The organism is Paenarthrobacter sp. CC6, assembly GCF_040560085.1.
GTDB classification, from domain to species: domain Bacteria; phylum Actinomycetota; class Actinomycetes; order Actinomycetales; family Micrococcaceae; genus Arthrobacter; species Arthrobacter nicotinovorans.
The window spans coordinates 226,938-283,556 of sequence record NZ_JARDAN010000001.1 but is presented as its reverse complement, the minus strand read 5'-3'; the positions used below and the strand labels follow the sequence as shown (position 1 = coordinate 283,556).

Sequence of the window (56,619 nt, the reverse complement as noted above, 5' to 3'; positions counted from 1 at the left end):
ACCGGCTGGATCAAGCGCGGACCCGTGGGGTTGATCGGCCACACCAAGGGTGACGCCCTGGAAACCATCGGCTTCCTCCTGGAAGACCGGCTCAACCTGCCGCCGGCCGAAAACCCGGACCCGCAAGCCATCATCGACCTCCTGGAAGAGCGCGGGGTGGAGTACACCACTTGGGAGGGCTGGAACCGGCTTGACGCCCACGAGGCCGCACTTGGTGCTGCCTGGTCAGCATCCGACGAGAATCCGGACGGTGTGGTTCGCGAGCGCATCAAGGTTGTGCCGCGTGAGGAAATGATCCGGATCTCCCGCGGCTGACCCTTGGAGTTTTTGTACACCTAATGCCCCTATTGGGACGCTTGAGGGTCATCAGCTGTACAAAAACTCCATCTGGCGAATTAGACTCTCTCGTACTGTGCTGCCCACCGCGCGCGGCCCAACGCACAGAATGTCAGGGAGTTCGATGAGGAATCCAGTCCACCCGCCGGTTCCAGGCAGCGATGCCGCGGAGCTGCTGCAGAAGCGTGCCCTGGCCGGCCATGAACGCCTCGAATCCCTGCGCATTGGCGTGCCGGAAGATATCGTCGGGCTGCGCCGGCTGGTCCGGGAATCCTGGCAGCGTTCAGCGAGCCTCCAGGCCAACCCCGACGTCGCCGAGGCCCCCTTGGCGATGAACCGCGATGAGCTGGAGGAGTACCGCCGGCAGCACCCTTTGGCCACCATCATGCCCGTGATCAGGAAACTGCTGGTTCAGCCCAGCCATGACAGCGGACTTCTCGTGGCTGTGGGTGACGACGTCGGGCGGCTCTTGTGGGTGGACGGCGATCCCGTGATGCAGCGGCGGGCCGAAGGCATGATGTTCGTGGCCGGCGCCGACTGGTCCGAAGCCTCCGTTGGCACCAGCGCACCCGGCACGGCACTCGCCCTCGACCGGAGCATCCAGATCTCCGGAGCCGAACATTTCAAGCGCTCCGTCCATCCCTGGAGCTGTACCGCGGTTCCCTTCCACGATCCCGATTCCGGTGCAGTGCTGGGCGTTGTGGACATTACGGGGACAGAAACGGCCGTGGCGCCGCACACCCTGTCCCTGGTGGAGGCGACGGTCGCAGCAGCCCAGGCGCAGCTGCGGATTGAGCGGCTGCAGCTCGCAGCCGCCGTTCGCGACAAACCACGACGCCGGAGCGCGGCCGCCGCTTCAAGCCCCGCTTTGTACCGCAACAGCCTGCAGTTGCTGGGGCGTGACAATGCCCTGCTCAGCATCGCCGGCCGGACGGTCTCCTTGTCCGCACGTCACAGCGAGATCCTGGCCATCCTGGGCAACCATCCGGATGGACTGAGCGCCGATGACCTCTGCGCCCTGCTGTACCCGGGCGACGGTTCTTCCGTGACGCTCCGGGCGGAGATGGTGCGGCTCCGGAAAGTCATCCAGGAGATCAGCCCGGACGCGGTTCCCGAATCCCGCCCCTACAGGCTGCCGGTCGAGTTGCTTCCGGACTCCGGACAGGTCCTCAATTGCCTGCAGCGCGGCGCCCACCGCATTGCCCTGGAAATCTACAAAGGTGCGCTTTTGCCGCGTTCGGAGGCACCCGGCGTCGTGCAGTTGCGGGAGCGGGTGTCCCACCTGCTGCGGGAGGCACTGCTCAGCGACGGCAGCGTCGATTCGCTCCTCAAGTATGCGGAACTGCCCGAGGCGAAGTACGACGTCGACCTCCGCCTCGCCGTGCTGAAGCTGCTGCCGCCGCGCTCACCGAAGCGGGCGGCCGTGGTCGCCGATCTTGAGCGGATCGACGTCGAGTTGAAAGCGTGAGCTGAGTCACACTGTTGCAACGTAGCTGCAACCCCCTGGCTCCTAGGCTCGGATCAATGGCGACAGCCACCGTGATTCGCAGCAAAGGAGCTAGCAATGACTGTTTATGCACAGCCGGGTGCCGAGGGTTCGAAGGTCACCTTCAAGGACCGCTACGAGAACTGGATCGGCGGCGAATGGGTTGCCCCGGTCAAGGGCGCCTACTTTGAGAACATCACCCCCGTGACGGGCAAGGCCTTCTGCGAAGTTGCCCGGGGGACGTCGGAGGACATCGAACTGGCGCTGGACGCAGCGCACAAGGTTGCACCGTCCTGGGGGAAGACCTCCGCCACCGAACGCGCAGCCATCCTGAACAAGATCGCCGACCGCATTGACGAGAACGTGGAGCTCCTGGCTGTTGCCGAGACCTGGGACAACGGCAAGCCCGTCCGCGAGACCTTGAACGCCGACATCCCGCTGGCAGCTGACCACTTCCGCTACTTCGCCTCCGCCGTCCGCGCCCAGGAAGGCCACCTCTCCCAGCTCGACGAGGACACCACGGCGTACCACTTCAAGGAGCCGTTGGGCGTTGTCGGCCAGATCATCCCGTGGAACTTCCCCATCCTCATGGCCGTGTGGAAGCTGGCCCCGGCGCTCGCAGCCGGCAACGCCGTGGTCCTGAAGCCGGCTGAGCAGACGCCGACGTCGATCCTGGTTTTGATGGAGCTCATCGGTGACCTGCTTCCGGCCGGCGTAGTAAACGTGGTCAATGGATTCGGTGTGGAAGCAGGCAAACCGCTGGCGTCCAGCCCCCGCATCCGCAAGATCGCCTTCACCGGCGAGACCACCACCGGCCGGCTGATCAGCCAGTATGCGTCCAACAACCTCATTCCGGTCACGCTGGAACTTGGCGGCAAGAGCCCGAACATCTTCTTCGACGACGTCGCCGCCCAGAACGATGCCTACTACGACAAAGCGCAGGAAGGGTTCACGCTCTTCGCCTTCAACCAGGGCGAAGTCTGCACCTGCCCGTCCCGCGCACTCGTTCAGGAAGGTATCTACGACTCCTTCATGACCGACGTCGTGGCCCGGACCAACAAGATCATCCAGGGCAACCCCTTGGACACCGACACCCAGATCGGCGCCCAGGCCTCCAACGACCAGTTGGAGAAGATCCTCTCCTACATCGACATCGGAAAGCAGGAGGGCGCCAAGGTCCTCACCGGCGGGGCCCGGGCAGAGCTGTCAGGCGACCTGGCCGGCGGCTACTACGTCCAGCCCACCATCTTCGAAGGCCACAACCGGATGCGGATCTTCCAGGAGGAAATCTTCGGCCCGGTGGTGTCCGTGACCAAGTTCAGCGACTACAACGACGCCATCGGCATCGCCAACGACACCCTCTATGGTCTTGGTGCCGGCGTCTGGTCGCGCAACGGAAATGTCGCCTACCGCGCGGGCCGGGAAATCCAGGCCGGCCGTGTGTGGGTCAACAACTACCACGCCTACCCGGCAGGTGCCGCTTTCGGTGGCTACAAGTCCTCAGGTATTGGCCGTGAAAACCACGCCATGATGCTGGACCACTACCAGCAGACCAAGAACCTCCTGGTCAGCTACAACGAGAACAAGCTCGGCTTCTTCTAAGAGTTTTTGTACAGCAGATGCCCTTATGGAGCGGACTTAGGGGCATCAGCTGTACAAAAACTCCCATCATTCGTACAGATCAAAGGAGATCGTCAATGACCACCACTATGCAAGCAGCAGTAGTCACTGAATTCGGAACCGACCTGAAGGTCATGGAGGTCGAACGCCCGACGCCGGGTCCCGGCCAGGCGCTGGTCCGCCTCATTACGTCGGGGGTATGTCATACCGACCTGCACGCCGCCGAAGGCGACTGGCCCGTCAAGCCGACACCACCGTTTATTCCCGGGCACGAGGGTGTCGGCGAAGTGGTAGCCCTCGGCGAAGGGGTCACGGACGTGGCGGTCGGCGACCTCGTGGGCAATGCCTGGCTGTGGTCGGCCTGCGGAGACTGCCAGTACTGCCGGACGGGGTGGGAAACCCTGTGCGAGTCGCAACAGAACGGCGGCTACAGTGTGGATGGCTCGTTCGGTGAATACATGCTGGTGGACACCCGCTTCGCTGCCCGCATCCCGGCAGGCTCGGATCCGGTGGAGGTTGCACCCGTGCTCTGCGCCGGCGTCACGGTGTACAAGGGCTTGAAGATGACCGAGGCCAGGCCGGGGCAGTGGGTCACCATCTCCGGCATTGGCGGCCTGGGGCACATCGCCGTCCAGTACGCAGTGGCAATGGGTCTGCGGGTGGCAGCGGTGGACATTGCCGACGACAAACTGGCGCTCGCCAAGGAGCATGGTGCCGAGTTGACGGTCAATGCACTGCATGAGGACCCGGCTGAGGTCATCCAGCGTGAAACGGGCGGCTGCCATGGCGTGCTGGTCACAGCCGTGCACCCTTCGGCGTTCGGACAAGCCATTGGCATGGCCCGGCGCGGTGGAACGATCGTCTTCAACGGCCTTCCGCCCGGAGATTTCCCGGCGCCGATCTTCGAGATTGTCCTCAAGGGCCTCACGGTCAGGGGATCGATCGTGGGCACCAGGCAGGACCTCGAGGAAGCGCTGGAGTTCTATGCCCAGGGGAAGATCAAGCCAACGGTGTCCACCCGGGAGCTCTCGGAAGTCAACGCAGTCTTCGACGAGATGAAGCACGCCAAGATCGACGGCCGAGTGGTTCTGAAGTTCTGATGAACGCCAACATGTCCCAGGACATCCTGGAAGCTTCGGTGACGCTGCCCGGGGAGGACTTCTCCCGGGTGGCGCTCACCGGAGCATCCGTGGAGCTGCTCCTCAAACTCTGGGAGCAGCACGGCCCTTTGATGTTCCACCAATCGGGCGGCTGCTGCGACGGCTCGGCTCCCATGTGCTACCCGGCGGGGGAGTTCTTGACAGGTGACTCCGACGTTCTCCTTGGGCGGTTCGACCTCGGGCCCGATGGAAATGCCAAACCACTGGAGTTCTGGATGTCCAAGGAGCAATTCAATTACTGGTCCCACACCCACCTCACCGTGGATGTGGTTCCGGGCCGAGGCAGTGGGTTCTCCGTTGAGTCTCCCGAGGGGAAGCGATTCCTGATCCGATCAACGCTCATGGACTGGGACGTGCCAAGCATTTAGGGTGGATGGCTGGTGTGATGAGGGTTACGGGCCTTCATCACACCAGTCACACCTGTCACGCGAATTCGGCAGGCGTCTCACTATCTGGGATAAATATGGCCGTCCATTGGTCGGACACTATTCTTGATGAGTCCTATACCACCCCCATCCAGAATGTGGCATTTTTATGAACATTTTCAGGACCAAGTCGATTGAGCAGTCGATCGCCGATTCCGACGAGCCTGGTCGCAAGCTCAAGCGCAGCCTGAGCACGTGGGACCTCATGATCATGGGCGTCGCCGTCGCTGTCGGCGCCGGTATCTTCTCGGTGGGCGCGAAGGCTGCCGCCAACTTTGCCGGCCCCGCCGTCACCATTTCCTTTGCCATCGCAGCAGTCACCTGCGCGTTGGCCATCATGTGCTACGCGGAGTTCGCGACCGCAATTCCCGTTGCCGGTTCCGCCTACGTCTTCACGTACGCCACCATGGGCGAAGTCCTTGCCTGGATCATCGGCTGGAACCTCATCCTCGAACTTTTTACCGCCGCGGCAGTGATCGCCAAGTACTGGGGCATCTACCTCAGTACGGTGTTTGGCTTGATGGGCGTGGAGATGCCGCCCTCGATCAGTGTGTTTGGCGTTGACCTTTACTGGGGCGCCTTCCTCATCGTCGCGATCTTCACCGTGCTGCTGGTGCTGGGGACAAAGTTGTCCGCCCGCGTTGGCAACGTCTTCACGATGATCAAGATCGCTGTAGTGCTGTTCGTGATCGTAGTGGGCTTCAGCTACGTGAAGTTCTCCAACTACACACCGTTTGTTCCGGCCTCCGAACCGACTGCCGGAATGGGCGCGGCCGATGTCATGAAGCAGTCCTTCTTTGGCTTCCTGACCGGTGCTGCTCCGGCCCAGTACGGAACGCTTGGCATCTTCGCAGGCGCTGCCTTGGTCTTCTTCGCCTTCATCGGCTTCGACGTGGTGGCCACCTCCGCCGAGGAGGTCAAGAACCCGCAGAAGACCCTGCCCCGGGGCATCTTCGGCGGCCTGGCGCTGGTGACATTGCTCTACATCCTGGTCTCCCTCGCCCTCACGGGAATGGTTTCCTACACGCAGCTGGCCGAAGTCAAGAACCCCACCTTGACCACGGCTTTCGAAGCTGTGGGCAACACTGACGCCGCCAAGGTCATCGCTTTCGGTTCCCTCGTAGGCCTCACCACCGTCATCATGGTGCTCCTCATGGGCTTGTCCCGCGTGGTGCTTGCCATGAGCCGAGACGGTCTGCTGCCCCGCTCCCTTTCCAAGACCAGCGAGAAGCGCTCCACCCCGGCCCGCCTGCAGATCATCTGCGGTGCCGCCGTGGCGATCGTGGCAGGTGTGACCAAGGTGGACCTCCTGGAGGAAATGATCAACATCGGAACGCTGTCCGCGTTCGTGATGGTCTCCCTGGGCATCCTTGTGCTCCGCAAGAAGCGCCCCGACCTCAAACCGGCGTTCCGCGTTCCGTTCGGCAAGGTCCTGCCCTGGGTCTCCGCCGTACTGTGCGTCTACCTCATGACCAACCTGGCCGTGGAAACCTGGATCTTCTTCGCGATCTGGCTGGTGATCGGCATGGTGATCTACTTCTCCTACGGCCAGCGTCACTCGCGGCTCAACGAGAAGTTCGCAGCCGCCAAAGCCGCTGTCGCAGGCGGCGGCAAGACCACCGGCGACGAGGACGAAGACACCTTCACCAAGGTCTGACCCATCGCTGCTGCTTGTCAGACAGCTGCTTTGTCATAACTCAAGGGGAACGCCCGGGAACCGCTGGTTTCCGGGCGTTTTCTGTTTCCGGGAACGCACCCGTCCAGAGGGCCCTTCACTGGGCGCCAGCCTTGGGACCCTAGCCCTCACAGCGCTGGCCCCAACGCCACCAGCCCTCACGGCGCCGCGTACTCACTGACCCACTCCACCAGGGGCCTCAGCGTCTCCCAGCGGGAGGCAATCTCATCCTTGGCCGCTGCGGTGGACAACCACGCCGGCTGCCCGACTTCCACTCCGGCCGACAGGGACTTGTGCTTTAGCAGCTCCGCCCGCGGATGGTCCTTGTCAAAGCCGCGGGGAACGGTCTTGAGTTTTTCCCCTTCAATCGCAAAACCAGCAGCGGAGACGGCGTCGGTGATCTGTTGCAGCGCCAGGCCACTGTCCGGCGCGTCGACTGCGGCCCGGTAGCGTGCCAACTGGGCGGGCGTGTGGGAGTGGTAGCCCCCACCGATCAGGAGACCGTCGGCGCTGATCTGCACGTAATAGCCAACGCCCTCCCGTGTGGCTGCGAAGGCTCCCTGGGCCGTTTTATAGGGTGACTTGTCCTGGGAGAACCTGATGTCCCGGTTGGGGCGGAAGATCTTTGCCGGCCCGAACCTCGGCTCCAATTCCGCGAGGAGAGCCGTCAGCGGTTCCCTGACCTCGGCGTCGTATGTCGCTTTATGCTCCAGCCACCACTCGCGGTTGTTGTTCTCTTCAAGGTCCTCGTAGAAGCGGAAAGCGGCTGCCTGAATGCCTTCAAATGTGTTCATACAGGGATCCTATGGAGCGGCATGAGGGCGCAGCCATAGCTGGAGGCTGCTATGTGGAAACAAGGGCTATGTGGAAAACAAAAAGAACACCCCGCCGCGGAGTGGAACCGCGGCGGGGTGTTCTTGGAAGTGCTTGGAGCAAAGACGCTTAGAGCTTGTTGGCTGCTTCGGCGTCGGACTCGGTCTGGCCTGCGCCCAGGTTGGCACGGAGCTTGGCGCCGAGGTCGGCGTCAACGTTCGTCCAGTACTGGATGGCGCGTTCCTTGATGTCGGCGTTCTTCACGCCGCCAACAGCACCGGTGATGGTGTCCAGGAGGCGGGCCTTGGCGGCGTCATCGTAGACCTCGCGGTACAGGGTACCGGCCTGGCCGAAGTCGTCATCCTCAGCGTGCAGGGTGTGGGCGGAGAGGGTGAGCTCGCCGTCGTTCTCCCAGCCACCGGCGGGGGAGGTCGGCTCGACAGCAGCCGGGCCACCAACGGAGTTCGGTGCGTAAACCGGGGTGGACGGAGCGTTGAACAGGTAACGTCCCTGGCCATCCTGGCTGTAGTTGTTGACCTGGTTCTTGGGCTGGTTCACCGGGATCTGCGCGTGGTTGGTGCCAACGCGGTAGCGGTGTGCATCGGCGTAGGAGAAGATGCGGGCCTGCAGCATCTTGTCCGGGGAAGCAGCGATGCCCGGCACGAAGTTCGACGGCGCGAAGGTGGCCTGCTCGATCTGCGCGAAGTAGTTCTCCGGGTTCTTGTTCAGCTCCATGGTGCCCACGTGGATCAGCGGGTAGTCGGAGTGCGGCCACACCTTGGTGAGGTCGAACGGGTTGAAGCGGTACGTCTTGGCATCCTCGTACGGCATGACCTGAACGTGGAGTTCCCACGACGGGAAGTTGCCGGCCTCGATGTTCTCGGAGAGGTCGCGGATGTAGAAGTCTGCATCCGAACCGGCCAGCTCTTCAGCCTGGTCACCAGTGATGGTCTTGACGCCCTGGTTGGACTTGAAGTGGTACTTGACCCAGAAACGCTCGCCGGCGGCGTTGATCCACTGGTAGGTGTGCGAACCGTAACCCTGCATTTCACGCCAGGAAGCCGGCAGGCCACGGTCGCCCATGAGCCAGGTGACCTGGTGTGCGGACTCGGGGGAGAGGGTCCAGAAGTCCCACTGCATGTCAGCGTCACGCAGGTGGGTACCCGGGAGGCGCTTCTGGGAGTGGATGAAGTCCGGGAACTTGATGCCGTCGCGGATGAAGAAGACGGGGGTGTTGTTGCCCACGAGGTCGTAGTTGCCCTCGGAGGTGTAGAACTTCACGGCGAAACCGCGGGGATCGCGCCACGTGTCGGGAGAACCGTTCTCGCCTGCAACGGAGGAGAAACGGATCAGCATGTCCGTCTCGACACCCGGCTGCAGGAAAGCAGCCTTGGTGTAGGCAGAAACGTCAGAGGTGGTCTTGAAGGTACCGAAAGCTCCGCCGCCCTTGGCGTGCACTACGCGCTCCGGGACCCGCTCGCGGTTGAACTGGGCGAGCTTTTCCACCAGGTAGTGGTCGGTCAGGATGATGGCACCGTCAGCGCCGACGGACTTCGAGTGCGCGTCGGACGTAACGGGGGCACCTGACTGGGTCGTTGAAATGGCAGTCATTGTTCTCCTTTTTCCTATTTCTGAGTTACTGAAGTATTTACGGGAAGCTGTTGTTTGGCCTGGCAATCCTGGCAGATGCCTTGGTAAAGGACGTCTGCGATCTGGATTGTCATGGGCTTGGAATTTTCGTTCCAGTGCGGTGTGAGGCACGGTGCGTGGCCCACTGCGCAATCCACGTCCTCCACCTTGCCGCAGCTGATGCAGACGGCGTGGTGGTGGTTGTCGCCTACCCGGGTTTCGTAGAGCGCCGGGGAGTGCGGGGGTTCAAAGCGGCGCAGCATCTGCAAATCCGTAAGGTCGCTGAGCACTACATAAACGGACTGCGCCGTCAGTTCAGGCAGTTCCTGGCGGGCAGCGGCAAGGATGCCTTCTGCCGGGGAGTGCGGATGGTGCTGGACTGCGGCCAGCACTGCCAGCCGCTGTTTGGTCACACGCCTGCCGTGGGCATGCAGGGCCGCGGCCCATGCTTGCTGCTCAGCAGTGTGATCTGTCATGCATTCATTCAAACACTTATTTTGATAAGTTCACAATAAGGCAAGGCTAACTTCCGGTGAACGAAACAATTCCACTACCGGGTTGAGTTCTTCCGCGGCCGAGCGGCCGAGCGCATGCACCCGCAATGGCGTTCCCGGGGTCAGCGACTCCACGGCCAAGCAACTGAACCCGCTGACGCCACCGGACAGCGGCAGCGCGCCCAGCGATGCACCGATCGCCAAAAGGTCAGCAGGCAGGAAGTCCCGAACTGAGGCCACGCCGCTCACGGGCTCCATGACGGTATGGCGCTCACCCGCAGGAATCGTCCGTACCAGCACTGCGGGGTCCGGAACAGGTTCGACGGCGGCCCTGGCCGCGTCTGCGGACGCCACGATCGCGTCGGGCAGCTCCCGGCGTAGGGACTCACGGATCGCCTCGTCGGTCGCCTCCAGTTCGGACTCGGGGAGGGCCACCCGACGGTGCGCCGGCAGCGAGAGCTGAAGTCCCGGCGTCGTGGTTTCGCCAGCCCAGCGTCCAAAAAGATGGAACGTCGGAGTTGACGATTCAGCCACCGGTTCACCCAGCCCGGCTCCCAGCGGATGCCACTGATGGGCGAACATGACGGCGCAGTGCTCGACGCCCAGGACCTTCGCCAAGGCGGCGCGTGCCAGATGGTGGCAAAAAAGCCAGTCTGTTGCGGACGGGAGCGCGAAATCCGTGGACGGATCAGACAACCTGACCACTACGTGCGCGGCTGTGAGGGGATGACGTGGCCGGGCGATCTCCCAAAAGCCCGAACGGTACAACAGTCGTCGTGACATGACCATGTCAACTCCTTCCCCGGGGTGAGCCTACCAAGCCGTGGCGCTGGTTAGGGTTGGACGGTGGCAAAACTACTGGCAGACATCACTCCGCTCAAGGAGAGTCCTGCTTTTCGTCGTCTCTGGCTGGGGGCGTCCGTTGCCGCCATCGGCACCCAACTGACCCTCGTGGCTGTCAGCCTGGAGGTGTACCGGCTCACGCAGGAAAGTTTCTATGTGGGGCTCCTGGGTATCTTCGCGCTGGTTCCCCTGGTCATTGCCGGCCTCTACGGTGGATCCATCTCCGATGCCTACGACCGACGCAAAGTGGCCTTGATTGCATCCCTCGTCCTATGGGCTTCCACGGCCGGCCTGGCACTGCAGGCGTGGCTGGGTCTGGGCAACATTTGGGTCCTTTATGCGCTGGTAGCCATCCAAAGCGGCGCGCAAGGCATCAACGGCCCGGCCCGGAGCGCCATCATTCCACTCCTGGTCCGCAAGGACCTGCTGCCCGCGGCCAACGCCTTGAGCATGCTGACCTTTGGCCTCTCGATGACCGCCGGACCACTCCTGGCCGGGGTACTCGTGGCAACCATCGGCTTCGGCTGGACCTACACGATTGACGTCATCAGCTTCACCTTCGCGCTGTGGGGACTTTTCAGGCTTCCGCCGCTGCCGCCCTCCAAGGATGCCGTCCGGCCCGGGTTCCGCTCCGTGGTGGAGGGCTTCCGGTTCCTGGGCGGGCGGCCCAACGTCCGCATGACCTTCATCATCGACCTCATCGCCATGATCTGCGCCCAACCCCGGGCCCTGATGCCCGCCATTGGCGCCGTGATGATCGGTGGAGGCGAAACCACCGTGGGTGTGCTGCTCGCATCCACGGCTGTGGGAGCGTTCCTTGCAGGCCTCTTCTCTGGTCCGTTGGGAAGGGTACGCCGGCAGGGCAGCGCCGTGGTGTGGTCCGTGATGGGGTGGGGAGCCTCAATTGCCGGCTTTGGGCTGGTAGTGCTCCTTGCAGGTGACGCCGGACGCAATGGAACCACGCCGTGGCTGATACCGGCTGCGCTCTGCTGTGCGCTCGCAGGTATTTCGGATTCCGTGAGTGCCGTTTTCAGGACCACGATTCTCCAGGCTGCTACCCCGGACCATCTGCGTGGGCGGTTGCAAGGGGTGTTCATCGTGGTGGTAGCTGGCGGACCCCGGGTGGGAGACATGCTTGCCGGTGGAGTGACACAGTTCCTCAGCGAGGGCGGGGTGCTGTTGCTAGGTGGAGTCCTGTGCATTGCCTTGGCATGGCTCGCTTCCCGTGTCCAACCCGGCTTCGTCGCCTACGATTCAAAGCATCCGGTGCCCTAAGCAGGCGGGGGCCAAGCCAGGAACCGGCGCCTGGGCCCGGAACAGGCGGACCGGCGTCGGCGTTAAACGAAGCAAAGCCCTGCAAGAGCTGAAGAAAGAGAACGAGAGCAACGTGCATAAACACAACAATGGACTCAAGACCGCGGCACTCTTCGGTGTGCTGTGGGCGGTGTTGTTGGGTTTGGGTGCCATCATTGCCTCAGGAACCCGGAGCACCGCCCCCATCTGGATCATGGCCCTGATCGGCGTGGGCACCACAGCGTACGGCTATTGGAACAGCGACAAGATCGCCATTCGTTCCATGGCTGCCTACCCGGTCACTGAGGCCCAGGCTCCCCAGCTCTACCAGATCGTCAGGGAGCTGTCCGTGCGGGCGAACAAGCCCATGCCACGGATCTACCTTTCACCCACCATGACACCCAACGCCTTCGCCACCGGCCGGAACCCCAAGAACGCCGCTGTCTGCTGCACCGAGGGCATCCTGCACCTGCTGGACGCCCGGGAACTCAGGGGCGTGCTGGGCCATGAGCTGATGCATGTGTACAACCGCGACATCCTGACGTCGTCCGTGGCCGCGGCTGTGGCCGGCGTCATCACATCCGTGGGCCAGATGCTGCTGATCTTCGGAGGCGGCGACCGGCGCAATGCGAACCCCCTGGCGACCATTGCCATGGCGCTGCTGGCACCATTTGCGGCCTCGCTCATCCAGATGGCGATCTCCCGCACCCGTGAATTCGACGCGGACGAGGACGGCGCCCAGCTCACCGGGGACCCGCTGGCACTGGCCTCGGCGCTGCGCAAGATCGAGTCCGGGGTGAGCCAGTTGCCGCTTCCGCAGGACCAGCGGCTGGTCAATGCCTCGCACCTCATGATCGCCAACCCGTTCCGTGGCGGCGGCATGCGGCGCATGTTCTCCACTCACCCGCCCATGAAGGAACGCATCAGCCGACTGGAGGGAATGGCAGGGCGCCCGCTCGCCTGACGTGCTCGCAGGGACTGCTACGCGAACAGTCCTTCGCCGATGAACCCGCCGGCCTGCACCCCGGGAGGAACCGCAAACAAACCCGAACCGGTGTGCTTCAGGTACTCCACGGACAACGTGTCGCCCTTGGCCATTGCCAGTTGCATGGGCACGTAGTGCGTCCGCGGATCCTTCACGAAAGCGATGAAGAAGAGACCGGCATCCAGATGCCCCAGCCCATCCGAACCGTCCGTGAAGTTGTAACCTCGGCGGAGCATCCGCACGCCGTTGTTCTGGTCCGGGTGGGCCAGCCGCATGTGCGAGTCCATGGGAATCAGCGGCTCGCCATTGCGGCCCGCCATGGCAAAGTCCGGTGTGCTGAACTCATCGCCGCCTGACAAAGGAGCCCCGACGCCCTTGGTGCGCCCAATCAGCCCCTCCTGTTCACGCAGTGAGGTGCGGTCCCAGATCTCAATGTGCATCTGGATCCGGCGGGCCACCAGATAGCTGCCGCCTGCCATCCACTGCTCGGATGCAGGGCCGCCAGGGGCCACCCACACGTGCTCGTCCAGCAGCGCGTTGTCCTCGACCTTGAGGTTGTTGGTGCCGTCCTTGAAACCGAAGAGGTTGCGGGGAGTCACCTGTGCCCGGGACGTTGAGGAGGTGCGCCCGAATCCGAGCTGGGACCAACGGACGCGGACCTTTCCGAATCCGATTCTCGCCAGGTTGCGGATGGCGTGCACCGCAACCTGCGGGTCATCGGCGCAGGCCTGGACCACGATGTCTCCTCCTGTGCGCCCGGGCTGGAGGTCGTCGCCCGGGAAGTGGGGGAGGTCGATCAGAGCTTCGGGTCGCCGCCCGTCCAGGCCGAACCGAACCTTGCCATCCTTTTCGAACAGTCCGGCACCAAAACCAAACGTCAGGGTCAGTTTCGACGCCGCCAGGTCCAAAGCCTCGCCGGTGTCCTCCGGCGGGGCGTCATAAGGTCCATCGACGGCGCCGGTCTTGCCGGTGGGGTCCCCGGCCGCCATCGCCTGCGCCGCGGCAGTCCAGTCCTTCAGGAGCTTGATGAGTTCCTTGCGGTCCTCGGTGGTGACATCGAACGCGGCCATGTGGAGACGGTCCTGGGCAGGGGTCGTGATGCCTGCCTGATGGTCTCCGAAGAACGGGACTACCGCTTCTTCGGCGGCCGGAACGGAGGCAGATGCTGCGGTTGCCGTCACGGCGTCGTGGCCCAGGAAGCCGGCGGCCAGGCCGGCAACGGCTCCGGCCCCGCCCACGCCCGCCAGCGACAGCAGGCCACGGCGGGACATCCGGGGGGTGACGGTTTCAGCGGTAGCCGCCGTGCCGCCGTCGGACGCCCCTCGGGAGGTTACGACGTCGTTCGGCTCACCGGAACGCTCGACGCCGGCGGCGTCACCGGTGTGCCCGAAGGGGCAGCCGCTCACAGGACCACGGCTGAGGTGAGCTTGGAAAGGGGCTCACCCAGCGAGTCAACCAGCGAAGCCAAACCCTGGACCTGCTCCGGGCTGAGCTCGTTGTAGTAGGCAAAGCCGTCGCCCTTTGCGTGCTTGTTCAGTTCGGCCTGCAGCGCCGCGAACTTTTCATCCAAGGACTTGGAGAGCTCAGCGTCTTTCTGCTCCAGGGCCGGCTTCAGGCTCTCGAAGGCGATGCGGGCGCCGTCAACATTGGCCTGGAAGTCCCAGAGATCCGTGTGCGACCAGATTTCTTCTTCGCCGGTGACCTTGCCGGTGGCCACTTCATCCAGGAGTTCCTTGGCGCCATTGCCCAGCTTGTCCGCAGTGAGCTCCACGGTACGGGTGCGGGTGGCGAGGTCCTCGGTGTCGGCGACCAACTGCTTGGAGATGGCGGTGCGCTCAGCAACGGTCATGGCCGTGTAGCCTGCGGGCGGGAAGAGGTCCTTTTCGGCGCGGTGCCACCCGGTCCATTCCTGTCCGGGCTCAAGGTCGGCTTCGCGGGCATCCAACTTGGGGTCGAGGTCGCCGAAGGATTCAGCCACCGGCTCGATCCGTTCCCAGTGCATGCGGGTGGCTGCGTAGAGCTCGCGTGCCTTCGCGGCATCACCGGCTGCAAAAGCGTCGGCGAATGCCTTGGTGCCGGTGACGAGCTGTTCGGTCTGGTCCTTGACGTAGGCGGCGTACTGCTGGGTGCCGGTGTCCAGGAGCTTCTGGAAATCGGCGTCGACGCTGGGCTTGTTGCCGGACTCGGTGACCTCGAAGGAAGCGCGGATGCCATCGCCCTGCATGCCGGGCTTGCACGCGGTGTTGTACTTGCCGGCCGGGGCCGTGACCACCAGGTTGCGGGTGATCCCGGGTCCGATGTTCTCCACTTCGCCAAGGATACGCAGGCCGTCTTCTGCCAGCAGGTAGAACTCCGTGACCTCGGTGCCTTCGTTCTTCACCGCGAAGGTGAGGTTGCCGCTGGGTGCGGTGGCAGCGGAAACCTTGCACTCGTTGGCCGTGCTGCTGACCTGAATGGGGCCATCCGCGGCGGCTGTGGTCTTCGTGTTGTCAGTGCAACCGGCGAGGACCAGGGGTACGGCCGCGGCCGCGCCGATCACGGCAAGGGTCTTGCGGAGTTTCGTTGAAACGGGCATGGGTGAATCCTTTGTCTATGAACGGGCGCACGGCGGTGTGCCTGAAGGCGTAAGGGGAGACAGCCTTAGGGCTGTGCTGCGACTGCGGGAGCTGGGATGGTGCCGGCGGCTTTGGGACGGGAGGAACGGTTGGCCCGGATGTACAGGGACAGCACGGGGATCACGTACAGCAGCCAGGCTGCCGCTTCCAGCCACGTGGTGGCGGGGGAGAAGTTGAGGGTGCCTTTCAGCAGGGTGCCGTACCAGGACGACGGCGGGACGGCGGCTGAGACATCGAATGCCAGGTTGTGCAGTCCCGGGAGGATGCCGGCTTCCTGGAGGTCGTGGACGCCGTAGGCCAGTACGCCGCCGGCGATGATGATGAGGCCGACTCCGGTCCAGGTGAAGAAGCGGCCCAGGTTGACCTTCAGGACACCCCGGTGCAGCAGATAACCCAGCCCGGCGGCCGCGACCAGGCCGAGCAGCGCACCGAGCAGGGGGAGGGTTGTTTCGCCTGTGGCTTGGGCTGCAGCCCAGATGAAGAGGGCAGTTTCAAGCCCTTCCCGGCCCACGGCCAATGCCGCCACGAGCACGAGGCCCCATGCGGCGCCGTCGGCCGCTTTGTCCACTTGGGAGCGCAGCTCGCCGCCGAGGCTGCGGGCGGTCCTGGCCATCCAGAAGACCATCCAGGTCACCAGTGCCACTGCAATGATGGAGAGCCCGCCGCCGATTGCTTCCTGGGCCTCGAACGTCAGCCCTCGGGGGCCGAAGGTCAGCAGTGCGCCGAAGCCGAGGGAGATGCCCATCGCGATTCCCACGCCGATCCAGAGGCGGGGAATCAGGTGCCGCCGTCCGGTCTTGATGAGGTAAGCCATCAGCAGGACCACGATGAGGGAGGCCTCCAGGCCTTCGCGCAGTCCGATCAGGAAGTTGGCGGTCATGGTGAGTGTTCTTTCGCTAAGGGGAGCCGTACTTAGGCTCGCCTAAGGAAGAAGAATACTGTGCCGCGGCTATTACGCAAACTAATCGTGCTCTAATTTTCCCGTCCATTACGACAGTCGCTGTAGTTACAGGCAGCGAAAAAGCCGGGACGCGCTGCCCTGTGGGGCGTGCATCCCGGCTTTGGCGCGCCCTGGCCAATGCCGGGCGACCGCTTGGTTAGCTGCGGAAGTTCACGAACTGCAGGTCGGCCTCTTCGAACTTCTTGAGGATGTTCATGGTTTCCTGAAGGTCGTCGCGGGACTTGGAGGTAACGCGGAGTTCGTCGCCCTGGATCTGGGACTTGACGGACTTGGGGGCTTCATCGCGGATGATCTTGTTGATCTTCTTGGCGATGTCCTGGGCGATACCTTCCTTGATGGTGCACTCCAGGCGGAATTCCTTGCCCGAGGGGTAAGGCTCGCCCTGGTCGAGGGACTTCAGGGAGATGCCGCGCTTGATGAGCTTTGACTGGAAGACGTCCAGGACTGCAAGTACCCGGTCCTCCGAGTTGGCCTTCATGAGGATCTTTTCGCCGCTGAAGTCGATCTCCGCGCCGACGCCCTTGAAGTCGTATCGCTGCGCGATTTCCTTCTGGGACTGGTTCAGTGCGTTGGCGACCTCTTGCTTGTCTACCTTGCTGACGACGTCGAATGTGGATTCGCCTGCCATGACTCTCCTTAGGTTGGGGGCCCTGTGAGGGCGGGTTGGGTCTGGCATCCAGCCTAGTACGGAAGCCGGCACTTGGGACGGTGGAGGGCTTTCACAGTTCGCTCACAGCACACGCAAGGTGGGAACCGAGGTAGCTGGCCGAGAGTTGTACCAGTTGAAAGAACGTATCGTCGGAGGATCAGCATGAGCAGCAAGGCCGTCCAGTCCATCAGCAAGTCCGCCTCGGCAGCAGCCGGTTCGATTGGCACGGCAGCCGTGGCAGCTGCAAGCGCCGTCGCTGCGGCGGCCGTGGCTGCGTCGATCGTACTGAGCCCGGTTCCCGATGCCACTGCCCGGATGGACGGCGTCCACGCAGATCTTCTGCGGGCTGTGCAGCTCAACCAGATCACTGCCGAACAGGCCGAGAGGTTCGAAGCCAAACTCGCGGGCAGGATCCTCGGACAGGCCTGAAACACGCGGAAAATCAGGGTGTCTGCGTCCGATTAGATTCTTCGCTGAAACTTCTGTAAGGTTGTCTCTGCCTTCGGTTACCGGATCGAAAGTAATGGTCTCCGGAAGTGATCTTCTTTTGAAGTTCGGCAGATTACCCGAGCGGCCAAAGGGGGCTGACTGTAAATCAGCTGGCAACGCCTACGGGGGTTCGAATCCCTCATCTGCCACCCAAAGAAAATCCCCGGAACCACTGGTTCCGGGGATTTTTTGTGCCCTGGTGGAATCTCGCGATTTGAGCTGCCATTTTCGTCCGGGCCACGACAATGGACGAAGGACACCCAAATTCTCGTGTCCTTGGTCCGGGGCGATGTCCGCGGTGAATGTGGGTGTCCCCAGCCAGAGGGAGGCGGGCCCGGGGTGGGGCGTCTGAGCCGGGGGGGCAGAAGTGGCCCTTCAGCGACTCTCCGAGATTTTCCGGAGCTCCGCAATCTCCAGCCGCAAGGCCGCGATTTCGCTCACCAGGTCCGCCATTTCAGCCCGGACTGGTTCTTCGGCCGCTGCTGCCTTTTCTCCCGCTGCGGCGGCGACCCCCTCGGCGTTCTCCTCGATCCGCTGGACAAGCCAGGAAGCGATGGAGGCCGTCACGATACCGAGAACAGCGATGCCGCTCATCATCAGGGCGGCAGCTACCACCCTGCCAATGGGCGTCACCGGGTACAGATCGCCGTAGCCCACGGTGGTGATGGTGGTGACGGCCCACCAGGCTGCGTCGCCGAAGGTCAGGATCTTGGCGTCGGGGGCGTTCTGTTCAACATCCAACACCGCCAGGGCGCCGATGAGGATGAGCATGGCGGCGGCCCCGGCGACGTAGGTTGCCACCCGGCCACGGAGGGTTTCGCCCACGGTGCGTTGCAGCACGGAGAGGAGGGTGACCAGGCGCAACAACCGCAAAGGCCGGAAGAAAGGGAGCACCACGATCAGGAGTTCGTGGAGGTTCCACACAAACCAGCGCATGCGGTCCTCGGCAAGCCAGAGGTTGATGAAATAGTCCAGCGCGAAAATTCCCCAGGTGATCCACAAAATCACCTCGAAAGGGACTGCCGAGGGCCCGTCGACCCGGCCAATGACCTGCCACGCGTAGGCGGCGAGGAATATCAGTGCCGTGGCCATGAGCGGCCATTCGACGAGGTCCCGGTATCGCGCTTGAGTCATACGGGAATACTAGCCACAGGCCGGGCCGGCCGGGGGCTTGCGGAGTTGCTCAGGCGGTGGTTTCCAGCCAGTAGCCGTCCAAGTGGTGTATCAGTTGACGGCCCAGGCCGCCCTTGAGCTGGATCCAGAGGGTGCTGCGGTCGTCGGTCATTCCGTCCAGGGTTCCTTCGATGCGGTTCCCGCGCGCGTCCTGGAGCACCACTGTCTGGTGGCGCTGGAGTTCGGGCCAGACGTCGCCGCTGGGCCTGCTGGTTTGCAGCGTACTCAAAGGGATCTCCCTGATGTTTTCTTCCAATACGAGTTCCAGATATTGTGCACGTCTTTGATGAACCAGCGGTAAACGTTAGTGCAATCGTTGGACATAAAGTTGAACAAACAGCGAGGCCCGTGCTCGTTCCTTTGGCTGAATCCAGCAGAGCGTCCCACAATGCGGTCGGCATCTTTCGCTGGAAGTTACTCATGGGTAACATTGTTGCCATGCATCTGCTTCTACGCACCCTCATGTTGCTGTTCACGTCCTCCAAGCGCACGCCGTTGAACGTTTGGGACGAATCGTCGCTGCCCTTGCGGGTGCTTCCCACGGACATAGACATCGCCATGCACGTTAACAACGGCATGTACTTTTCCCTGATGGACCTGGGCCGGTTCGACCTCATGGTGCGCAGTGGGATCTGGAACAAGATGCGCAAACGGGGTTGGAGCCCGGTGGCTGCCGGGGAGACCATTGCGTTCCGCAAATCCTTGCAGTTATGGCAGCGCTACACCATTGAAACCCGCATCATCGGCCTCGATACCAAAGCGATCTACTTCGAACAGCGCATGGTGGTGGACGGTGAGATCTACGCCCGTGCCCACATCGCCACCCGCCTGGTGGCCAAGGGCAAGCCCGTGACACAGGAAGAGATCATCGCCGAGTTCGGTGGGCCGCCGGCGGACCTTGAACTGCCCGAATGGATCCACGAGTGGCGCGAAAACAACGCGCTGCCCGGAGCGCGCCGTCCCGCACCGCACGTCTGGAACTAGACCCCAACGTCCCGCCGCTGCAAGGCCAAAGTTCCCAGCGCAATCAGTGCCGCCGATATGCACAGCAGCCCTGTCACGGCGCCCCAGTCAGCCCCGTTGGTCACGGGTGAATTGCCGTACGCCCAGTGATACGGCGAAAGGTTCAGCAGCCACTCCACATCGGGGCTTTGCCGCCCCACCGCATTGAATACGTAGCCGAGGACCGCAACAGCAGCACCGGCAGCGACTCCGTACACCTTCCGTCCCGTGAGGGCGCCGGCACACAGTGCGGCTGTACCGCTCAGAAGGGCCAAGGCGGCGAACAGCAGCACGGCGCCGAAAAGATGCCCGACGTCGATCTCAAGTTTTGCGGTTCCGTTCAGTACCAGCACCAGCACGAAGACCAAGGCGGACAGCAGCGCAATGCGGACCAAAATGGCCAACGCCCGCTCAAGGACCACCTGCACGCGGGTGACGCTGTGGGCGAGGGTGAGTTCCAAAAGCCCGGACTCCTCGTCACCTCCCACCGCCGCCGCGCCCCAACCAATGGAGGCCATGGACATCAGCAGGAAGCCGATGAGTCCGAAAAGGGTGGCCTGGGTGTAGCCGGGTCCCGTCGCTATTTGGTCGTAGTTCAGGGCCTTGGTCATGCCTTGAGGGAGGGCATCAATCATTTGCTGCATCTGGGCGCTGCCTCCGATGGACGGATACAACGGCAGGTACAGCATGATCGCGCCCGTGAGTCCCAGCGCCCAAGCCAAGGTGGAGCGCCACGAATCAGTCAGTGCTTTGGTGAAGAGCGGCAATGGCCTAGGCACGGTGGGCTCCTTCCGGTTGATGGCCGGCTCTCTGGGGATTTCCCATACTGGAGGGCGCTTCGCCGCCCGTATAGAGGGTCAGGACGGCTTCTTCCAGGTCCGGCTCTTCCAGGACCAGGTCTGTCAGGTGCAGCCGTGCCAGTTCCTGGACCAAGGGCTGGATATGGCCGGACAAGGTGGCCGTGGCTTCCACGGTTCCGCTCGCATGGCCGTCTGCGGGCAGTTCCCGCACCGCGATATTGGCGACGCCCGGCACCCGGGCCAGCAGCGCGCCGACGTCGTGCGCTTCCGTTCCGATGCTGTTGAACCGCAGCTGCCTGACCGCCGCCGTCCTTAAAGCCTCCACAGTGGAAACGGTGACGATGTCGCCGTCGCGGAGGATGGCGACGGCGTCCGCGGCCTGCTGGACTTCGCTCAGGACATGCGAGCTGAGGAACACGGTGGCGCCGCCGTCCACGGCCTCGCGGACCATGGCATGGAAGACCTGCTGGACCAAGGGGTCAAGCCCGCTGGTGGGTTCGTCCAGGACCAGGAGCTCAGGCTTGTGCATGAACGCCTGCAGGAGGCCCAGCTTCTGCTTGTTTCCCTTGGATAGCTTGCGGGTCTGCCGGTCCAGGTCCAACTGAAGGCGGTCTGCGAGATCGTTGACGTGCCGCTCATCCACCGGGCCGCTGATGGCAGCAAAATGCTCCAGCATGCGGCGGCCCGTGGTGCGGTTCTCCAAATGCAGCTCCCCGGGCAGATAGCCGATCCGCCTTCGCAGTGCCGTGCCGCCCCGCCTCGGATCCTGTCCCAAGACGGAAATGGAACCGCCGCTGGGTCGGATGATGTCCAGCAGGCAGCGCATGGTGGTGGTCTTTCCGGCACCGTTCGGTCCGATCACCCCGAAGACTGTCCCGGGTTCCACCGTGAAATCCAGCCCGTGCAGAACCTCGCGTTGACCGAACTTCTTGCGTAACCCCTTGACGACGATTGCCTGGGTCACGGGGCATGCTCCCTTCCGTTGTTGGTGTTGTTTCCTTCCAGGGCTTCGCGGGCTGCGTGCAGGAACCGCGCGTCCGAATAGAAGCCATGCGTATAGATCTCAAGAAGAGGCAGGGTGAGCTGGCGCAGAAGGTCGGGGCCGATGCCGTTGGGTTCCGGGGCCGGAGTGCCCAGCGTCCGCGAGAGGTGCCGGCCCAGCATGAGGATCGAAAGGCTGTTGGACGCGATGATCACCGCGATGGACGGGATGTCGTCGAATTTCCGGATGGTGCCTGCTTCGATGCCGGTGTGGATGATGTCCTGGCACTGGTTCACCACAGCGTCGAAGAAGGCGTCTCCGGCGTCGGATTCATCACCCAGGCTGCGCCGGATGTAGGCGATCTCTTCCGTGTACTGGTCCGGGTTGTTCAAGTAGTCCTGGATGAGCCTGCCGGTGGAACCGGGGTCTGCTTTTTCCCTGCCCTGAGTGGCTGTGAGGGCCAGGACGTGCTGGTCACAGGCCTCTCGGAGACCGGCTTTGCTGCCGAAATGATGGATGACCAACCCCGGGCTGACGCCGGCAATGGAAGCCACTGCCCGGACTGTGGCCCGGGAGAAGCCATCGCGGCCGAAGAGTCCGATCGCGGCGTCCCGGATGCGCGCCCTGGTGGTTAAATCGTCTGCGGTTGAACGCATGTTTCATACGCTAAACACTTGTTCAATGCGAATCAAGAGATTCCTGAAACGGCGGGTTGCCGCTTTATTCCCAGTGACGCGGGAAGCGAACAGTGGCCCGCCCGGCGGGACTTCACAGACCGGGACGCGTACCGTGGAACCATGGCTACAGTTGACATCACTGGTGAACAGTTCGCATCGACCATCGAAGACAACGACATTGTCCTGGTGGATTTCTGGGCTGCATGGTGCGGCCCCTGCCGACAGTTCGCGCCCACGTACGGAGCGGCATCGGAAAAGCACTCCGACGTAGTCTTCGCCAAAGTGGACACGGAAGCCGAGCAGCAGCTCGCCGCCGAGGCCGGGATCACCTCCATCCCCACCTTGATGGCTTTCCGCGAAAAGGTGCTCGTCTTCTCGCAGCCCGGCGCCCTGAACGCCCAGCAGCTTGAGCAGGTCATTGATGCAGTGAAGGGCCTGAACATGGAAGAAGTCCACGCCCACGTTGCAAAGTCCCGTGCCGAGGCTCAGGAAAAGGCACAGGAAAACTAGACTTCATCCGGGGAAATCGCCGTTAAAGCCCCGAGGTCGCCGTAAATTTACGGCGACCTCGGGGCTTTAAGGCGTAACTGCAGCGTTTAGGCGTTCTCTCAGAGACGTTCCAGCTTTACGGGTTCGGCAAGCAGCGCGCTGAGTGACTCGTTCAGGTCCTGGACAGCGATGCCCTTGGAGTGCTTGTCCAGCAGCTCCTCGGATTCCCAACGCTCGGTCAGGACAAGCTTTTCCTCGGTGGCTTCGGTCAGTTCGTAGCGGATGCAGCCAGGCTCGTTGACGACCTCATCGATCGCGATTTCCAAAGCGAGCTTCACGCGGAAGAACTCGCCCTCGTTGGGGATGAACGTGGCCTGCAGGTCAATGGGTGCACTCATGGCTCCAACCCTACCGGCAGGACACGGCGCCGCTGGAGGTGGTTACGGTTCTGTTGCGCGGCCGGGCTTGGTAGCGTTCCGTCATGTTGTCCTACACCGCCGGAGACACTGACGTCCCGCTGCTAGAAGAGACCATTGGCGCCAACTTTGAGCGCATCGCGGCCCAATTCCCTTTGCGGGACGCCCTCATCGAGGCCGCCGCCTCGCCCGGCGAAGACGCCCGCCGCTGGAGCTACCAGAAACTGAACGACGACGTCGACCGCCTCGCCCGCGCGCTGCTCGCCACCGGCGTGGCCAAGGGGGAGCGGATCGGCATCTGGAGTCCCAACTGCGCAGAATGGACCATCCTCCAGTACGCCACCGCCAAGATCGGGGCCGTGCTGGTGAACGTGAATCCCGCCTACCGGAGCCATGAGCTGGAATTCGTGGTGAAGCAAAACGGGATGCGGATGCTGGTGACCGCCCCCTCGGACAGGAACAGCGACTACGTTGCCATGGCCAGGCAGGCAGCGGCTGCCTGCCCTGAACTCAAGGAGATTGTGTTCCTGCCGGGAGATCCTGCGGTGGGACTCCGCGCGGGCGTTCCGGAAGCCGGCCATGAACTCACGTACGGCGAGCTCCTGACCCGGGCGGACGGCGTCGGGCCTTCAGCGGTGCGCGACCGCATGGCCCAACTGGACCCGCACGATCCCATCAATCTGCAGTACACCTCGGGCACCACGGGATTCCCGAAAGGTGCAACGCTGACGCACCACAACATCCTCAACAACGGGAACTCGATCGGGCGGCTGCTGGGCTACACCGAGCATGACCGCGTAGTGATTCCGGTGCCGTTCTACCACTGCTTCGGAATGGTGATCGGCAACCTCAACGCGCTCAGTTTCGGGGCGGCCACCATCATTCCGGGCCGGGGCTTCAACCCTTCGGCCGCGCTGGAGGCTGTGCAGGATTTTGGCGGGACCTCGTTGTACGGTGTGCCCACCATGTTCATCGCGGAGCTCGCGCTGGAAGACTTCGGCTCCTACGATCTCTCAACCCTGCGAACCGGAGTGATGGCGGGGTCGCTGTGTCCCATCGAAGTGATGCGCCGCGTCATCGATGAGATGCACATGGTGGATGTGGCCATTTGCTACGGCATGACCGAGACCTCGCCCGTGTCCACCATGACCCGCGCCGGGGACACCCTGGAACAGCGGACCTCCACCGTGGGACGGACCATGCCGCACCTGGAGAGCAGGATCGTGGATCCGGGTTCCGGGGAAGTGGTGGAGCGGGGTGTGATCGGCGAACTCTGCACCCGCGGCTATGCGGTGATGCAGGGGTACTGGGGCCAGCCCGACAAGACGGCCGAAGCCATCGACGGTGACGGCTGGATGCACACGGGGGACCTGGCCCGCATGGACGAGGACGGGTACCTGGTGATTGAGGGCCGCATCAAGGACATGGTGATCCGGGGCGGGGAGAACATCTACCCCCGCGAGATCGAGGAGTTCCTGTACCTGCACCCGTCCATCCAGGATGTGCAGGTGATTGGCGTGCCGGACCAGAAGTACGGCGAGGAACTCATGGCCTGCATCATCCTCAAACCCGGTGCGGAACCGCTGACGGCCGCGGACCTGGCCGACTACTGCCGGGGCAAGCTGGCCCACTACAAGATTCCGCGTTACATCGATGTCCGCGAGAGCTTCCCCACGACGGTGTCCGGCAAGGTCCGCAAGGTGGATATGCGCCAGGAAGCCGTATCGCGCCTCCACCTCTAAAGCCAACGCGGGGTCACTTATGGCCCATGTTTCCACCATTTATGGGCCATAAGTGACCTCGCGTTGCAGTTGTCGGGAGGCAACCTGTGGATAACTCCATTCGATGGCCGCATTGCCGAGACACTGGATTGCATGGTTCGCATCAGTCCCTTGCCCGAGGTCCTCGGCGCCCGTCCTTTCACCGTCTATGAGTCACGCGCCTTGGGCGTGCCCAGGAAGCGTCTTCGGGCAAAGGACATCAAGGATGGCGGCCGGCTTATCTATCTGCCAAGGGAAACAGATCCGGATCTCTTTGAGCGCGCTCGGGTGCTTACGGCAGCTACCCCCTGTGCCTGGGTTTCGCACGAAACCGCGGCCGAACTGACCGGGTTGGGGCTTCCGCCGTGGATGGGGAACGGCGAAACGGTGCACTTGAGCAAGCCGCATGAACTACCCCGGGTTCGGCGGGCCGGTGTAACTGGTCACAGAGTTCGTGTTTTTCCGGGCGAGGTCATGGATCACCAAGGCATTCCGGTATCGGTCCGCCCCAGAACTTGGCTTGATTTGGCGAAGTCGTTGCCGCTTCCGTATGTGATCGCGATGGGCGACCAACTTATCCGTCGGCCAAGGCCGGCCCTGGAGATGCGTACTGAGCCGTACGCCCATAGTTCCGGATTGAGGTTGCTCATCCGGCAACATCCCAACCTCCAAGGGGTGGAGAAGGCGCGTTTGGCGTTGGATGAAATGCGGGTGGGCGCGGACTCGTTTCCTGAGACGTTCCTGCGCCTGGCTATGCGGGACGCCGGTCTTCCGGAACCGGAACTGCAATTGCCGCTGAATCTCGAGGACCCGTGGTCGCCGACGGCCGACCTCGGCTATCGACGCTTCCGGATCGCGATCCAGTACGACGGCAGACATCACCTTTCCAGGGAACAGCAGTCAAGGGACAACCGGCGTGATGAAGCGTTCCTCAGCGCGGGGTGGTCGTATTTCAAAGTGAACGCCGATGACTTGGCGGAGGGGTTCGCCGGAGTGATCTCACGCATCAGATCGGTGAAACTCCGCGCCCTGTAAGCCAACGCGGGGTCACTTATGGCCCATAAAAGGGGGAAACATGGGCCATAAGTGACCCCGCGTTGCTTTAGTGGTGGCGGTGATCCTGGACGGTCATCCGGGGCCCGAAAGTGGGCTTGCGGAAGCCGCTCAAATACAACATCCGCACCAGGCGTTGCCTCTGCCCGCGCCACGGTTCCAGCAGTTCGATCATGCCGGCGTCGTCCGTTTTCTGCCCGGTCAGGGCGTAGCCCACATAGGACGCCAGATGGTAGTCGCCGACGGAGATTGAATCCGGGCAACCGTGGGTCCGCTGGACAACCTCGGCCGCGGTCCACACTCCGATCCCCGGAATCGTCTGCATCCGGGCGCCGGCCTGCACTGAATCCAGCGCCGCCAAACGTTCAAGCGCGACGGCGGATTGCAGCGCCCGCATGACCGTCGCCGAACGCTGCGGGCCAACTCCGGCTTTGTGCCACTCCCATGACGGAATGGCCAGCCACTGCCGGGCCGTGGGAGGAACGAGGAGACCGGCCGGCGCTTTGCCTGGAGCAGGCGTTCCATAGCGGTACATCAAGTAGCGGTAGCCACGCCTTGCCTCCAAAGTGGTGACCTTTTGCTCCAAAATGGTGGGCACCAGGGAGTCAACCACCCGGCCAGTGGAGGGCAGGCGAACGGCCAGGTTCCGGCGTCGTGCTTCTGTGACCCGGCGCGGGAGGGTGGCGTGGAAAGCGGGTTCATCGAAAGCGGACCAGTCGTCATCGGCGCCCAGCAATCTTGGCACTCCGGCCACTGCGTCCGATGCGCCCGGACCCCATGCCTGGGCATCGACGAACGAATCGGAACCGGAACCACCCCCGGACAGCCGAAGCGTCACCGGGCCGGAGGCAGCTGTGAAGGCCATCCAGAATCCGCTGGAGTGTGCGGCGAAGGACGGATCCGCGTTGCCGCGCATGAGCGGAAACATGGTTTGGTCCAGACGGAAGGGGGCTCCAGGATGCCATCTGACGGCCGCATCTGCCGCGGCCGCCACAAGGGGCGGGGCGTCTGCGATGGTCATGTTTTCATGGTCGCACGCCGGGCTGACAATCCCATCAAAAGCCTCTTTCAGTGATGGCAGCCCGGGGCTAGACTCCGTGCTGTGGCGTGGGTGGGCCGCGCCGGAACCAGGGAACAGAACCCCAAAAACGAGGAGTGCCAGCCATGGCCGCCATAGTGCATTTTGAGATTCCCACAGAAGACACCGAACGGGCCAACAACTTCTACCGGACTACTTTCGGGTGGAACCTGAGCCCCATGCAAGGGATGGATTACACCATCGCCCTCACGGCGCCCTCCGATGAGCAGACAGGCACGCCGAAGGAACCGGGCGCCATCAACGGTGCGCTGTTCCCGAGGACTGATGCGCTGAAGACACCCGTCCTGACCATCGACGTCGACGACATTGACGCAGCTTTGGGGCAGGTCGAGTCCGCCGGAGGGTCGGTAGTCCAGGCCAAGAACCCGATACCCGGCATGGGGTGGTACGGCTACTTCAAGGACACCGAGGGCAACGTGATGGGTGTGTGGCAGACCGATCCATCGGCAGGGAGCTAGCCGGCCGGTCCGGCCCCAAAGCGGGCAGGCGGTAACTTTGTATCTATGAAGTACGCCCAGTCCGTGTTGGACCTCATCGGCAATACGCCGCTCATCAAGCTCAACCACGTTACGGACGGGATCAGGGCCACGGTCCTGGTCAAGCTCGAATACATCAATCCCGGCGGATCCATCAAGGATCGGATCGCCGTGAAGATGATTGAAGAGGCCGAGAAAGACGGACGCCTCAAGCCGGGCGGAACCATCGTGGAGCCGACGTCGGGCAACACGGGCGTAGGGCTGGCCCTCGTCGCCCAGCAGAAGGGCTACAAGTGCGTTTTCGTGGTCCCGGACAAGGTGGGCGAGGACAAACGTGCTGTCCTGAAGGCGTACGGCGCCGACGTGGTGGTGACCCCCACCGCCGTGGCTCCCGACAGCCCGCAAAGTTACTACGGTGTCTCTGACCGCCTGGTCAAAGAAATCCCGGATGCCTTCAAGCCGGACCAGTTCTCCAATCCGGCCGCCCCCGGCAGCCACTTCGAGTCCACCGGCCCTGAAATCTGGAACGACACCGATGGCCGCGTCACGCACGTGGTGATCGGAGCCGGGACCGGCGGCACCATCACCGGCACCGGGCGGTACCTCAAGCAGGTTTCGGCTGACCGGCCGGAGTCCGACGGCGGCCCGGTCAAGATCATCGGCGCGGACCCGGAAGGTTCGGTCTACTCCGGCGGTACCGGCCGTCCTTACTTCGTCGAAGGCGTGGGCGAAGACATGTGGCCCGCCAATTACGATCGTGCCGTCCCGGATGACGTCATTGCTGTTTCGGATGCCGATTCCTTCGCCATGACCCGCCGCCTGGCAAGGGAAGAGGGCCTCCTGGTGGGCGGCTCCTCGGGCATGGCGGTGGTGGCTGCGCTGCAGGCTGCCAAGGACCTGGACGAGTCCGCCGTGGTGGTGGTCATCCTTCCTGACTCTGGCCGTGGCTACCTTGCCAAGATCTTCAACGACCAGTGGATGCGCTCCTACGGCTTCCTTTCCGGGGGCGAAGAAGCTTCCGTGGGCGAGGTGCTCAAATCCAAGACGGGAGAAATGCCGGACCTGGTCCATATCCACCCCAACGAGTCCGTCCGCGACGTCATCAACATCATGAACGAATTCGGCGTCTCGCACATCCCGGTCCTCTCGCAGGAGCCCCCGGTGGTGATGGGCGAAGTCCTGGGCGCGGTGGACGAGCGAAGCCTGACCAGCAAGCTGTTCCGGGGTGAAGCGAAGCTCACGGACAAGATCGCAGAGCACATGGGGGAGCGTCTCCCGGTGATCGGCTCACTGGAGACCATTTCTGCCGCGCGCGAGCTGCTGTCCGACGTCGATACCGTCATGGTGACTTTCGCCGGCGCTCCGGTGGGCATCCTGACCCGCCACGACCTTCTCGCCTACCTGAGCAACTGAAGCGCCCCGCTTCATCCATACCGTTGAACGAACAAAGAGGAGCTTCCATGTCTGCCAACACCAACGCCGGGTTCAACACGCGCGCTGTCCACGCCGGACAGGCCTTCGAACCCCGCACCGGCGCGGTTGTCCCGCCCCTGCACTTCAGCTCAACCTACGCCCAGGACGGGATTGGCAACCTGCGTTCGGGCTATGAGTACGGCCGCGGCGGCAACCCCACCCGCGATGCCCTCCAGGAACAACTGGCAGCCCTGGAAGGTGGCTCAGCCGCATTCTCCTTCGGTTCCGGACTCGCCGCGGAAGACTCCCTGATCCGTGCCGTGGCCCGTCCCGGTGACCACATCGTTCTTGGCAACGACGCCTACGGTGGCACCTACCGGCTCATCAACCGCGTGCTCGGCGACTGGGGCATCGGAAATACCCCGGTGGACATGTCAGACCTCGACGCCGTTGCTGCCGCGGTTGCCGCGAACAAGACCCGCATGGTGTGGGTTGAGACGCCTTCCAACCCGATGATGAAGATCACCGACATCGCGGCGCTCGCCGCCGTGGCGCACGACGCCGGGGCCCTCCTGGTGGTCGACAACACCTTTGCGTCTCCCTACCTGCAGACCCCGCTCGCCCTGGGCGCCGACGTCGTGGTCCACTCGACCACCAAGTACATTGGCGGGCACTCCGACGTCGTGGGCGGCGCCATTGTGGTCAAGGACGCCGAACTGGCCGAAAAGATCGGCTTCATCCAGTTTGCCGTGGGCGCCGTTTCCGGTCCCATGGACGCCTTCCTGACCACCCGTGGCTTGAAGACCCTGGGTGTCCGCATGGACCGCCACAGTGACAACGGCCAGGCCGTGGCCGAGTGGCTGCTGCAGCGTCCGGAGGTGGAAGCTGTGCTGTACCCGGGCCTGCCGGACCACCCCGGCCATGAGCTTGCCGCGAAGCAGATGAAGAAGTTCGGCGGCATGGTCTCCGTGCAGTTCAAGGGTGGAGAGGCCGCAGCGCGGACCGTTGCCGAGAACACGTCCGTATTCACACTTGCCGAATCGCTGGGCGGCATCGAGTCCCTCATGAACTACCCGTCGGAAATGACCCACGCTTCCGTGAAGGGTACGGAACTGGCTGTCCCCGTCAACCTCCTGCGCCTGTCCTGCGGCATCGAGGAAGCCGAGGACCTGATCGCGGATCTTGAACAAGCTTTCGCCAAGATCAGCAACGGCTGACATGGCGGCTTCTCCTTCACAGCTGGTGGCTTCCACCACCAAACGGGGCTGGATCCTCACGGTGGCAGCAGCCTTGGCCCTCGTGGTGGCAGTGTGCTTCCTGTACGCGTACTACGAGCCGGCCCTGAACGACTTCGAGGTTTACTTCTACGGCGGCGGCAAAGTCATGGCGGGCGGTGACCTCTACGCCATCCGTGATGGATTGCCGTTTACCTATCCGCCGTTCGCGGCCCTCCTGTTTGCCGGGCTGGCGGCGCTGGGGTTCTTCGCGGCCAGTATGGTTTTCATTCTGGTGGCCCTTGCCGGTGCCGCCATTGTGGCCGCCTGGCTGGCCAGGCACTACTTCGGCCTGAAGACCTGGCGGGAGGCTTTTTCCGATTACCGTTTCAGGACTACGGCGCTGCTGGGAACCGGTGCCATTCTGTTCCTGGGCCCGTGGCGTGACACGTTCGTCTTCGGGCAGATCAACATCATCCTGATGGGCGTGATCCTGGCTGACTTCGCCCTGTACGGGAAAGCCCGTGCGGGTGCCATCCGGTGGCCTGCGGGTTTGCTGATCGGCCTGGCTGCCGGGGTGAAGCTCACTCCTCTGGCCTTTGGTTTGTACTTCCTGGTCCGTCGCGACTTCAAAGCCCTGGGGTGGATGGCCGCCGGGTTCTTTGGTTCGATTGCGGTGGCCTGGGCTGTACTGCCCCAGGCTTCGCTGGATTTCTGGACCAAGATCCTTCCCGATACCGGCCGGATCGGCGGGCCGGCCTACGTCGACAATCTGTCCGTCAAGGGCCTGATCCTCCACTTCGGCATGCCGGACTCTTCGGTCACCAACCTGGTGTGGATGGTGCTGTCCTTGGCACTGGTGGTCGTCGCCGGCCTCATCATCAAGTGGTCGGTGGCTGTAGATGAGAATTTCGTGGCAGTATCCGCCACAGCCGTCCTGATGCTCCTGATCAGTCCGGTGTCGTGGTCGCATCACTGGGTTTGGGTTGCCGTTGCCCTGCCCAGCATGGCCTTTGCGATGCACCGGGTGCCGTCCCGCAACGGACGGATGCGACTCGCGGGGTGGGTCATTGTGGCGTGCTCCACCGTTGCCTTTTACATGACGCCCAAGAACCTGGCCGTGTGGGCGGGTGCTGCCGAATGGGGCAAAGACCCCCAGACCCAGTGGCAACTCATGGTGTCGAGCCTGGGCGTGGTGTGCGGGATCGCGATGATGGTCTATTGGGCATTGGCGTACCACCCGTCCCGGGCCGGACTGGTTCCCGGTGGAACCAGCCTGAAACAGCGCTGACCCCTCCACGCAGGGCACCCCGCCCTTGCCCGCCTGCCACACCCTTTTGCGGTGAGGAGGCAGGACAAGGGCAGGATGCGCCAATCGTCCGTTAGCCGGAGATGCCTTCCTGTCCGTCTTCCTGGCGACCGGTCAGCCGGCGTCGGAACGTGGCGTCCTCGGCAGCGGTGACCTCCAGGTCATACCAACCGTTCAAGGTTTCCCAGCCGATCTTCTTCGAGTGCCCGGCTTTGAGCTTCGCACTTTCGTGGCCCTGTGCGTACTGCAGCGACTTCAGAATCAGGGTCACTGTGGCCTTGCCGTTGTTGCGCACTTCCAGTTCCACGGCCTTGTTGCCGCGACGTCCGTTGACTGAAACGTCGACGCCGGACGCCGCGCCCGCCGTCGTTCCCTTCAGTTCGTACTGGAAACGGTTGGGGCCGGTGACGACGACGTCGAACCCGCCTGAGGCGGTTGCGAGCTCCACCGTGGCATTCCCGAGGACGTCCACATGCCGTGGCTCCGTGACTTCGCCGGCGTAACCGTAGATGGCGAAATGGGTCGACCGGGTGCCTGAGTTCCCCAGTGCCAGGGTGATTTTGCCGGGCAGCACAGCGGCCGAAACCTGCGGGCGGTAGGGGAGGGGCCTGGCCGGGCGCGTGCCACTTTCCTGGATCGGCGCCACTTGGACGGCGGGTGGGGTGGGCCGCCAACGGCTGATCTTGGCGGGCACGGATGCGGGGTGGTCCAGAACCGGGGGCTTACCTGGCGAGCTGAAATTGAAGACGCCGGTCAGGTCGCCGCAGACTACCCGGCGCCAGGGAGAGATATTGGGTTCCTGCACACCGGTCCAGCGTTCGAGGAAGCGAAGGACTGAGGTGTGGTCGAAGATTTCGGAGCTGACATAGCCACCCACCGTCCAGGGGGAGACCACCGTCATGGGTACCCGTGGACCCAGCCCGATGGGCAGCGCCGTGGTCCAGTCGGCGGATTCGCCTGTTGACGGCCGCGGCTGGACGGGTGGCGGGACGTGGTCGAAATAGCCATCGTTTTCGTCGAAGTTGAGGAAGATCGCGGTGCCGTCCCAGGTCTCGGGGTTGCTCGCTACCGTATCCAGGAGGCGGTAGACGAAGTTTGCGCTGCCCACCGGTGTCGAGGCTCCGGGATGTTCGGAGTCGGCGGCCGACGGTACCAACCAGCTGACCTGCGGGAGGCTGCCTGAGGTGATGTCGGCGCTGAGCCGTTCCAGGAGGGTGTCCGGGCGGCCACGCCACATGGCTTTGTCGAAGAGCGACCTTTCGGCCTCCGTGAGGGTGGCGCGGCCCTTCTCCAGCTGGGCCAGGAGGCGCTCCTGCTCGTCGGCCGTCTTGCCTGCCAGTTGGTCGTAGAACTCCTCGGTGGTGCGGAGCTTGCCGTCAACCGAAGCCAGCATCTTCCGCCCGATCGCTTTGAAGGTCTGGAAGTACTCCACGGCGTTGTCCGTGAAGTTGTCCCAGTCCTGGTAGATCCTCCATGAGACCCCGGCCTGTTCCAGCCGTTCAGGGTAGGTGGTCCAGTCGTAGCCGCCGTGGTCATAGCCATAGGCCGCATTGGTCACAGCCCGGTTGTTCGTGCCGGGCTCCTTGCCGGTGGTACCGCTCCAGAGGTAGTTGCGGTTGGGATTGGTGGAGCCGTTGACGGAGCAATGGTAGGCGTCGCAAATGGTGAAGGTGTCTGCGAGCTCGTATTGCAGCGGGATGTCCTGGCGCTCGTAGAAGGTCATGGTGGATGCGCTCTTGGCAGGAATCCACTGATCGCACCAGCCGTTGTTCCACGCCCGGGTGGTCCCTTTGAAGGAATGGTCGAGGTCGCCCAGGTATTGGATGTCGGTTCCGGGTCGTCCCGCGAGTTCGGCTGCCTTGCGCAGGGAGAACGGCAGGACGGTTTCCCCGGTGGCGCGTGGCTGTTCGAACATGGATTTTCCGTTGGGCAGCCGGGTGACGGAATGGTCGCCGTAACCCCGGACTCCGCGGAGCGAACCGAAGTAGTGGTCAAAGGAGCGGTTCTCCTGCATCAGCACTATCACGTGCTTGATGGATTGCAGGCTCCCCGGCGGGGTTGGCCTGGCCATCGCCGCCTGCACGGAGGGGGGAAGCAGTGATCCGGCTGCCGCCAGCGCCGTCGCTGCCGCGGCCGTGCCGAGGAATCCACGCCGGGAGATTCCGGGAGATTCGGTTGAACGTTTCACCATGTCAGGGTTGTTCAAGGACATTCAGGGTGCCTTTCGTGGTCAGAGTAGACCCGGCAAGCGTAGGCACCCCAGATGAACCGTGAGTGAACCTGGCAAAACCTGCAGGGTGTGTCGCCGTCATCCTCTAGCTTTCTTTAGGAAAGTCAACTAGCTTGGTTCGCATGCCTCTTCGCTCTGACTGGTCTGCCCGCACGTGCAGCCTCGCCCGTGGCCTTGATGTCCTTGGCGACCCTTGGGGAAGCCTGGTGCTGCGGGAAATCTTTTTCGGCAACGGCCGTTTCGACGCCATCAAGCAACGGCTCGAAGTAGCCGATACAGTCCTCAGCAAGCGCTTGGGATGGTTGCTCGAGGCCGGCTTGCTGGCACAGCGCCCCTACCAGGACGGGAGCCGCACACGGCAGGAGTATGTCCTCACCGCCAAGGGCGAGGACTCCCTGCCCGTCCTGAACGCCATCATCATCTGGGCAGAGAAACACTTGGACGCACCCAACGAGGTATCCCACATGCGGGTCATCCACACGGACTGCGGACAGGCGACGTCGTCGGCCGATACCTGCACCCACTGCGGCACCCGCCTGACCGCCGCCAACACGAGCTGGCACAGCTTCAAGCGGACGGACCACCCGGTTCCGCTCGCCGTGGCGCCATCTGAAGCAAGCACAGCAGCTCCCTCTGAAACGGAGATCCCCGCATGACCGCTCCCGACGTCACAGGGGTCCCCACCGAACCGCCGCGGCTTCCTTCCGGCAAGCGTCGCCGTCTCCACCCCGCCTGGATCGTGGCGGCAGTGGCCTTCCTTGCGCTGGTGGGAGCTGCCGGTTTCCGTGCAGCACCGGGCGTGCTGATGGTCCCGTTGCAGCAGGAGTTCGGCTGGTCCACCACGGTGTTGTCGTTGGCTGTCAGCATCAACCTGGTTCTCTTCGGACTGACGGCACCTTTCGCTGCGGCCCTCATGGAACGCTTCGGCATCCGCAAGGTAACCGCGTTGGCGCTGTGCCTGATCGGCCTGGGTTCAGCTTTGACGGTCCTGGTGAACCAGTCGTGGCAGATCCTGCTTACGTGGGGAGTGCTCATCGGGCTGGGAACGGGATCCATGGCACTCGTCTTCGCGGCGACCATCGCCAACACCTGGTTCGCCAAGAGCCGCGGCCTGGTCATCGGCATCCTCACGGCAGGAAGTGCCGCCGGCCAGCTGGTGTTCCTGCCCTTCATTGCCGCCCTTGCGCAGAACCCCGGGTGGCGTGGAGCCTCCCTCCTTATCGCTGCGGGTGCGCTCGCAGTGGTACCGCTGGTGCTGCGGTGGTTGCGGAACTCGCCGGCCGACGTCGGGGTGTTGCCTTATGGGGCTGAGGAACCGGTGGTTCCCGCCGCCGACGCCGGAGCCACCCCTGCGGCGTCCGGCAAGCCTGAGCCTGCGCTTCCCAAAGACTCCGCGAACGCTGCCGTCCGAGCCCTGCAGGTGCTCAAGCGGGCCGCCAAAGTGCGGACGTTCTGGGCCTTGGCCGCGGGCTTCGCGATTTGTGGAGCCACCACCAATGGGCTGATCGGCACGCACTTCATTCCGTCGGCACACGATCACGGCATGCCCGAAACCACGGCGGCAGGCTTGTTGGCCGTCGTCGGGATTTTCGACATCGTGGGGACCATCGCCTCCGGCTGGCTGACCGACAGGTTCAACCCGAAAGTCCTGTTGGCCGTGTACTACCAGTTCCGGGGGATCGGGCTGCTGGTTCTGCCGTTGCTGCTGGGCTCATCCGTGGAACCGAGCATGATCATCTTCGTGGTGGTGTACGGACTCGATTGGGTAGCCACCGTGCCGCCCACCGCAGCCATCTGTCGCTCGGTGTTCGGCGCAGACGGTTCTGTGGTGTTCGGCTGGGTGTTTGCCGCCCACCAGCTCGGGGCCGCTGCGGCCGCCCTGGCTGCCGGGTTCATCCGCGACGCCACCGGTCACTACAACTACGCCTGGCTGGGGGCGGCAGCCATGTGCACGGTGGCTGCGGTCATCAGTGCCACCATCCGCAAGGACGCGGCGAAGAAGGAACCCATCGCAGTTGCCTGAAGATGTTGCGGGGCCCGCTCTGCGCTCCATTTTCCTCTGGAGTCGCGCAGAGCGGGCCCCGCAACGGAAGGGGTACTAGCCCGCTGCGGTGATCCGGAAGGTCAGCGACCGGGCTTCGGGCCGCAAGGCGTAATCCGGCCAGACGTCCGGTCCGCATGCCCTGGAACCTAGGCCGTGCTGTGCCGCGTCCAGGTACAGGTAGCTGCCTTGGCTCGCCGGCAGCTCATGCGGGTGTGCGGCTGCAGAGATCTCCTGGGCTGTGTACCGGGAAAGCGTGAAGCCCGGCAGGCGGCCACGGGAGTCCGGGAACGCATTGAACTGCAACCAAGGACTACCGGAGTCCTGCAGTTCCAGTGACCGTACGGCACTGCGATGACCCGACTCCTGGGGTTTGGCGTACGGAACTGCGAGCTCGTCGATTCCTGCCGAATACCGTCCCACCAGTGTCGCGTGCATGCTGTCGGGGTAGGACTCGCGGGGGCCCGTGCCGAACCACGACGCGCCATCTACGGAACCTGGAAGATCCAAGCGGACGCCCAATCGTGGCCAGATAATATCCCAACCGGTGCTCGGTACGATGTCCACGCGAAGCCACAGTTCGCCCCCGGACACTTGCCAGTTTTCCTCCACGGAGACCCAACGGGCGGTGTCGGCTGCGGAGTAGCGGGTCTGGATCACCACCCCCGAATCGTCGGCGGAGACCTTTTCAACCCGGCCCGTGAGCCGGTCCAGGCCAGCGGCGCGCCAGAGGGTTTCCATGGACGGGGCCGGAACGCCGTCGCCGTTGTTGAGCCAAGGATCAGCGAGGTCGTAGCTGCCGCGTCCGGCGCCGGCGTCGTTATCCGTAGGGGCGCGCCACAACTCCAGACGGGGACCGCCAACCGGCAGCCCGGCCAGTGAAACCAGGCGTCCTTCTTCGAACCGGGCAGGTCCAAGGTTGAGCGTTGAATCCACCGCCGCCGTGGCCCGGCCGGCCGATGCGAGGGGTCGCGGGGCTGCCAAGCGGGGACGTGTCACCGCCAGTTTCAGCTGTGCCGCGGAGATCACGTGCCCGGCCTCGGCCCAGGCAGTGTCCTTGCGGAGCACCGCCTCAACCGTGAGCCAGTGTTCGCCGCTTCCATTACTGTCCAACGGTGGAAGTTCAATGCGCGCCGTCCTACCGGCGCCGAGTGACGCGCCCGTGGAATCAACAACGTCGAGCTCCCCGGACACGCCAAGCACGCCGTCCACCTCGGTTCGCCAGCGCAGCACCACATCCGACGCATCAGCGGTGTGCCTCAGGTTGGCGACGGAGAGGAAGCGGCGAGTGCCGCCGTCGTTCGTTTCGGTGGAGAAGCCCAAACGGATCGGTGCGACGATCTGCTTGTACTCAAAGAGGCCCGGGCTCGGCGTGGAGTCGGACAGCACCATGCCGTCCATCACGAAGTTGCCGTCGTGCACTACCTCGCCGAAATCCCCGCCGTAGGCGAAGAATTCCGTGCCATCGGCGGTGGTGGTCCTGATGCCGTGGTCCCGCCACTCCCAGACGAAGCCGCCGTGCAGCCGGGGGTAACGGTCCACCAGGTCCTCGTATTGGTCGATCGCGCCCGGGCCGTTGCCCATGGCGTGCACGTACTCGCACAGGATGAAGGGCTTGGTGCGTTGCCGGGCCGACTCCGCAGCGGAGCAGCCGAGCAGAAGGGAACCTGAATCATCGCGCCCGATCGCCTCTGTTTCCGGTACGGACGAGTACATCCGCGAGTACACGTCCGTATAGGCGCCCGTGTAGTCACCCTCGTAGTGGACGGGGCGGCCGGCATCGCGGGCGTGGGTCCACGCGGACATCGCAGCGAGGTTGGCGCCGGTACCGGACTCGTTGCCCAGCGACCACATGACGATGGAGGGATGGTTCTTGTCCCGCTCCACCGTGCGTTCCATGCGGTCCACGTACGCCTCACGCCAGGCGGGGTCGTCACTGGGGTTGCCCACCCAGCCGTGCCGTTCGAAACCGTGGGTCTCGAGGTCGCATTCCAGGATCACCCAGAAACCCAGTTCGTCCGCGATGTCCAGCAAGCGGGGGTGCGGCGGGTAGTGGCTGGTGCGGATCGCGTTGACGTTGAACTGCTTCATCATGGCCAGGTCCGCGCGGGCAAAGTCCTCGTCGAAGACACGGCCGCGGTCCGGATGCGTCTCATGCCTGTTCACACCGTGGAAGACCACGCGTCGGCCGTTCACCAGGAACCGGTCGCCCCGGATTTCCACGGTCCGGAAGCCCAACCGCAGCGAAACGGTCTCGCCTTCGCTGGCCACCGTCGCGTTGTACAGGCGCGGAACCTCCGCGGACCAAGGCTCGACGGCGGGAACCGCCACCGGGGCGACGTCGGCAGCGGAGTTCCAGACGACGTCGATCTCCAGTTCGGGGACGGACAGGCGAACCGGGTAGGCGGCCTCACTGGCCGTGATCTCCGGGTCAATGATCCCGGCGCCGGCGGTGAAGGACGTCCGCAACCAGACGTCGTCGAGACCCTTCCGTGGCCGGGCTTGTAGTGTCACATCGCGGAAGATGCCGGGCATCCACCACTGGTCCTGGTCCTCGATGTAGCTCGATGCGGACCACTGATGAACGCGGACAGCTATGACGTTCAGGCCCGCACGGACGGTGTCGGTGATGTCGAATTCCTGGGCCAGGCGGCTGCCTGTCCCCACTCCGATCTCTGTTCCGTTGAGCCACACCTTGTAGCGGGACTCGACGCCGTCGAAACGCAGTACTGTCCTGTCTGCCGTGTTCCAATCCGAGGGGAGCTCGAACGTCCGGCGATAATCGCCGGTGGGGTTTTCGTCCGGGACATGGGGTGCATCCGTGGGGAACGGAAACTGGACGTTGGTGTAGATGGGCCGCCCGTAGGCGCCGTTTCCCTCCAACACCCAGTGCGCGGGAACGGGGATCCGGTCCCAGCCGGAATCGTCCAGGTCCTCTGCGGCAACACCCTCCACTGCTTCGCCCGCAGGGAGGACGCCGCGTCCGCCCGGGGTACCCGGCGCCCCGGGCAGCAGGCGGAACCGCCACTGGCCGTTCAATGAAAGAGCGGGCGCATCGCTGTGCAGCCAGCTCCGCGCGGGGAGGCGGTTGCCCGTGCCCGGCCCTGGATCCGTGATGTAGCCGGCTGTTTGGTAGGTGGTCATTTACTTGACGGCTCCTTCTGTCAGTCCACCGCGCCAGAAGCGCTGCAGGACAATCATGGCGATGCTGAGCGGAATGATGGAAAGCAGCACCCCGCCGGTTGTCAGTTCGTAGAATTCGGGCAAGCGGTCCACCTGGCTGAGCCAGTTGTTCAGGCCCAAAGTGATGGGGTAGAGCTCGGAGTCGGAGAGCATGACCAGCGGCAGGAAGTAGTTGTTCCAGATACCGACCAGCTGGAACAGGAACACCGTGACCAGTGCAGGGGTCAGTACCTTGAGCCCGATGGTATGGAAGATGCGGAGTTCGCCGGCGCCATCGATCCTGGCGGCCTCGATCAGCGAAGTGTCCACCGTTGCCTGCGCGTAGATCCTGCACAGGAACAGACCGAACGGCGAGACCAGCGAAGGCAACAACACACTCGAGTACGTGTTGGCCAGGCCCATCTGGCTGAACAGCAGGAACAACGGAAGCGCCGTCGCTGTACCGGGAACCAGCACGCCGCCGAGGATGGTGCCGAACACCAGGTTGCGTCCCTTGAACTCGTACTTGGCCAGGGCGTAGCCGCCTGCTGCCGCAAAGTACGTGGCCAGGAGTGCGCCGACGCCGGCGTAGATGGCCGAGTTCAGGAACCAGCGGCCAAAGATTCCGTTGTCGTAGCTGACTACGCGGCCGATGTTTTCCCACAGGGAGAACGTGGGAGCGAACCAGAAGCCATTGGTGGAGAAAAGGTCGGACGTGGACTTCGTGGAGGCGACGAAGACCCAGTACACGGGAATCAGGAAGTAGAGGGCAACCACCACCAAAAGGGCGGTGACAATGATGGTGGACGACCGGCGTCGTCCGGCTGATCGGTCCGGACCCGCGGACCGGGCCTTGGCAGCGGCTGCTGCGGGTGACTTGGTAGCTGTAGCGGTCATGATGACTTCCTGTTGGTCAGTGCGAGGAAGGCGAACGAAAGGGTGAAGGCGGCGACGGCGATGATGACCGACTGGGCGGCCGCGACGTTGTAGTCGTTGTAGGCGAAGGCCGTGGTGTAGGCGCTCAGGTTGGGCGTGTACTGGCTGTCAATGGCAGGGGCCACGGTTTTGAGGACCTGCGCTTCAGCGAACAACTGCAGGGTGCCGATGATCGAAAACACCGTGGTGAGCATGAGGGCCGGACGGATCAGGGGAAGCTGGATGCTGCGGGCAACCCGCCAGGTGGACGCTCCGTCCACCTTTGCCGCCTCGTAGAGTTCCACCGGAATGGCCTTGAGCTGCGCCACGATGATCAGCATGTTGTAGCCGGTGTAACTCCAGGTGACGATGTTGGCGATGGACCACAACACGCTGTTGGCGCCCAGGAAGTCCGGGGTAAGGCCGACGAGCTTGGCCGCGTCGAACAGGGGGCTGAGGCCGGGCACATAGAGGAAGGACCACAGGATGGTGGCAATGACGCCGGGAACGCCGTAGGGCATGAAGTAGGCGGCGCGGAAGAAGCCGGGCCATTTGGCCGATGCCGATTCCAACATCAAAGCCAGGACAGTGCACAGGACGATCATGACGGGGACCTGGACGATGCCGAACAGCAGCATGCGGCCGATCGATGCCACGAAACTGCCGTCTGCCAAGGCCTGGGCATAGTTGCCGAACCCGGCGAACTCACTGGTCACGCCCGCCTCGCCGAAGAGCCCGCTCCTGGTCACCTTGGTGAAGCTGGAGAGGATCGCCACCACAATGGGCAGCAGGAACGTGAGTGCGAAAAGCGCCAGGAACGGGGCCAGGAGAAGCCAGGGCGCGCGCGCCGCTGCGCCGGTGCGCTTGCCCCGGCGGGGTGCTTCTTCGTGACGCTCTGCGGTAGGTGCCATACGGGTGGTCGTCATGCCGCTTCCTTCCGGATGGTGAGGCCCTTGTTCTTGAAAACGGTAATGATTTGTTGCTCGGAAGCGGCAATCGAGTCCACCAGGGAGGTCCCGAAGGCCTTCTTCCGGAAACCGTCACTGAGGATGTTGAAGGACTGCTGGGTCACGGGCCACCAGGACCAGTCAGGGTTTTGCTGCTGGGCTGCCGGGACGAAGATGTCCTGGTTGTAGTTCTGGCCGCCGAAGAAAGCCGAAGGTTGTTGCCGGTCCGTGCCAATGAAATCGGGATTCGGCGACCACCCGATGCCGCTGTTTTTGATCTCGGCGTCGATGCCTTCTTTCGAGGTTGTCAGCCAGACGGCGAACTCCACCGCTTCCTTGGGGTGTTTGCTGTTGGCCAGGACGGCTGCGGTGGAACCGCCAAGGTAGCTGGAGCCGAATCCGGTGCCGCCCCACGTGGGCATGGGGGCGACGCGCCACTTTCCCTCCGAACCGCTGACGCCCTCGACCAGGGCATCGCCCCAGCTGCCGGTGACGGTGGAGGCAATGCCGCCCTTGCCTGCGGCAGCGAACCAGCCCGGTGAGAAGGCGCCGTACGCAGTGGTGACGAGGTCGTCGTCGATCGCTTTGTCGAAGAAGCGCGCGGTGTTGAGCGTGGCGTCGTCGGTCATGTTGATGACCCAGCCATCCTCCTCCGGACGCAGCCAAGCGGCTCCTGCCTGTCCGGCGAAAGAAGCGAAGGGTGAGGCGTCGCTGATCGGGAAGCAGTCCAGGTACGTGTCCACGGAACGAAGCTCGCGGGCCAGTCCGGCCCATTCGTCCCAGGTTTTCGGGGGAGTTCCACCCACCTTGTCCAGAATGGCCGGCTGGTAGAACATGGCCATCGGACCTGAGTCCTGGGGTATTCCGTAGACGCCGCCCGTGTAGCTGACCTGTTTCCACAAAGTGGGGTCGTAGAGGTGCGCGTGGTCGTTGGCTCCGTAGCGGGAGATGTCCACCAGTCCGTTGACCAGCATGAACTCCGGAATCGACCGCAGCTCAACCTGCGCCAGGTCCGGGCCGCCCCCGGCCGCCAGTGCCGAGTAGAGCTTCTGGTATCCGCCTGCGTTGCCGCCGGGGATCCAGACGACGTCCACTTGGATGTTTGGATTCGCTGCATTCCAGATGTCGGCAACGTTCTGGAAGTCCTTCAACCAAGCCCAATACGTAAGCCGCACAGGACCACTGGCGGCGGGGATGGTTGGTGCACTGTTCACGGACTGGGTTCCCGGAGTTGCGCAGCCGGACAGCAGCCCCATGGCTGCCGTGCCCAGGCCAGCGCCCAGAAGTTGTCTTCGAGTGAAACGGGTCATGAGCCTTCACCTCTTTGTGTCAGGTTGACGCTGCCGGCACCCGGAGGGCGGGCCCCGGCACGTCGATTGTGACCACGGTAACAGATAATTCGAGTGGTCACTCGAATTTCAAGAGGGGCCGGGATCCGCGTACACTGGCTAGCCATGACCACAAAGGACGTGGCCCGCGCAGCGAAGCGCGGCCCTTACGCGAAATCCGAGGAACGGCGCCAGACGATTCTGGACGCTGCGCATGCGGTGTTCGCTGCACGTGGCTACCGCGGGGGATCGCTGCAGGACGTCGCGGACCGTGCAGGGATGAGCCAGACAAGCTTGCTGCACTATTTCCCGTCCAAGCGCGACCTCCTGATGTCCGTCCTGGAACGTCGGGACGAGATCACCAGTGGCGCTTTTCCCGACGACATGGAAGAGGGCTTGGCCGATTCCGTCATCCGGACGGCCCTCTACAACGAGGACATTCCCGGAGTGATCGAGCTTTATACGGTCCTCTGCGCCGAATCGGTCACGGATGAGCACCCTGGCCGGGACTACTTCACCGAGCGCTACGAGCGGTTGCGCGCAAGCTACGGCCGGCGGTTCGAGGAACTCGCAGCTGTTGGCAGGCTCCGCCCGGGCGTGGATCCGGACCAAGCTGCGACCTCCCTGGTGGCTCTCTGGGACGGACTCCAAACCCAATGGCTCCTTGCCCCGGACCAGGTGGACGTGGCCAAGGGCCTTCGCGGCTACCTGGAACTGGTGATCCTCCCGGAACCCAACTAGGGGACAGCCGGCCAGTTGGGGCAGCCGCGTGGGCGGGTCAGCCGCGGAACGCCCCGATGCCAGTGATGTGTTGGCCCAGGATCAGGGTGTGGACCTCGTCCGTGCCCTCGTACGTTCTTACCGATTCCAGGTTGTTGGCGTGCCGAAGGGGCGAGTAGTCCAGTGTGACGCCGTTGCCGCCCAGGATGGTGCGGGCTTCGCGGGCGATCTTGATGGCTTCCCGGACATTGTTCAGCTTGCCCATGGAAATCTGCTGCGGCTGGAGCTGCCCGGCATCCTTCAACCGGCCGAGGTGAAGGGCCAGCATGGTGCCCTTCTGGATTTCCAGCAGCATGTTCACCAGCTTCTCCTGGGTGAGCTGATAGCCGGACAACGGTCGCCCGAACTGCAAACGGTCAGCGGCGTAGGAAAGTGCGGCCTCGTAGGAATCACGCGCCGCCCCCATGGCGCCCCACGCGATTCCGTAGCGTGCCTCGTTCAAGCAGGAGAACGGGCCCCTCAGTCCCAGGGCACCCGGGAGGATTGCCGCCGGCCCCAGCCGAACGGCGTCGAACGTTACATCGCACTGAACGGACGCTCGCATGGAGAGCTTCGGCTCGATCGGCGTGGCGGTGACGCCGTCCGTCCCGGCTGGAACAAGGAAGCCGCGGATGCCGTCATCAGTCTTTGCCCACACCACCATCACATCGGCAATGGAGGCGAGGCCGATCCAGCGCTTGGCGCCGTGGAGAATCCAGCCCTCGGATGTCTCACGGGCCTCGGTGGTCATGGACGACGGATCGGATCCTGCCGTCGGTTCGGTCAGCGCGAAGCAGCCGATCAGTTCGCCCGCAGCCATCCGGGGGAGCCATTGCTCCTTCTGCTCCTCCGAGCCCCACTTGTGGATGGCGGTCATGGCGAGTGAACCCTGCACCGAGACGAAGGTCCGGATGCCGGAATCGCCGGCTTCCAGCTCCATGGCTGCCAAGCCATATTCGACGGCGGTCCGGCCGGGACAGCCGTAACCGTCCAGGTGCATGCCCAGGACGCCGAGCTCGCCCAGCTCAGGAGCGATCTCCCGGGGAAAGACCGCGTCTTCGTACCAGCGTGAGATGTTCGGGCGGATCCGCTGGCTGGTGTAATCGCGGACTTTATCGCGAAGGGCCAGCTCTTCATCCGAAAGCAAGGAGTCCAGGGCGAGGATGTCGGAGGTGTTCGTCGTTGAATCTCTCATTCCAGCATCGTAGGCGCCCGCAGCTGCCGGAGCTCCACCCGCTTCAGCGGATGTCTGGAGGCCCTTCAGTAGGATGGGTGCGGGGGCGACGCACTTCCCCCATTGAGACTTTGCTATTTTGGGGGATTTTGTATGGCACTGCCTGACGTCGATCCAAGGGCCACAGCGGCCGCCTCGCGACCACAAAGAACTGCGCCGACGTCTTCGGTGCTGCTGCGACTGCTGCCCGTGGCGGCGGTGGTGTTTCCGGTGTGGATCATGCTCGCCGAATGGGCCAAACAGGGCCTGGACTTCAGCGTGTACTGGTTCGGTGGAAGCATCCTGAACCAGGCCGGTGCCTCACCCTCGGACCTTTATGGGCCAACCGTGGCGACGGCCGGTGGTCCGCAGCTTCCTTTCACCTACCCGCCCTTTGCCGCGCTGGTGTTTGGGTTGTTGGCCCGGTTGCCGCAAACCATGGCACTCAATCTTTTCAACGTTGCCGGTGTGGCCGTGGCCGGGTGGGTGGCGGTCACGATTGTCCGTTACTGGTCATCCAAGACAGACCTCCGGGGCGCGCTCTCCTCCACGAAGGGCTGTTGGATTGCTGCAGCCCTCTTCCTTGCGATCCTCTTCCTGGGACCGTGGCGCGAGACTTTGGCCTTTGGCCAGATCAACATCCTGCTGATGGGCCTCATGGTGCTGGACTTGCTGGTGCTCTCCAGGCGCAGGGGTTCCCGGGCAAGCGGGTTCCTGGTGGGTGTCGCCGCAGGCATCAAGCTGACACCCCTGGTGTTCGGACTGTATTTCCTGATGCGCAAAGACTGGCGTGGCCTGGCGAACATGTCCCTGGGATTCGCCTTTACCGTCCTGCTTGGCTGGGTTGTGCGCCCGGCGGAGTCGTTGAAGTTCTGGTTGGAGATCCTGCCCGACACCTCCCGGATCGGCGGGGCCGGCTACGTGGACAACCTCTCCATCAAGGGTGCGCTGCTGCACTTCGGAGTACCCCAGGATGCCGTGACCTTGCCCTGGCTCGCCCTGAGCCTGGGCACGTTGGTGCTGGCGGCCTTCCTGATCAGGGCAGCGAGCCAACAGGGTGCCCGGGTCGTAGCCGTCTCCACCACAGCCCTGGCCATGCTCCTCGTCAGCCCGGTTTCCTGGTCTCACCACTGGGTCTGGATGGCCGTGGTCCTGCCCGCGTTTGCCTGGACCATCAAGGACACCCCGGTGCGCCTGAAGGCCCAGCGGACGGTGATGTCAGCTGTTCTCGTTCTCGCCACCCTGGTGTTCTTCTTCTCGCCCAAGACCATCGGCACAATGCTCGGCGCCGCTGACCTGAACGTCCAGACGCCCGGTATGTGGATCATGGCCTCCAGCGCCGGCGTTTTCTGCGCCGTCGCCATCCTTGCGTGCTGGCTTGGGGCGCTGCGCCGGAACGCTATCCGCACTGACGAGGTGCCGGACGTTCCCACACGGCTGCGGGAGTGGGCCGCAGCCCAAGTCCGCAACTGAGCAGCCCCAAGTCCAGTTGAGCTGCCCCGACTCCGCAGCTAGCAGCCCGCTACTCGCCGCGTACCACTCCGGCGTCGGCCCGCTCACCCGTGAAGTAAGCCCGGGTGGAGGGAGCGAAACGGCACACAATTGCCAGGACCACGCCGAGTGCCAGGAGCAGCACGCCGCTCACGAAAGCTCCGCCGATCCCGAAGATCTGCGTATCGCCGTACGCCGGGTCCCACATCTGGACCGCGGAGATGAAGAACGCCGCTGTGAGTGACAGCGCGCCCAGGAGTGGAAGGATGCCCCGGAACCAGAGATTGCGGGCGGAGTCCCGGAGTGTCGAGCGGAAGTACCAGACGCAGGAGAACCCGGTCAGTGCGTAGTAGAAAGCGATGAACAGGCTGATGGCGCTGATGGAGTCGGAGAGCAGGTTTTCGCTCAGGAAGCTCATGGCCACGTAGTAGACCACGGCCACCGCGCCCATCACCTGGGTGGAGAAGCCCGGCGTCATGAAGCGCTCGTGGACCTTGCCGAAGCGTGCAGGGAGGGCACCGTGCACGCCCATGGACAGTGTGCCGCGCGCCGTCGGCAGGATGGTGGTCTGCGTGGAGGACAGGACGGACGCCAGGACGGCGACGACTATCAGCCAGCCCCAGGGGCCGAGAACGACATCCTTCATGGTCAGGAAGACGTCGTCCTGGTTTGCTTCGTTGCCCAGGCCGATGCCGTCGGTTCCAATGGTCGCGTACATCATCACCAGCAGGGCGACGGAAACGTAGATCGCCACCAGCACGGAAGCAGAGATCACGGCACCGCGCCCGGGAGTCTTGGCCGGGTTCTCGGTTTCTTCGTTCAGGGCGAGGCAGGTGTCCCAACCCCAGTAAATGAACAACGCCAGCAAGGCGCCGTGGACCACGGCACCGGGATCGGCGAACGCCCCAGCGGGGTTGAACCATTCAAAGTCGAACGCCTGCCCCTCGGGCGCGCCGCCTGCGATCCGGAAAATGATCGCGACCGCGAAGATGCCCAGCGAGATGTACTGGATGTAAGTCAGTGTCCTCTGGACGTGTTCGCCCAGCCTGATGCCGCGGTGGTTCACGTAGGTCATGAACACGATGAACAGCACTCCGGTCGCGGTCACCAGCCACTTGTTCTCCGCCAATGAACCATCCCCTACCAGCAGCCAGAGGTACTTCCCGGCGATCTGGGCAAGATTTGCCAGCACCACGATCCCGGCCAGGGCCACGCCCCAACCTCCCAGCCAGCCGGCCCACGGACCAAACGCTTTGCGGGCCCAGAAGAACGTTGTTCCACAGTCCGGCATGGCGCTGTTGAGCTCGCGGAAGGCATAGGCAATGAACAGGACGGGAATGAATCCGAGGACCAGGATCAACGGTGTGTAGTTACCGTTGACAGCAACGATGAGTCCCAGCGTGGCCGCCAGCGAGTACACAGGCGCGGTGGACGCCAGCCCCAGCATGACGGAGTCACCCAGGTCCAGGATCCCTGCGTGGAGGCCTTTGGAAGGTACGACGGCGGTACGGTCGCCGCCCGCCGTGCCGCCACCCGGCGTCGAGGTTTCAGTGCTCATAGTGCAGCTCCATAGGAAGTAGCAGGGGGCGCGACAGGCGCGGGGGAGTCGATGGTGTTGGGAACAAAGCGGCAGAAGTAGTCCGTGATGGGCCCGTCCGACTCGCGGATTCCACACCCTACAGACTCGCCGTCCACCACCCACAGGCCCAGGACCGGGTGGTTTCCGTCGTAGTCGGGGAGCGGATGGTACTGCTGGTAGCACCAGCCTTCCCTGCCATATCCGCCGGGCTGGGAGATGTCGATGCCGGGTGCGTGGATCCGAATGTTGTCTCCCTCGCGTCCGTGAAGTGGCTTGGCCACCCATTCCTTCAGCGGTCCGGGGTCTCCCAAGTAGGCGGGCAACAGGTTTTCATGGTTCGGGTAGAGGTGCCACAGGGCGGCCAGCAGGGCTTTGTTGGACAGCAGCATTTTCCATGCCGGTTCCACCCAGCGCGGGTTGTGGGCGCGCTGCAAAAGGCGGTGCCCGAAAGGCTCCTTCATCATCAGTTCCCACGGGTACAGCTTGAACATGGTGCTGATCATGAAATTGTCCAGGTCCACGAACCGGTTCAGGTTGGGATCCCAGCCGATGTCGGACATGTTGATACCGATGGTGGTCCAGCCGCCCTGGCTGGCCACATCGCGCATGTAGGCAGCCGTCATCCAGTCCTCGCCGGACTCCTCGGCTTCGGAATGGGCAACATGCAGGGTGCTCATGCCGGTGCGGAACTGCAATTTCTTCCACTGTCGGATCAGGGCTTCGTGGATGCCGTTCCATTGATCCTTCTCCGGGAAGACATCCTGCAACCAGAACCACTGGGCAACCGACGCTTCGATCAGTCCGGTGGGGGTGTCGGCGTTGTACTCCAGCATTTTCGCCGGGCCGCCTTTGCCGTCATAAATGAAGTCGAAGCGGCCGTAGATGTCCATGTCCCCGGCTTGGAGCGACTCGGCGGCAAGCTCCAGCGCCTGGCGCCCGATGCCGATGTCGCCCATGGCGCCGCTGGCAAGGTACTTCGCTGCCTCCAGGCACATGAGGTGCATGTCCTCGGCGGTCTTCTCGAGGGTTTCCACCTCGTCCATGGTGAACTCGTAGTAGGCCGATTCGTTCCAGTACTCGATCTTGCGGCCATCGGGCATGGTGGTGGTGGAGAAAACCAGGCCCTGTTCTTCGATCTTTTGCTTCCAGTCCGGCCTGGGCGCGGAGTGCAGTCGACGCACGCCTAGCCTCCCGAGCTTCCGCCGCTTTTGGAACTGCTGCCGAAGCCACCACGACTGACCGTGCCGCCCTTGGTGCTGTATCCCGTGGAGGACTTGGCTCCCTGGGGCACCGTCTTGGTGGCGGTCGGGTAGGAGCTGCGGTTCTGGCCGACGGCGGGCACACTGGCACCGCGCGAGTAGAAGTACCAGGCATAAACCCCGGAGCTCCGGCCTGCGGAGCTGCTGTTGTTGCACTGGTCATCGTCGACGCGCTCGCCGGTTTCTTCGTTGAAACAGACCTGGGCGTAGTCAGCTTCCTGCTCGTTGGAGGCGACGATGGCGGTGATGGTTCCAGCCAGCAGGGCCGTCACGCCCAAGCCCACCACGACGGTGCGGCGCTGGGAACGCTTCTTCTTCTTGGCTGCGGCGGCGGCATCACGTTCGCGTTCGCGTTCGAACGGGTCCACGACGGGGAGGGGTTGCCCCGGCTGGGGTTGGCCTGCTGCGCCGCTGGCAGCTGTTGCCCCGGCTGGTACCTTCTTGTTCCTTGCCGGCTTGTTCTTTGCCGGCTTTCCGCCCTCTTCCGGACCGTCTTCGACAGGGGTGAAGAGCTCAGGATGGAGTTCCGGCTTCGGGACCTGCCATGGCGGCGGCTTGGGAGGGTTGTTGGCCGCGTTGAAGGCATCGTTGTTGTCCCCGCCGCTGCCTTTGTTGCCGGCCGCGTCAGGGCTGTCTTTCGGGTCCATGTGTATCCCCCTGGATAGACCGTGGTGTGCCCGGCGCCACGCCGGGACCGGAATGCTCAGAGCAAGCCTAGTCCTTGCGAACGCCGCAGGCACTCACCCCGGCGGAAAGTGGGGAGAAGTACCCACCTTTGGAACCGTGTAAGGATGTAGCCATGGCGGGAACTGAGGCTCAGGGCAACGGCGATGACGGCGCGCTGCTGAGGTTTCCCACCGTGCGCGGAATCGGCCGTGGACGGGTAACGGCAGGACTGGTCCTGGCGCTTCTGTTGCCGCCCGCGGTGGAACTGGCGGTTACTGTCCTTAATTTCCGCAACTTCGCCATGATCATGCTTCTCCAACTGGCTGTGGCTGTGGCGGTAGCGGCCATTGGGGGTCTCTGGCCGGCCGTGGTGGCAGCGGTCCTGGGCAGCTTCCTCCTTAACTACTTCTCCGCAGACCCTGTTGGTTCGTTGTCCATTGCGGATCCCACCACGTTGTTCACCTTGGTGGTCTTCCTGGCCGTAGCCTGCGGAGTGGCCTTGGCCGTGGGCCTGGCCAGCCGCCGGGCGCAGGAAGCGGCAAGGTCAGGGGCGGAGGCCACGGCATTGAGTGAACTTGCCCTCCGGATACTGAGCTCGGATGGGAGCCTGGAGACCTTCCTGGAGAAAGTACGCGGCAATCTCGGCATGGATGCCGTGACGCTCCTCGGCTCGACGGCCACCGCCGCCCGAGGCGCCCCTGCCGAATGGCGGGTCCTCGCCACCGCCGGCCCCAATCCGCCGGTGACGCATGCCGCTGCCGACCACGCCGCCGTCGTCGATCCGCATTACACGTTGCTGCTGCGCGGAGGGCCCTTGTCTCCGCAGCATCAGCGGATGCTGGTGGCGTTCGGCGCGTTCGTGGTGGCGGTGCGGGAGCGGCAGCAGTTGGTGAAGAGCAGGAGGGACAACATCCGGCTGTCCGAGGGCAACAAGATGAGGACGTCCATCCTCCGGGCGGTGTCCCACGATTTGAGGACTCCCTTGGCCGGAATCAAGCTCGCTGTCAGCAGTCTCCGGCAGGAGGATGTGACGTTTCCCCGGGAAGTCGAGCGGGAGCTGTTGGAGACCATCGAGGATTATGCGGACCGCCTGGACCACCTGGTGGACAACCTCCTGGACATGTCCCGCATTACTGCCGACGCAGTAAATCCATTGTTGAGCGGGATTTTGTGGGCGGATGTGCTGCCGGACGCGTTGCGGGGCGTGCCGCACGAGCGGCTGCGCAACGAACTGCCACCCAACCTGCCGCCCGTCCAGGCGGACGCAGGGATGCTGGAGCGGGTTGTCGCCAATATTGTGGAGAACGCCATGAAGTACGCCCCCGACTCGGATGTAGTGCTGACGGCCAGGACCGGCGAAGGCATCACCTTGGGGGAGCAGCCCGCCAGCGAACTGCGGATCACGGACCACGGGAAGGGTGTGGGCCACGAGGAGGTCCTCACCATGTTCCAGCCGTTCCAGCGCTTTGGTGATTCGTCTGCGGGCGCGCCCGTGGGAGGAACAGGGACCGGCGGCGGAATCGGTTTGGGGCTTGCCGTGGCGAAGGGCTTCAGCGAGGCCATGGGCGGCAGGCTCGCGGCGGAGCCGACGCCGGGTGGCGGCTTGACCATGGTTGTCACCTTGCCGCTGTGGGCAGGTGATCCGCTGTGACGCTGGTGTTGATCGTTGAGGACGAGGCCCGCATTGCCCGGGCCATGCAGGTCACCCTCCAAGCCCACGGATACCAGGCCCTGACAGTGGGCAACGGAGCCGACGCGCTAAGTGCGGCCGCGAAGCATCCGGTCAACATCGTGGTGCTGGACCTTGGCTTGCCGGACATCGATGGCGTGGAGATCATCCGCCGCATCCGCGGCTGGAGCAACATGCCCATTATCGTTTTGTCGGCCCGGCACGCTTCGGAGGACAAAGTGGAGGCGCTCGACGCCGGTGCGGACGACTACGTGACCAAGCCCTTCGGTTTGGATGAGCTTCTTGCCCGGCTCCGGGTGGCGTCGCGTCGTGTGGTCACCGGAGCCGAAGAGCCAACGTTGGCCACCGCCGATTTCGTGGTGGACCTGGCCGGCAAGCGGATAGTGAAGGACGGGGCCGAAGTCCGGCTGACCCCCACTGAGTGGAACATCCTCGAGCTGCTGGTCCGGAACAAGGGCAAGCTGGTCAGCCAGCAGCAGATCCTCACCCAGGTCTGGGGGCAGGCCTATGCCAAGGAAACCCAGTATCTGCGGGTCTACATCGCCCAGCTGAGGCGCAAGCTGGAACGGGACCCCGCTGAACCCCGCCACCTGCATACGGAAGCGGGGATGGGCTACCGTTTTGATCCTTAATCCCCTGCCCGCCCATCCGTAGACTGGTGCCCATGAACACCGCTTCCGTCCTTGCCGTTTGCCGCGTCCATCAACTGCTTCCCGATCCCCTGGGAAGCGTGGGCGTCACCGCCATCGACAAACGTCCCATCGAGGGACCGGTCAAGGTCCACAAGCTGGGTATCCATGGGGACGTGCAGGCCAGCCGTCTGCATCACGGTGGGGAAGACCAGGCCATTTATGCCTACTCGCAGGAGGACGCCGATTACTGGTCCGGCGAGTTGCAGCGGGACCTTCCCGCGGGAATCTTTGGCGAGAACCTGCGTGTATCCGGCATTGAGACCACGGGTGCTGTGATCGGCGAAAGGTGGAAGGTCGGACTGGATGTGGAACTTGAAGTGACCTCTCCCCGCACACCCTGCGCCACCTTCCAACGCGTTTTGGGGGAACCAACGTGGGTCAAGCGCTTTTCCGAGGCCGGGCGGGTGGGCACCTACCTGCGGGTGGTCAAGACGGGAAGCATCTCAGCGGGGGACCATATCCACCGCACGTTCATTCCCAAGCACGGCATCACCGTTGGCCAGTGGTTCAGCGATCCGACTCCGGAACTGGTCCAGACCCTGCTTGATGCGGAGGCGGACGGGGAGATCCGTTTGCAGGAGGATTACCGCCCCGAGTTCGAAAAAGTGCTGCGGAGGAGCGGACTCTAGCAGCTCCGGAGGTCGGGTGTGAACAAGCTCACCCGGCCATCGCGGGGTCTTAAGTCGCGGTGGGGCCACCCTGTGCCCTACACTTGAAATATCCCCCACTCCGGAAATCCCTTTATCCTGCCCAATTCTTGAGGCAGGACTGGTAAGTGTTGGGGCCCGCAAATGTGTGCGGGCATTTTCATAGGGAGAGCCGGCTAAAGAAAACGCTGTACAGACTGCTGGGATAGCAGCCAAGAGATGCAGCGGGAAGTCCTGCCATGGGATTGCGATAGCGCCGGACTTCTTGCGAAAGCAGGGCACCTTGCCTGCTTTTGCGACGAGTAATGCGGCCAAGCCCAACCGGGCCGCGCCGACTGCCCTATGGATGAGGAATTTCCCCCTATGACCGAAAATCTCAACGAAAACTTCGACGCACGGAACACCGACTCCGCTGAAACAGCAGAGGTCACCGCACCCGCCGAAGCTGAAGCACCGGCTGCTGCCGCTGCCCCCGTCGAGACTGCCGCAGCTGAGTCTGCAGCCCCCGCCTTCACCGAAGCTCCTGCCCCCAAGGCAGAAGAGACCGAAGCTCCTGCCCCCAAGGCAGAAGAAGAGGAAGAAGAAGGCGTTAAGTTCGTCGATCTTGGCATCGATGGCCGCGTTCTGGCCGCCCTGCAGGATGTCGGCTACGAAAAGCCGTCCCCCATCCAGGCAGCCACCATCCCCCTGCTGCTTGAAGGCCGCGACGTCGTCGGTCTCGCCCAGACCGGTACCGGCAAGACCGCAGCTTTCGCTGTTCCTGCCCTTTCCCGCCTGGCCGAACTCCACGACCTCAACGGCCCGTCCCGCAAGACCCAGGCCCTGGTCCTGGCTCCTACGCGTGAACTGGCCCTGCAGGTTGCCGAGGCGTTCACTTCCTACGCCAAGCACATTGATGACTTCACGGTCCTCCCGGTGTACGGTGGCTCGGCTTACGGCCCCCAGCTCGCCGGCCTGCGCCGCGGTGCCCAGGTTGTTGTCGGTACCCCCGGCCGCGTGATCGACCACATCGCCAAGGGTTCGCTGGACCTCTCCGAGCTTCAGTACCTCGTTCTTGACGAAGCTGACGAAATGCTGCGCATGGGCTTCGCCGATGACGTGGAGCAGATCTTCCAGCAGACCCCGGAGAGCCGCCAGGTTGCCCTGTTCTCTGCCACCATGCCGGGCCAGATCCGCCGCATGTCCAAGCAGTACCTGAACAACCCTGCCGAAATCTCCGTGAAGTCGAAGACCACCACGGGTGCCAACACCAAGCAGCGTTACCTCCAGGTCATGGGCCCGCACAAGCTGGACGCCCTGACCCGCATCCTTGAGGTTGAAGACTTCGACGGCGTCATCGCCTTCGTGCGCACCAAGATGGCTACCGAGGACCTCGCCGACAAGCTGAAGTCCCGTGGCTTCCAGGCTGCCGCCATCAACGGCGACATCCCGCAGCAGCAGCGCGAACGCACTGTTGACGCGCTCAAGGAAGGCCGTATCGACATCCTGGTAGCTACCGACGTCGCGGCCCGTGGCCTTGACGTTGAGCGCATCAGCCACGTCATCAACTACGACATCCCCCACGACACCGAGTCCTACGTGCACCGCATCGGCCGCACCGGCCGTGCAGGCCGTTCCGGTGACGCGATCCTCTTCATGACGCCGCGTGAGAAGTACTTGCTGCGTTCCATCGAAAAGGCCACCCGCCAGCCGGTGGAGCAGATGCACCTGCCGACCGCGGAGACCGTGAACACGCTTCGCCTGGGCAAGTTCGCCGAGCGCATCACCGAGACGCTCGCGTCCGAGGATGTTGCTGCGTTCCGCGACCTCATCGCCTCCTACGAGGAAGAGCACAACGTTCCGGCTTCGGAGATCGCAGCCGCCCTGGCCGTCATGGCGCAGGGTGGACAGCCCTTGCTGGTCAAGGAACTGCCCGCAGCTCCGGAGTACCAGAAGCGCGAGCGCTCCAAGGACGGCTTCGGTTCCCGTGGCCCGACCCGTGCGCTCACCGAGGGCAACGCAACCTACCGGATCGCCGTCGGACGCCGCCAGCGCGTCATGCCGGGTTCCATCGTGGGTGCCATTGCCAACGAAGGCGGCATTTCCTCCGCACAGATCGGTGGCATCGACATCCGCTCGGACCACTCCCTGGTGGAGCTCCCGGCAGACCTGAGCCCCGAGCAGTTGCGCGCACTGTCCCGCACCCGCATCGGTGGCGAGCTGATCCACCTTGAGCTGGACAACGGCCGCAGGCCCAACAGCGAGCGTGGCGGCTACTCCGGTGGCGGACGCGGCGGCTACGGCGACCGTGAAAACCGCGGAGGCGGCAACTTCAAGGGCAACGGCGGATTCAAGAAGGAATTCCGCAAGTCCGACGGCGAGCGTTCCTCCGCTGACCGTGGCGGCCGCTCCTACAGCGACCGCACCGAGCGCACGGCAGGCAGCTACGGCGACCGCGACCGCGGCCAGGCCAGCGGCTCACGCTTCGGTGGTCACGGTGACGGTGCCCGCAAGCCCCGCACGGGTGGCGAAGGCAGCAACCGCGACTTCAACCGCAAGGGCAAGTGGTAAACACCAGCCCGGTAGTAAATATTAGGTAGTTCCCTTCAGGGGGCCGGCTTTCGAGCCGGCCCCCTGAGGCATTTAACGGGCCAGTACCGATCTTGTTCGCCCGACCCTTCGCGTTGTGCAGCGGGATATCGGGCAGGACCGGGTTCCGCCCGGCTGACACCGGCCGTACGATCGAGGCACAGACTGAACCGCGCAGAACAGGGGAGTGCTCCATGGGATTGCTGGATAACTTGAAGAAGAACCTTGGCTTCGGGGACAAGGAACACGCGGACCGAGGCCAGCCGGCCCCAGGACAGAGGGACAAAGAGCCCGACGACAGGCAGCATACGGACAGCGTTCCTGTGGACAGCGTCGCTGCCGCGCCCCAGGAGGACCAGACTGCCGTGACCCAGGCCGCGGAGGACGCCGCCGCCGTCGAGGTTTCAGCATCGGACACTGCCGCAGCCGAAGCCGCGGCAGCCCAAGCTGCGCAGCAGCAGGCAGCAGCGGACGCTGCAGCCGCAGAGGAGGCCTCCCAGGAGGGACTGGAACCCGATGCCCCGGAAGTGCAGCCACAGGCGCAGGAGGCGGCCGCTGAGGCCGCAGCAGGGACAGGACAGCCAGGGCCGGTGGCGCCGCGTGTCACCGAAGTCGTGGTGGAGCAGGGGGACACCATGAGCGGGATCGCTGCGCAGTTCGGAGTGGACCTTGGTGCCTTGATCGCAAGCAATGCGGACACGGTGCCCAATCCCGACCAGATCTACCCGGGCCAAGTGCTGCGCCTGCCCTGATTTTCTCCGTTTGTAGATCAGCAAAAGTGCGTCTTTGCAAATTGTGTCGACGCCGTTTTTCCCCGTCGATTCGCCGATTTGTAGCTTCTGAAAACGTCCGGTAGAGTATTTACTCGTTGCCCCCCTAGCTCAGTGGTAGAGCGCGTTCTTGGTAAGAACGAGGTCACCGGATCGATTCCGGTGGGGGGCTCTGGATGAGGGCCTGTGTCAAGGCGGTTTTGACCGGCTTGACACAGGTTTTTCTCATTCGTGGCGGTGTAGCTCAGTTGGTTAGAGCGCACGACTCATAATCGTGAGGTCGGGAGATCGAGCCTCCCCACCGCTACAGAGCAAGACCCCGCAGATGTTGTCTGCGGGGTTTTTCGTTTATGGGACACAATGGGTCCATGAGCCGAATCGCGATTATTGGCGGCCACGGGAAAGTGGCCCTGCATCTGTCCCGGATTCTTAGTGGTGAAGGTCACGACGTCACGTCGTTCATCCGCAATCCCGACCACGTGGCGGATGTCACGGAGACGGGCGCCTCTGCCGAGGTGCTCGACGTTGAAAATTCGACGACGGCGGAACTCGCCCAAGCGCTCCGGGGCCATGACGCCGTGGTCTGGTCCGCAGGCGCAGGCGGAGGCAATCCTGCCAGGACATACGCCGTGGACCGGGACGCTGCCATCCGTTCCATGGTCGCCGCGGCAGAAGCGGACGTCCAAAGGTATGTCATGGTTTCCTACCTCGGTGCTTCCAAGGATCACGGGGTCCCTCCGGAGAACCCCTTCTTCGCCTACGCGGAGTCCAAGGCCGCGGCCGATGACTACCTGCGCGGCACCGAGCTGGACTGGACTGTTTTGGGCCCTGGCACCCTGACGGACGACCCCGCCACTGGCCTGATCGAGCTGAACCCGGAAAACCCGGGCGGGGGCACCGGGACCTCCCGGGCTAATGTTGCGCTCGTCGCTGCGGCCGTCCTGGAACTGCCCGGGACCGTTGGACGTACCATCCCGTTCAAGGACGGGACCGAGGACGTGGTGGACGCCCTCACCAAGGACTGACACCCGGACCGGTTCCCCTCATGGGTGGGCTGCGGTCGGGGGAAGGCCTGTGCCTCGGGATATGTTGGTAGGGAACTTTTCCGGTGTTGCCCGGGGAAGGGCCTTACACCATCCGGGGAAGCAGGAACATGGATCAGCTGGCGCTCATAGTCGGATTGCTGCTTGCAACGGTGGTTGCTGTTGGCCTGGGGGACCGGCTCCGGCTTCCTTATCCGGTCCTGATGCTGCTCCTTGCGGTCGCGCTCACCTTCATTCCGGGCTTCCCCGAGTTTGAGATTTCGCCGGAACTGATCCTGCCGAT

Annotated in this window: 52 protein-coding genes and 3 tRNA genes (2 of these 55 running past the window's edge); 31 read left to right on the top strand and 24 right to left on the bottom strand. The window is 63.7% G+C overall.

The annotated features are described in order from the left end of the window. The 6 genes from PV760_RS01360 to PV760_RS01335 all read left to right on the top strand — a co-directional run. On the top strand, nt 1-315 hold the 3' portion of the coding sequence (locus PV760_RS01360) for an FAD-dependent oxidoreductase (protein ID WP_064721539.1). 1,125 nt of this gene lie to the left of the window's left edge; only the last 315 of its 1,440 coding nucleotides appear in the window; its start codon lies off the left edge, out of view; it ends in the stop codon at nt 313-315. A 145-nt stretch (nt 316-460) separates the two neighbouring features. Beyond that, on the top strand, nt 461-1,804 hold the full coding sequence (locus PV760_RS01355; RefSeq protein WP_354626956.1) for a helix-turn-helix domain-containing protein: 1,344 nt from the start codon (nt 461-463) through the stop codon (nt 1,802-1,804). A 96-nt stretch (nt 1,805-1,900) separates the two neighbouring features. After that, complete coding sequence (gene exaC / locus PV760_RS01350) at nt 1,901-3,424, top strand: acetaldehyde dehydrogenase ExaC (protein ID WP_354626955.1); 1,524 nt, start codon at nt 1,901-1,903, stop codon at nt 3,422-3,424. Nucleotides 3,425-3,519: 95 nt separating this feature from the next. After that, nucleotides 3,520-4,542 carry an alcohol dehydrogenase AdhP gene (adhP, locus tag PV760_RS01345; RefSeq protein ID WP_179128300.1) on the top strand — a complete coding sequence of 341 codons (1,023 nt, stop codon included), beginning with the start codon at nt 3,520-3,522 and terminating at the stop codon, nt 4,540-4,542. 11 nt (nt 4,543-4,553) lie between these two features. Beyond that, nucleotides 4,554-4,970: a DUF779 domain-containing protein gene (locus tag PV760_RS01340; protein WP_026267023.1), complete on the top strand. Its 417-nt coding sequence runs from the start codon at nt 4,554-4,556 to the stop codon at nt 4,968-4,970. A 166-nt stretch (nt 4,971-5,136) separates the two neighbouring features. Beyond that, the gene (locus tag PV760_RS01335; protein ID WP_354626954.1) at nt 5,137-6,684 is read left to right on the top strand and encodes an amino acid permease; all 1,548 of its coding nucleotides are present in this window, start codon (nt 5,137-5,139) and stop codon (nt 6,682-6,684) included. A 176-nt stretch (nt 6,685-6,860) separates the two neighbouring features. Here PV760_RS01335 and PV760_RS01330 read toward each other — a convergent pair whose 3' ends face one another. The 4 genes from PV760_RS01330 to PV760_RS01315 form a co-directional block, all read right to left on the bottom strand. Next, complete coding sequence (locus tag PV760_RS01330) at nt 6,861-7,496, bottom strand: DUF2461 domain-containing protein (protein WP_018776792.1); 636 nt, start codon at nt 7,494-7,496, stop codon at nt 6,861-6,863. A 148-nt stretch (nt 7,497-7,644) separates the two neighbouring features. Further along, entirely contained in the window at nt 7,645-9,126 is a 1,482-nt protein-coding gene (locus tag PV760_RS01325; RefSeq protein ID WP_018776791.1) for a catalase, read from the bottom strand. Nucleotides 9,127-9,140: 14 nt separating this feature from the next. After that, the gene (locus PV760_RS01320) at nt 9,141-9,620 is read right to left on the bottom strand and encodes a Fur family transcriptional regulator (RefSeq protein ID WP_018776790.1); all 480 of its coding nucleotides are present in this window, start codon (nt 9,618-9,620) and stop codon (nt 9,141-9,143) included. A 30-nt stretch (nt 9,621-9,650) separates the two neighbouring features. Continuing rightward, nucleotides 9,651-10,421, bottom strand: a complete 771-nt coding sequence (locus PV760_RS01315; protein ID WP_227453542.1) for a hypothetical protein — start codon at nt 10,419-10,421, stop codon at nt 9,651-9,653. Nucleotides 10,422-10,484: 63 nt separating this feature from the next. On the opposite strand from PV760_RS01315, the gene PV760_RS01310 reads away from it, so the two are divergent. Both PV760_RS01310 and htpX read left to right on the top strand, forming a co-directional pair. Further along, on the top strand, nt 10,485-11,756 hold the full coding sequence (locus PV760_RS01310; protein ID WP_039242513.1) for an MFS transporter: 1,272 nt from the start codon (nt 10,485-10,487) through the stop codon (nt 11,754-11,756). 112 nt (nt 11,757-11,868) lie between these two features. Continuing rightward, the gene (gene htpX, locus PV760_RS01305; protein WP_039242510.1) at nt 11,869-12,738 is read left to right on the top strand and encodes a zinc metalloprotease HtpX; all 870 of its coding nucleotides are present in this window, start codon (nt 11,869-11,871) and stop codon (nt 12,736-12,738) included. Nucleotides 12,739-12,755: 17 nt separating this feature from the next. Here the strand turns inward: htpX and efeB are convergent, their stop codons facing one another. From efeB to PV760_RS01285, 4 genes are all read right to left on the bottom strand, one after another. Continuing rightward, the gene (efeB, locus tag PV760_RS01300; RefSeq protein WP_431230623.1) at nt 12,756-14,030 is read right to left on the bottom strand and encodes an iron uptake transporter deferrochelatase/peroxidase subunit; all 1,275 of its coding nucleotides are present in this window, start codon (nt 14,028-14,030) and stop codon (nt 12,756-12,758) included. A gap of 131 nt (nt 14,031-14,161) precedes the next feature. After that, nucleotides 14,162-15,334, bottom strand: a complete 1,173-nt coding sequence (efeO, locus tag PV760_RS01295; RefSeq protein WP_354626952.1) for an iron uptake system protein EfeO — start codon at nt 15,332-15,334, stop codon at nt 14,162-14,164. A gap of 65 nt (nt 15,335-15,399) precedes the next feature. Further along, nucleotides 15,400-16,254, bottom strand: a complete 855-nt coding sequence (gene efeU / locus PV760_RS01290) for an iron uptake transporter permease EfeU (RefSeq protein WP_354626951.1) — start codon at nt 16,252-16,254, stop codon at nt 15,400-15,402. Between the two features lie 217 nt (nt 16,255-16,471). Beyond that, on the bottom strand, nt 16,472-16,963 hold the full coding sequence (locus PV760_RS01285) for a YajQ family cyclic di-GMP-binding protein (RefSeq protein ID WP_018776783.1): 492 nt from the start codon (nt 16,961-16,963) through the stop codon (nt 16,472-16,474). A gap of 183 nt (nt 16,964-17,146) precedes the next feature. On the opposite strand from PV760_RS01285, the gene PV760_RS01280 reads away from it, so the two are divergent. Together PV760_RS01280 and PV760_RS01275 are read left to right on the top strand one after the other, a co-directional pair. Continuing rightward, entirely contained in the window at nt 17,147-17,413 is a 267-nt protein-coding gene (locus tag PV760_RS01280; protein ID WP_018776782.1) for a hypothetical protein, read from the top strand. 127 nt (nt 17,414-17,540) lie between these two features. Then, nucleotides 17,541-17,622: transfer RNA gene (locus PV760_RS01275), tRNA-Tyr, on the top strand. Between the two features lie 226 nt (nt 17,623-17,848). Here PV760_RS01275 and PV760_RS01270 read toward each other — a convergent pair. Both PV760_RS01270 and PV760_RS01265 read right to left on the bottom strand, forming a co-directional pair. Continuing rightward, complete coding sequence (locus tag PV760_RS01270; RefSeq protein ID WP_026267022.1) at nt 17,849-18,607, bottom strand: potassium channel family protein; 759 nt, start codon at nt 18,605-18,607, stop codon at nt 17,849-17,851. A 49-nt stretch (nt 18,608-18,656) separates the two neighbouring features. Then, the gene (locus PV760_RS01265) at nt 18,657-18,875 is read right to left on the bottom strand and encodes a hypothetical protein (RefSeq protein ID WP_026267021.1); all 219 of its coding nucleotides are present in this window, start codon (nt 18,873-18,875) and stop codon (nt 18,657-18,659) included. A gap of 209 nt (nt 18,876-19,084) precedes the next feature. Here PV760_RS01265 and PV760_RS01260 point away from each other — a divergent pair, with 209 nt between their 5' ends. Next, nucleotides 19,085-19,630, top strand: a complete 546-nt coding sequence (locus PV760_RS01260) for an acyl-CoA thioesterase (RefSeq protein ID WP_055973033.1) — start codon at nt 19,085-19,087, stop codon at nt 19,628-19,630. Here the strand turns inward: PV760_RS01260 and PV760_RS01255 are convergent. The 3 genes from PV760_RS01255 to PV760_RS01245 are packed head-to-tail and all read right to left on the bottom strand — an operon-like array spanning nt 19,627 to nt 22,086. Further along, nucleotides 19,627-20,427 (bottom strand): ABC transporter permease subunit, encoded by an 801-nt coding sequence (locus PV760_RS01255; RefSeq protein ID WP_354626950.1) that lies wholly within the window; start codon nt 20,425-20,427, stop codon nt 19,627-19,629. The genes PV760_RS01260 and PV760_RS01255 overlap by 4 nt on opposite strands. Next, nucleotides 20,420-21,412, bottom strand: a complete 993-nt coding sequence (locus tag PV760_RS01250; RefSeq protein WP_354626949.1) for an ABC transporter ATP-binding protein — start codon at nt 21,410-21,412, stop codon at nt 20,420-20,422. Before PV760_RS01250 ends, PV760_RS01255 begins: the two co-directional genes overlap by 8 nt. Then, nucleotides 21,409-22,086 (bottom strand): TetR/AcrR family transcriptional regulator, encoded by a 678-nt coding sequence (locus PV760_RS01245; protein WP_018776776.1) that lies wholly within the window; start codon nt 22,084-22,086, stop codon nt 21,409-21,411. The genes PV760_RS01250 and PV760_RS01245 overlap by 4 nt, the downstream gene beginning before the upstream one ends. Nucleotides 22,087-22,227: 141 nt before the next feature. On the opposite strand from PV760_RS01245, the gene trxA reads away from it, so the two are divergent. Further along, nucleotides 22,228-22,617, top strand: a complete 390-nt coding sequence (gene trxA / locus PV760_RS01240) for a thioredoxin (protein ID WP_018776775.1) — start codon at nt 22,228-22,230, stop codon at nt 22,615-22,617. Between the two features lie 98 nt (nt 22,618-22,715). Here trxA and PV760_RS01235 read toward each other — a convergent pair whose 3' ends face one another. Beyond that, a complete protein-coding gene (locus tag PV760_RS01235) occupies nt 22,716-22,994 on the bottom strand; it encodes a putative quinol monooxygenase (protein WP_018776774.1) in 279 nt (92 codons plus the stop codon). Between the two features lie 83 nt (nt 22,995-23,077). On the opposite strand from PV760_RS01235, the gene PV760_RS01230 reads away from it, so the two are divergent. Both PV760_RS01230 and PV760_RS01225 read left to right on the top strand, forming a co-directional pair. Next, complete coding sequence (locus PV760_RS01230; RefSeq protein WP_354626947.1) at nt 23,078-24,754, top strand: AMP-binding protein; 1,677 nt, start codon at nt 23,078-23,080, stop codon at nt 24,752-24,754. A gap of 621 nt (nt 24,755-25,375) precedes the next feature. Beyond that, the gene (locus tag PV760_RS01225; RefSeq protein WP_354626946.1) at nt 25,376-25,807 is read left to right on the top strand and encodes a putative endonuclease domain-containing protein; all 432 of its coding nucleotides are present in this window, start codon (nt 25,376-25,378) and stop codon (nt 25,805-25,807) included. A 67-nt stretch (nt 25,808-25,874) separates the two neighbouring features. On the opposite strand, the gene PV760_RS01220 is transcribed toward PV760_RS01225, so the two are convergent. Next, on the bottom strand, nt 25,875-26,846 hold the full coding sequence (locus PV760_RS01220) for a DNA-3-methyladenine glycosylase family protein (protein WP_055971556.1): 972 nt from the start codon (nt 26,844-26,846) through the stop codon (nt 25,875-25,877). A 143-nt stretch (nt 26,847-26,989) separates the two neighbouring features. Between PV760_RS01220 and PV760_RS01215 the strand changes: the two genes are divergently transcribed. The 4 genes from PV760_RS01215 to PV760_RS01200 are packed head-to-tail and all read left to right on the top strand — an operon-like array spanning nt 26,990 to nt 31,318. Further along, the gene (locus PV760_RS01215; protein ID WP_039242487.1) at nt 26,990-27,382 is read left to right on the top strand and encodes a VOC family protein; all 393 of its coding nucleotides are present in this window, start codon (nt 26,990-26,992) and stop codon (nt 27,380-27,382) included. 45 nt (nt 27,383-27,427) lie between these two features. Next, entirely contained in the window at nt 27,428-28,813 is a 1,386-nt protein-coding gene (locus PV760_RS01210) for a cystathionine beta-synthase (RefSeq protein ID WP_018776769.1), read from the top strand. Nucleotides 28,814-28,860: 47 nt separating this feature from the next. Continuing rightward, nucleotides 28,861-30,030, top strand: coding sequence for a cystathionine gamma-synthase (locus PV760_RS01205; protein ID WP_018776768.1), 1,170 nt, complete (start codon nt 28,861-28,863; stop codon nt 30,028-30,030). A gap of 1 nt (nt 30,031) precedes the next feature. Next, nucleotides 30,032-31,318, top strand: a complete 1,287-nt coding sequence (locus PV760_RS01200; protein ID WP_354626945.1) for a glycosyltransferase 87 family protein — start codon at nt 30,032-30,034, stop codon at nt 31,316-31,318. Nucleotides 31,319-31,409: 91 nt separating this feature from the next. Here the strand turns inward: PV760_RS01200 and PV760_RS01195 are convergent, their stop codons facing one another. Continuing rightward, entirely contained in the window at nt 31,410-33,527 is a 2,118-nt protein-coding gene (locus tag PV760_RS01195) for a phosphocholine-specific phospholipase C (protein ID WP_354626944.1), read from the bottom strand. A gap of 161 nt (nt 33,528-33,688) precedes the next feature. Here PV760_RS01195 and PV760_RS01190 point away from each other — a divergent pair, with 161 nt between their 5' ends. Both PV760_RS01190 and PV760_RS01185 read left to right on the top strand, forming a co-directional pair. After that, nucleotides 33,689-34,222 carry a winged helix-turn-helix transcriptional regulator gene (locus tag PV760_RS01190; RefSeq protein ID WP_055971564.1) on the top strand — a complete coding sequence of 178 codons (534 nt, stop codon included), beginning with the start codon at nt 33,689-33,691 and terminating at the stop codon, nt 34,220-34,222. After that, nucleotides 34,219-35,589, top strand: coding sequence for an MFS transporter (locus tag PV760_RS01185; protein ID WP_018776764.1), 1,371 nt, complete (start codon nt 34,219-34,221; stop codon nt 35,587-35,589). Before PV760_RS01190 ends, PV760_RS01185 begins: the two co-directional genes overlap by 4 nt. 75 nt (nt 35,590-35,664) lie before the next feature. Here the strand turns inward: PV760_RS01185 and PV760_RS01180 are convergent, their stop codons facing one another. The 4 genes from PV760_RS01180 to PV760_RS01165 are packed head-to-tail and all read right to left on the bottom strand — an operon-like array spanning nt 35,665 to nt 41,941. After that, entirely contained in the window at nt 35,665-38,751 is a 3,087-nt protein-coding gene (locus PV760_RS01180) for a glycoside hydrolase family 2 TIM barrel-domain containing protein (RefSeq protein WP_354626943.1), read from the bottom strand. Next, nucleotides 38,752-39,666: a carbohydrate ABC transporter permease gene (locus tag PV760_RS01175; protein WP_354626942.1), complete on the bottom strand. Its 915-nt coding sequence runs from the start codon at nt 39,664-39,666 to the stop codon at nt 38,752-38,754. Further along, nucleotides 39,663-40,610, bottom strand: a complete 948-nt coding sequence (locus tag PV760_RS01170; protein WP_018776761.1) for a carbohydrate ABC transporter permease — start codon at nt 40,608-40,610, stop codon at nt 39,663-39,665. Before PV760_RS01170 ends, PV760_RS01175 begins: the two co-directional genes overlap by 4 nt. Continuing rightward, nucleotides 40,607-41,941: an ABC transporter substrate-binding protein gene (locus PV760_RS01165; protein ID WP_039242470.1), complete on the bottom strand. Its 1,335-nt coding sequence runs from the start codon at nt 41,939-41,941 to the stop codon at nt 40,607-40,609. The genes PV760_RS01170 and PV760_RS01165 overlap by 4 nt, the downstream gene beginning before the upstream one ends. A gap of 144 nt (nt 41,942-42,085) precedes the next feature. Here PV760_RS01165 and PV760_RS01160 point away from each other — a divergent pair, with 144 nt between their 5' ends. Further along, a complete protein-coding gene (locus PV760_RS01160) occupies nt 42,086-42,700 on the top strand; it encodes a TetR/AcrR family transcriptional regulator (RefSeq protein WP_018776759.1) in 615 nt (204 codons plus the stop codon). A gap of 37 nt (nt 42,701-42,737) precedes the next feature. Here the strand turns inward: PV760_RS01160 and PV760_RS01155 are convergent, their stop codons facing one another. Further along, the gene (locus tag PV760_RS01155; protein WP_018776758.1) at nt 42,738-43,913 is read right to left on the bottom strand and encodes an acyl-CoA dehydrogenase family protein; all 1,176 of its coding nucleotides are present in this window, start codon (nt 43,911-43,913) and stop codon (nt 42,738-42,740) included. Nucleotides 43,914-44,045: 132 nt separating this feature from the next. Between PV760_RS01155 and PV760_RS01150 the strand changes: the two genes are divergently transcribed. Beyond that, nucleotides 44,046-45,404, top strand: coding sequence for a glycosyltransferase 87 family protein (locus PV760_RS01150; protein ID WP_354626941.1), 1,359 nt, complete (start codon nt 44,046-44,048; stop codon nt 45,402-45,404). A 49-nt stretch (nt 45,405-45,453) separates the two neighbouring features. Here PV760_RS01150 and PV760_RS01145 read toward each other — a convergent pair whose 3' ends face one another. Genes PV760_RS01145 through PV760_RS01135 form a run of 3 tightly spaced genes read right to left on the bottom strand, consistent with a single transcriptional unit; the run spans nt 45,454 to nt 48,907 of the window. Then, nucleotides 45,454-46,980 (bottom strand): APC family permease, encoded by a 1,527-nt coding sequence (locus PV760_RS01145; protein WP_354626940.1) that lies wholly within the window; start codon nt 46,978-46,980, stop codon nt 45,454-45,456. Further along, nucleotides 46,977-48,182, bottom strand: coding sequence for a glutathionylspermidine synthase family protein (locus PV760_RS01140; protein WP_018776755.1), 1,206 nt, complete (start codon nt 48,180-48,182; stop codon nt 46,977-46,979). The genes PV760_RS01145 and PV760_RS01140 overlap by 4 nt, the downstream gene beginning before the upstream one ends. Before the next feature lie 2 nt (nt 48,183-48,184). Continuing rightward, on the bottom strand, nt 48,185-48,907 hold the full coding sequence (locus tag PV760_RS01135) for a hypothetical protein (protein ID WP_018776754.1): 723 nt from the start codon (nt 48,905-48,907) through the stop codon (nt 48,185-48,187). 152 nt (nt 48,908-49,059) lie between these two features. On the opposite strand from PV760_RS01135, the gene PV760_RS01130 reads away from it, so the two are divergent. The 9 genes from PV760_RS01130 to PV760_RS01090 all read left to right on the top strand — a co-directional run. Beyond that, on the top strand, nt 49,060-50,577 hold the full coding sequence (locus tag PV760_RS01130; protein ID WP_354626939.1) for a sensor histidine kinase: 1,518 nt from the start codon (nt 49,060-49,062) through the stop codon (nt 50,575-50,577). Further along, the gene (locus PV760_RS01125; RefSeq protein WP_055971590.1) at nt 50,574-51,248 is read left to right on the top strand and encodes a response regulator; all 675 of its coding nucleotides are present in this window, start codon (nt 50,574-50,576) and stop codon (nt 51,246-51,248) included. The genes PV760_RS01130 and PV760_RS01125 overlap by 4 nt, the downstream gene beginning before the upstream one ends. 32 nt (nt 51,249-51,280) lie before the next feature. Next, a complete protein-coding gene (locus PV760_RS01120; RefSeq protein WP_193589852.1) occupies nt 51,281-51,937 on the top strand; it encodes an MOSC domain-containing protein in 657 nt (218 codons plus the stop codon). A 381-nt stretch (nt 51,938-52,318) separates the two neighbouring features. Continuing rightward, nucleotides 52,319-54,505 carry a DEAD/DEAH box helicase gene (locus tag PV760_RS01115; protein ID WP_079580800.1) on the top strand — a complete coding sequence of 729 codons (2,187 nt, stop codon included), beginning with the start codon at nt 52,319-52,321 and terminating at the stop codon, nt 54,503-54,505. Between the two features lie 212 nt (nt 54,506-54,717). Further along, on the top strand, nt 54,718-55,275 hold the full coding sequence (locus tag PV760_RS01110; RefSeq protein WP_354626937.1) for a LysM peptidoglycan-binding domain-containing protein: 558 nt from the start codon (nt 54,718-54,720) through the stop codon (nt 55,273-55,275). Nucleotides 55,276-55,393: 118 nt separating this feature from the next. After that, a tRNA-Thr gene (locus tag PV760_RS01105) sits at nt 55,394-55,465 on the top strand. 61 nt (nt 55,466-55,526) lie between these two features. Continuing rightward, nucleotides 55,527-55,600, top strand: a tRNA-Met gene (locus tag PV760_RS01100). A gap of 61 nt (nt 55,601-55,661) precedes the next feature. Next, nucleotides 55,662-56,318 (top strand): SDR family oxidoreductase, encoded by a 657-nt coding sequence (locus tag PV760_RS01095; protein ID WP_189075272.1) that lies wholly within the window; start codon nt 55,662-55,664, stop codon nt 56,316-56,318. Between the two features lie 128 nt (nt 56,319-56,446). Further along, nucleotides 56,447-56,619, top strand: partial view of a Na+/H+ antiporter gene (locus tag PV760_RS01090; protein WP_039242464.1) — the start only. Its footprint extends 1,399 nt past the window's final position; 173 of the gene's 1,572 nt are visible here — the first part of the coding sequence; it begins with the start codon at nt 56,447-56,449; its stop codon lies off the right edge, out of view.

Coding starts and splice junctions, on each gene's coding strand:
- PV760_RS01170 (WP_018776761.1), bottom strand. CDS start 40,610: ATGACGACCACCCGTATGGCACCTACCGCAGAGCGTCACGAAGAAGCA.
- PV760_RS01120 (WP_193589852.1), top strand. CDS start 51,281: ATGAACACCGCTTCCGTCCTTGCCGTTTGCCGCGTCCATCAACTGCTT.
- PV760_RS01355 (WP_354626956.1), top strand. CDS start 461: ATGAGGAATCCAGTCCACCCGCCGGTTCCAGGCAGCGATGCCGCGGAG.
- PV760_RS01185 (WP_018776764.1), top strand. CDS start 34,219: ATGACCGCTCCCGACGTCACAGGGGTCCCCACCGAACCGCCGCGGCTT.
- PV760_RS01215 (WP_039242487.1), top strand. CDS start 26,990: ATGGCCGCCATAGTGCATTTTGAGATTCCCACAGAAGACACCGAACGG.
- PV760_RS01195 (WP_354626944.1), bottom strand. CDS start 33,527: ATGGTGAAACGTTCAACCGAATCTCCCGGAATCTCCCGGCGTGGATTC.
- PV760_RS01340 (WP_026267023.1), top strand. CDS start 4,554: ATGTCCCAGGACATCCTGGAAGCTTCGGTGACGCTGCCCGGGGAGGAC.
- PV760_RS01130 (WP_354626939.1), top strand. CDS start 49,060: ATGGCGGGAACTGAGGCTCAGGGCAACGGCGATGACGGCGCGCTGCTG.
- PV760_RS01225 (WP_354626946.1), top strand. CDS start 25,376: ATGCGTACTGAGCCGTACGCCCATAGTTCCGGATTGAGGTTGCTCATC.
- PV760_RS01315 (WP_227453542.1), bottom strand. CDS start 10,421: ATGTCACGACGACTGTTGTACCGTTCGGGCTTTTGGGAGATCGCCCGG.
- PV760_RS01150 (WP_354626941.1), top strand. CDS start 44,046: ATGGCACTGCCTGACGTCGATCCAAGGGCCACAGCGGCCGCCTCGCGA.
- PV760_RS01160 (WP_018776759.1), top strand. CDS start 42,086: ATGACCACAAAGGACGTGGCCCGCGCAGCGAAGCGCGGCCCTTACGCG.
- PV760_RS01285 (WP_018776783.1), bottom strand. CDS start 16,963: ATGGCAGGCGAATCCACATTCGACGTCGTCAGCAAGGTAGACAAGCAA.
- PV760_RS01220 (WP_055971556.1), bottom strand. CDS start 26,846: ATGACCATCGCAGACGCCCCGCCCCTTGTGGCGGCCGCGGCAGATGCG.
- PV760_RS01330 (WP_018776792.1), bottom strand. CDS start 7,496: ATGAACACATTTGAAGGCATTCAGGCAGCCGCTTTCCGCTTCTACGAG.
- PV760_RS01235 (WP_018776774.1), bottom strand. CDS start 22,994: ATGAGTGCACCCATTGACCTGCAGGCCACGTTCATCCCCAACGAGGGC.
- PV760_RS01095 (WP_189075272.1), top strand. CDS start 55,662: ATGAGCCGAATCGCGATTATTGGCGGCCACGGGAAAGTGGCCCTGCAT.
- efeU (WP_354626951.1), bottom strand. CDS start 16,254: ATGACCGCCAACTTCCTGATCGGACTGCGCGAAGGCCTGGAGGCCTCC.
- PV760_RS01155 (WP_018776758.1), bottom strand. CDS start 43,913: ATGAGAGATTCAACGACGAACACCTCCGACATCCTCGCCCTGGACTCC.
- PV760_RS01190 (WP_055971564.1), top strand. CDS start 33,689: ATGCCTCTTCGCTCTGACTGGTCTGCCCGCACGTGCAGCCTCGCCCGT.
- PV760_RS01115 (WP_079580800.1), top strand. CDS start 52,319: ATGACCGAAAATCTCAACGAAAACTTCGACGCACGGAACACCGACTCC.
- PV760_RS01135 (WP_018776754.1), bottom strand. CDS start 48,907: ATGGACCCGAAAGACAGCCCTGACGCGGCCGGCAACAAAGGCAGCGGC.
- efeO (WP_354626952.1), bottom strand. CDS start 15,334: ATGCCCGTTTCAACGAAACTCCGCAAGACCCTTGCCGTGATCGGCGCG.
- efeB (WP_431230623.1), bottom strand. CDS start 14,030: ATGTCCCGCCGTGGCCTGCTGTCGCTGGCGGGCGTGGGCGGGGCCGGA.
- PV760_RS01325 (WP_018776791.1), bottom strand. CDS start 9,126: ATGACTGCCATTTCAACGACCCAGTCAGGTGCCCCCGTTACGTCCGAC.
- PV760_RS01210 (WP_018776769.1), top strand. CDS start 27,428: ATGAAGTACGCCCAGTCCGTGTTGGACCTCATCGGCAATACGCCGCTC.
- PV760_RS01110 (WP_354626937.1), top strand. CDS start 54,718: ATGGGATTGCTGGATAACTTGAAGAAGAACCTTGGCTTCGGGGACAAG.
- PV760_RS01335 (WP_354626954.1), top strand. CDS start 5,137: ATGAACATTTTCAGGACCAAGTCGATTGAGCAGTCGATCGCCGATTCC.
- adhP (WP_179128300.1), top strand. CDS start 3,520: ATGACCACCACTATGCAAGCAGCAGTAGTCACTGAATTCGGAACCGAC.
- PV760_RS01230 (WP_354626947.1), top strand. CDS start 23,078: ATGTTGTCCTACACCGCCGGAGACACTGACGTCCCGCTGCTAGAAGAG.
- PV760_RS01245 (WP_018776776.1), bottom strand. CDS start 22,086: ATGCGTTCAACCGCAGACGATTTAACCACCAGGGCGCGCATCCGGGAC.
- exaC (WP_354626955.1), top strand. CDS start 1,901: ATGACTGTTTATGCACAGCCGGGTGCCGAGGGTTCGAAGGTCACCTTC.
- PV760_RS01270 (WP_026267022.1), bottom strand. CDS start 18,607: ATGACTCAAGCGCGATACCGGGACCTCGTCGAATGGCCGCTCATGGCC.
- PV760_RS01260 (WP_055973033.1), top strand. CDS start 19,085: ATGCATCTGCTTCTACGCACCCTCATGTTGCTGTTCACGTCCTCCAAG.
- PV760_RS01320 (WP_018776790.1), bottom strand. CDS start 9,620: ATGACAGATCACACTGCTGAGCAGCAAGCATGGGCCGCGGCCCTGCAT.
- PV760_RS01205 (WP_018776768.1), top strand. CDS start 28,861: ATGTCTGCCAACACCAACGCCGGGTTCAACACGCGCGCTGTCCACGCC.
- PV760_RS01200 (WP_354626945.1), top strand. CDS start 30,032: ATGGCGGCTTCTCCTTCACAGCTGGTGGCTTCCACCACCAAACGGGGC.
- trxA (WP_018776775.1), top strand. CDS start 22,228: ATGGCTACAGTTGACATCACTGGTGAACAGTTCGCATCGACCATCGAA.
- PV760_RS01280 (WP_018776782.1), top strand. CDS start 17,147: ATGAGCAGCAAGGCCGTCCAGTCCATCAGCAAGTCCGCCTCGGCAGCA.
- PV760_RS01165 (WP_039242470.1), bottom strand. CDS start 41,941: ATGACCCGTTTCACTCGAAGACAACTTCTGGGCGCTGGCCTGGGCACG.
- PV760_RS01180 (WP_354626943.1), bottom strand. CDS start 38,751: ATGACCACCTACCAAACAGCCGGCTACATCACGGATCCAGGGCCGGGC.
- PV760_RS01145 (WP_354626940.1), bottom strand. CDS start 46,980: ATGAGCACTGAAACCTCGACGCCGGGTGGCGGCACGGCGGGCGGCGAC.
- PV760_RS01175 (WP_354626942.1), bottom strand. CDS start 39,666: ATGACCGCTACAGCTACCAAGTCACCCGCAGCAGCCGCTGCCAAGGCC.